The sequence below is a fragment of the Actinacidiphila glaucinigra genome (assembly GCF_035918135.1).
Classification (GTDB): Bacteria; Actinomycetota; Actinomycetes; order Streptomycetales; family Streptomycetaceae; genus Actinacidiphila; species Actinacidiphila glaucinigra.
Genome location: NZ_CP109144.1, coordinates 7,190,733 through 7,246,281, shown reverse-complemented (window position 1 = coordinate 7,246,281; position 55,549 = coordinate 7,190,733). Strand labels below are relative to the sequence as shown.

Sequence of the window (55,549 nt, the reverse complement as noted above, 5' to 3'; positions counted from 1 at the left end):
GACGTGGCGCTGGCCCGCGCCGTCAAGCGGACCGGCGGCCGGATCTGGCTGGGCCTGGCCGACGAGGTCGACAGCGTCCGCCCCTACCCGGGCCTGGCCGAGCTGTGGCGGATGGTGTCGCGGAGCGCGTACGCGCAGCTGCGGCACAGCGCGGTCCTCCTGGCCGGCACGGTGCTCGGCCTGCTGCTGGTGTACGTGGTCCCGCCGCTCGCCGCGATCGGCGGGGCGCTCGCCAGCGAGCGGTGGCTGTGCGCGGCGGGCGCGGCGGCGTGGGCCCTGATGTGCGGCACCTACCTGCCGATGCTCCGCTACTACCGGCAGCCGCCCTGGCCGGCGCTGCTGCTGCCGTTCACGGCGGTCCTCTATCTGCTGATGACGGTCGACTCGGCGGTGCAGCACGCCCGGGGCCGCGGGGCCTCGTGGAAGGGCCGCACCTATGCGCGGCCGCGGCCCGACGACGCCTCGGCGTAGACCACGGCGAGCCGGGCGCCGACGGCCGCCGTGCCGTAGCGGCGCCGGGTGCGGTCGGCGAGGACCGTGGGCCGGCGCGCGGACAGCCGGGCGGCGGCCTCCACGAGCGCCCGGCCGAGGGCGGGCGCGTCACCGGGTTCGACGAGCACCCCGCCGTCGTGCCCGACGAGTTCGGGCAGCGCGCCGGTGCGGGTCCCGACGACGGGGGTGCCGCAGCACAGCGCGTCCAGCGCGCGCACGCAGAAGCTCTCCACATGGCTCGCCATGAGGAAGAGGTCGGCGTGCGCGACGGTGTGCAGCGCCTCGGCACGGCGGCGGGCCCGCCGCACCGTGACGAAGTGGGCCACTCCGCACTTGCGTATCAGCTCGCGCACGTCGGCGGGGAGTTCGGCGGACCCCTCGGCGATGACGTCCAGCCGCAGCCGCGGGTCCTTGACCCTGGCGGTGGCGAAGGCGTGGACCAGCACCTCCCAGCCCTCGTACGCCTCGAAGCGCCCGGCGGCCGCCACCCGCACCGGGTCCTGACTGATCCGGGTGCGGGCGGGCACCGGCGGCAGCAACTCGGGGCCGACGGGGTGGGGGACCAGGCGGTGCCGGCCGGGGAGCCGGAGTTCGCCGAGCCGCAGCAGCACGGCGTCACTGACCGCGAGGACGGCGGCGGCCTCGCGGTAGATCCGGGCGCGGGCCCGTCGCACGGGCCGGCCGGGGAGGGGGCGCGTGGGGTGGCCGAACAGGCAGGGGTCGTCCTCGGTGAGGACGTACGGCAGCCCGGCGGACCGTGCGAGCCGGGGCAGCAACTCCTGGGCGCCTGGCAGATGGCCGTGGAGGAGGTCGAACCGGCCGCACTCGGCCGCCTCGTGGCGCAGCACGCCCCCGACGCGGCCCGCGGTGACCCGCCGTGCCACGGCGCCGCCGTGGGGGACGGCGACCTGGTAGTGGTGCGGCCGCTCGGGATCGCGGCCGGCGTAGGGGAGCCCGCGGACGGCGGGCAGGGTCAACGCGTGGACGGCCACCACGTCGACGACGTCGGCGACGGCCGCCGCGGCCTTGTGCCATTCGTCCGGCCGTGTCGGCCGGTTCTGCCCGAAGAGCATGGCGACGCGCATGGCTCACTGTGGCATATCAGGGGCCTCCCGGGACGAAGTTCGCCGGAGTCACGGAAACGCCGCGTTCCTCCTTCGTGCGGGTGACCTGTTGGTGCGCGAGAGTGTCGGCCCCGTCACCCTCCGACACCATCCCACGGGGGTACTTCCCCGCGCCCGTGTTCCCACGTGACGAGCGGTAACGCCCCAGGCCCAGCGCCTTTACGGGATCCGAACGGCGGCCACGGACCGATTTCCTCCGATTCGATGGCAATAGGGTCCAGCCGTCACTCACTGCACATGAAATGACCTGCTAATCGGTCTCCCCAACCAGCACATCGTGGGCTTAACTTATGGGCTATGACCTCCCCCCGCGGTTCTTACGGCGGTGGCTACTACACGTCGCCGTTCTTCCCCGACACCCCGATCTACGACAGCCTGGTCGCAGAGCGGGGCACCCCCCAGATCGCGCCGATCCGCGTCCCGTCCGCGTACGAGACCACCGGCAGCAATCTCCCGGCCCTGCCGGCCGCGCTCCCCGCGCTGCCCGCCGGTCCCTCCCACCACTCCTCCGCGCCGAGCACGCCGTCGTACTCCGGCTACTCGGCGCCCGGTTACCAGCAGCCCCAGCTGCAGCAGGCGCCGGCGCCCTACATCCCGCAGCAGGCCACCGCGCCCCGGCCCGCGGCCTTCAACGGCGGGTACCAGACGCAGCAGGCCCCGCAGCAGTACCAGGGCCCGGCCGGCTACGAGCAGGTGCGTCCCGCCGCGGCCCCGCGTCCGGCGCCGCCGCGCCCCGTGGCGCCCACCGGCTACGACGAGCAGCCGTACCAGCGGCGCAACCTCGGCCAGGGCTACTACTCGGGCTGATGCCCACGGGCGGCCCGGTCCCCGCCGACGGGTGACCGCGCCGCCTGGCACGATGGCGGAATGACGACTCCGACGCCGACACCGCGCCTCAGCGCACTGCACGTCCACCCCGTCAAGTCACTCGGTGGACAGCGGTTGTCCGAGGCAGCGGTGGAGCCGTGGGGGCTCGCCGGAGACCGCCGGTGGATGCTCGCCGACGCTGCGGGACGATGTGTCACGCAGCGCGAGCAGCCCCGGCTGGCCCTGGCGCGCGCGGAGTCGTCCCCCGGCGGTGGGCTGCTGCTCACCGCCCCGGGGATGCCGGTGCTGGACATCGCCGTACCGGGACCGTCCACGACGGTCCCGGTGCACATATGGGGCGACAAGGTGGAGGCCGTGCCCGCGGGAGAGGCGGCCGCCGCCTGGTTCGCCGGGTACCTGGGGATGGAGGTCACCCTCGTCCACCTCGACGACCCCGGCCGCCGCCGCCCGATCGACCCCGACTACGCACTCCCCGGTGAGACCGTCGGCTTCGCCGACGGCTTCCCCCTGCTCGTGACGACCGAGGCCTCGCTGGCCGCCCTCAACGCGCTGATCGCCGCGGGCGACCACCCCGGGGAGGGGCCGCTGCCGATGGACCGCTTCCGTCCCAACGCCGTGATCGCGGGGACCGACGCCTGGGCCGAGGACACCTGGACCCGGATCCGCATCGGGGAAGTCGAATTCCGCGTCGTGAAGCCCTGTGGACGTTGCGTGGTGACGACGACGAACCAGGACACGGCGGTCCGCGGCCGGGAGCCGCTGCGCACCCTCGCGCGCCACCGCAGATTCGGGGGCAGACTGGTTTTCGGACAGAATCTCGTGCCCGTACGACCCGGAACACTCCGGGTGGGCGACGCGTTGTTGTCAGTGGAGTAGACGCGTCCCGAGACCGCGGCACGGTCCGGGCCCCGGCGGGTGCCGGCGTGAGATGGCCCCCTCCCGCCCGTTCCATGCCGCGCATGTGCCGTGCCATGTGCGGTACTTGGACGGTGACAGGGGGTGCGACGACCGATGACGGCCACGCACGTGCGGTGGTGGCGTTGGCGGAAGAACAGGCTGCGCCGCCGTTCCGACGTGTTCGAGGCCTGTGCGGGAGTCGCGGCGGGCTGCGCCATCGTCCTGGGGGCGCCGGCCGCGGGGCTGACGGCCGGGCTGGCCGTGGACCACTCCCTCCAGCACACCGTCAGCGTCCAGCACGCCGACCGCACGCAGGTCGCCGCCGTGGTGCTCAAGGCCGGACCGCGTGAGGCAGCCGACCCCGACCCCGAGTCCGGCCGCGTCCGCGAGGAACGCCGTGACGCCGTGGTCCGCTGGACCGCGCCGGACGGGCACGTCCACACCGCCCAGGTGCGGGTGGGCGCCGCCCACGACAAGGGCGATCACGTCACCATGTGGACCGACAAGTCCGGTGCCGTGCCCGCGCCCGCGCCCCTGGACTCCCGCTCCGCCACCACGCACGCGATGCTCGCCGGCATCGGCACCTTCCTCGCCGCGAGCGTGGTGGGGTTGATGGGGCGCCAGGTGCTCATGTGGCAGCTGATGCGCCGCAGGCTCGCCGAGTGGGAGCGCGAGTGGGCCGCCGCCGGCCAGAGCTGGGGCCGCGCCGGAGCGGGCGGCTGACCACACCGGGTACGCACGCCGGTGCCTGCGATCATCCGCAATCGGCCTCATCCGGCCGGATCCATCAGGTGATCCATCAGCATCTGGGTGCTGGCGCGCGCCCGGCGCGCGCTACCGTGGAGGCCCCCAGGTCGGCGCAGTGCAAGAGGACGGGGCAGAGCATCTCCATGGCACAGGGCGTGGTTCAGGTGACGCACACCAGCAGCTCGCGGTGGCGCCGCCGCACGGGAGAGTACGAGAGCCTCGCCGCGGCCCTGGATGCGGCCGCCGAAGGCGACGTGCTCTCGGTCAACCCCGGGACCTACCGGGAGAACCTCGTCGTGGAGAAGGTCATAACACTCCGCGCGGCCGAGGGGCCGGGCTCCGTGCGGATCGCCCCGCCGGCCGGTGTCGCACTGACCGTCCGGGCCGCTGCCACGGTCCAGGACCTCTCCGTCGAGGGGCAGGACACCTCCGCCGCCGCCCTGCTCGTCGAGGGCGCCACGCCCGAACTCACCGGACTGCGGGTCAGCACCCGTTCCGCGGTGGGCATAGAGGTCCGTGACGGGGCGCGGCCGACCGTGCGCCGCTGCACCGTGGACAACCCGGCCGGGCTCGGGATCAGCGTCCTGGAGGCCGCGGGCGGCCTGTTCGAGGAATGCGAGGTGGTGGCCGCCGGTCAGACCGGCATCTCGGTGCGCGGCGGCGCCTCCCCGCGGCTGGAACGATGCCGGGTCCGCAACGCCTCCGGCGCGGGAATCTCCCTCACCGGGGAGGGCACCGTGGCCGAGGCGGTCGGCTGCGAGGTGTACGAGGTCAAGGGCACCGGTGTACAGGTCGCCTCGCGCGCCGCCGGACACCTCACCGAGTGCCAGGTGCACCGCACCACCGGCGACGGCATCACCCTGGACACCGACGCGGTCCTGACCCTCTCCGACTGCGACATCCACGACGTGCCCGAGAACGCCGTCGACCTGCGCTCCCGCGCGGTCCTCACCCTCACCCGCACCACGGTGCGGCGCTTCGGCCGCAACGGGCTGTCCGTCTGGGACCCGGGCACCCGGGTGGACGCCAACCAGTGCGAGATCCACGACAACCAGGGCGACTACCCGGCGGTCTGGGTCAGCGACGGCGCGGCCGTCGTCCTCGACTCCTGCCGCGTGCACGACGTGCCCGACGCCCTGTTCGTGCTCGACCGGGGCTCGCGCGCCGACGTCGTCGACAGCGACATCTCCCAGGTCCGCAACACCGCGGTCTCCGTCAGCGACGGCGCCACCGTGCAGCTCGACGACTGCCGTATCCGCGAGGCCTCCACCGGCGCCTGGTTCCGCGACCACGGCAGCGGCGGCACCCTGTCGGCCTGCACCATCGACGACACGGCGACCGGTGTCATCGTGACGAAGGGCGCCGACCCCACGTTGGAGCGCTGTGTCGTCACCAACCCGGCCGAGGCCGGGTTCTACGTCTCCGCGGGGGGCCGCGGGACCTTCACCGGCTGCCGGGTCACGGGCAGCCGGGGCTACGGCTTCCACATCATCGACGGGTGCCGCTCCACGCTCACCCGCTGCCGCACGGAGCGCTGTGCACGCGGCGGTTACGAGTTCGCCGAGCCGGGCCCGGTGACGGAGGACTGCACCGGGGATCAGAGCGGTGAGCGCCGCACCGTGCCCGAATCGTCGGGTGTGCCCGCTCCGGCGGGCGAACGGCAGCCCGCGGCCGCGTCGTTCGGGCTGCTCGGCGGGCTGCCCGTGGCACCGACCGGCGCCGCCGAGGCGGCGGCCGTGCCCGCCCCGTCCCCGGCCGGGGACACCCGGCCCTCGGACGAAGTCCTGGCCGAACTCGACGCGCTGGTGGGCCTGGAGAACGTCAAGCGGGAGGTGCGCTCCCTGATCGACCTGATCGCGGTGGGCCGCAGACGCCGCGAGGCCGGGCTCAAGGCCCCCTCCCCGCGCCGCCACCTGGTCTTCACCGGCTCCCCCGGCACCGGCAAGACGACCGTCGCCCGGCTCTACGGCGAGATCCTGGCCGCCCTGGGCGTGCTGGAGCGCGGCCACCTGGTGGAGGTGGCCCGCGTCGACCTGGTGGGCGAGCACATCGGCTCGACGGCCATCCGCACCCAGGAGGCCTTCGAACGTGCGCGGGGCGGGGTCCTGTTCATCGACGAGGCGTACGCCCTCGCCCCCGAGGACTCCGGCCGGGACTTCGGGCGGGAGGCGATCGACACCCTGGTGAAGCTGATGGAGGACCACCGCGACGCCGTCGTGGTGATCGTCGCCGGCTACACGGCGGAGATGGAGCACTTCCTGTCCGCCAACCCCGGTGTCGCCTCCCGCTTCTCGCGGACCATCACCTTCGACGACTACACCCCGGTCGAACTGCTGCGGATCGTGCGGGCCCAGGCCGAGGAGCACGAGTACCAGCTCTCCGAGGACACCGGCGAGGCGCTGTACAAGTACTTCACCGCGATCCCCAAGGGCCCGGCCTTCGGCAACGGCCGCACCGCCCGGCAGACCTTCGAGGCCATGGTCGAGCGCCACGCGGGCCGGCTCGCCCGGATCAGCGAGCCCAGCCATGAGGAGCTGCAACTGCTCTACCCCGAGGACCTCCCCTCGCTGCCCTGACCCTGCACGGGCAGCGTCCCCTCCGTGTTCCGGTGGAGCCAGCCGAGCAGCGCGCCGCGCTCGGCGGCGAAGGCCGGATCGGCCTGGTAGTCGAAGTGGGTCAGCAGGGGCGCGGGCAGCGGGTGTTCCTCCGTCCGCCCGTACGCCGCGGGATCGGGCAGCGGCGCGCGGTCGACCGGTGGCCCGGGCTCGTCGAGGTGGACCGGGCCGCCGATGGGATCCGTACGGCGCCACAGATTGCGCCAGGCGTGCAGCTCACCGTGGAGCGAGGTCAGGGCGGGGGGCCCGAAGTAGGCCGGGAACCACCGCCCGTACAGCCGTCCCAGCGGAGAACCGTAGGTGAGCAGGGCGATCCTCGCCCGGGTCGCCGGATCCAGCTGCCAGACCGCCGCCGCGGCCAGGACGCTCCCCTGGGAGTGCCCGGAGAGGATGATCCGGCCGCGGTGCGCCCGTGTCCAGGTCGTCATGCGCCAGGTGAGGTCGGGCACGGCGCGCTCGGCGTAGCAGGGCGGGGCGAAGGGGTGCGCGGCACGGGGCCAGAAGGTGCCCACGTCCCAGAGGATGCCCACGGTGCGGCGCGCCCCGGCGTCGCGGTAGGCCCTGCGGCCGAGCGCGATCAGGGCGACCACGCCGGCGCCCACCAGCCAGGAACCGAGGCTCTGGGCGGTCTCCGCGACCGTGCGCACCCATCCGGGCGCGCCCGCCCCGGCGCGCCCGGGGACGGCACCGCTCAGCCAGGCGCCGGCGAGCGCCCCCGCGCCCAGCAGAAACGCCACGATCCCGACGACCCCGATGAACAGGGCGGCCTGGTCGGTGAGTTCTGCCCTGGCCCGGGCCATGGCGATCTGGCGGCTGCGCGCGGGCTCGTGCTCCTCGCCCGGGTAGTCGGCCTCCACCTTCGGCACCAGGGCCCGGGTCCGGCGCAGCAGCCGCCTGCCGCGCACGACGACCACCACGGCCAGCACCAGCAGCAGTACCGGGATCGCCGAGGCCTGCCAGGACAGCAGCACGGGCGGCCCGGGGACGAGGCCGCCCCCGCTGCCGGGCGTGGCACCGCGGTCGAGCCAGTCCGCGACCCGCTGGGCGATCCCTCCGGTGAGCACCCCGCCGAGGGAGCACGCGAGCAGGCCCACGGCCGGTCCGCCCAGACCGCGCAACTCCGCCCGGCCGCCGCCTGAGCGGTGCATCAGATGGGCGACGCACACGAGCGCCACGAGCAACAGCCCCTGGGTGAGGGCGAGCCAGCCGAAGGCCTCCCCGGACGGCAGCCGCCCGACGGCGCTCCAGCCCGGCCGGTGCCAGCAGGCGTATCCGGCCGCGGCCAGCAGCGCGGCGGCCGTCCCGCCGAGCATCACCCGGGCCAGCCGTGGATCCAGGGCCTCGTCCGGCGCGTGCTCGCTGCGTCCCATGCCGCAGGTCACGGCGACCACCGCGACCGTCAACCCGGCCAGGGCGCCCGTCAGCAGCCAGCCGACGGCGGTGAGTATCCGGATCCCGCCCACGTCCATGTCCCGCTCCAGCGGGGGGACGACCAGCGCGACCGCCACCGTGAGCAGCCCGGCCGCCGTGTGGGCCGCGCGGAGCCGGGCCACCAGCCGCCGTCCGTACCAGAAGCCGCGCCGCGCCAGCGGTGTGACGTCCGGCCCCTCGCGCTCGTCGGGATGCTGGCCGGGCAGGGGCCGCTGGGACTCGTAGGCGTACCAGGTGCGCCGGGAGAGCCACCACAGCAGCAGGGTCAGCCCGGCGGGCAGCGCGGCCCCTGCGGCGATCCGGCGCCCCGGCTCGCCGGCGGCGAGGAAGGAGAGCCGGCTCTTGCCGCCCGCGCAGGCGGCGTTGCCCGCGCACTGCCAGGCCACCAGGTCCATCGCGACCTCGCAGGCCGCGGCCACCAGCAGCACCGTCAGGGACAGCGCCAGCAGCCGCACCAGCACGTCGTACGCCCGGTCCATGCCCGGCCGGGAGACCGGCGGCCGCATCCAGTGCGCCAGATTGGCCACCATGAAGGGGAGCAGGAGCAGCCAGAGCGCGCGACTGGCGTCCCCGGACGTCAGATTGCACCAGGAGTAGGCGTCGGGCACCGGGCCCTCGCCGTACTCCTGCGAGCGGCGTTCCGCATCGACGTCGGCGGCACGCCGGTAGATCCCGGCGGTGTCGTCACCGCAGACGCGCGAGATGCGCGGGTCGTTGAGCATCGTCTGCGGTGTCGTCCCGCCGACGCCGTGGACCAGCAGCTCGAGCGACAGCTCCGTCCGTACCGTATCCGACCGCATCGCGATCGCCTCCCGTACTTTCCCCGTGGCGCGCGTACGGCGTCGCGCGTATTCAGAATCGGGCACACGTACCAGTACTGGACAGAGGTGTTCACGAATGCCACCCGAACGTGTCACACGCGGTGCGTGTGGGACCGGTCACCCCGCGCCCTTCACCCCCCGTCCCGCGGGGGAGGTCGTGGAAGGATGGCCGGACTGCCGGTCCGGGCAGCATCGGGATCACATCAGAGGATGGGACGGGACCTCGGGTGAGCGACAACCAGAACCTGCTCGCGGAGCAGCGACGTGCGCTGATCCTGGACGAGGTCCGGCGGCGCGGCGGGGTCCGGGTCAACGAGCTGACCCGGAGGCTGAACGTCTCGGACATGACCGTCCGCCGCGACCTCGACGCGCTCGCCCGTCAGGGCGTGGTCGAGAAGGTCCACGGCGGCGCCGTGCCGGTCGCGCCGGCCAGCAGCCACGAGCCGGGCTTCGAGGCGAAGGCGGGCCTCGAACCCGGGGCCAAGGAGGCCATCGCCCGCGCCGCCGCGCGGCTGGTCACCCCCGGCAGCGCCATCGCGCTCACCGGCGGCACGACGACGTACGCGCTCGCCCACCACCTGCTCGACGTGCCCGGCCTCACCGTGGTCACCAACTCCGTACGGGTCGCCGACGTCTTCCACTCCGCGGCCCGCGGCGCGGCCGCAGGCCGCGAGGGCGCCGCGACCGTCGTCCTCACCGGCGGTGTGCGCACCCCCTCGGACTCCCTGGTCGGCCCCGTCGCGGACCGGGCGATCGGCTCGCTCCACTTCGACCTGCTCTTCCTCGGCGTCCACGGGATCTCGGTCGAGGCGGGCCTGTCCACCCCCAACCTGGCCGAGGCGGAGACCAACCGGCGCTTCGTCCGCTCCGCCCGCCGGGTGGTCGTGATCGCCGACCACACCAAGTGGGGCACCGTGGGCCTGAGCTCCTTCGCCACGCTGGAGGACGTGGACACCCTCGTCACGGACGCGGGCATCCCCGAGGTGCTCCGGGCGGAGATCGCCGAGCACCTGTCGGACCTCGTCGTCGCCGGCGAGCCGGGGGACCCCGAGCCGGGCACCGGCACGGCCGAGGACACCGCAGACAACTGACGACTCATCAACTAACGTACGGCGCATGACGCGCCGACTGCGCCCCACACGCCAGGTGGACCTGGACTTCCTCGTCTCAGCGCCGCTCCGCCTCGTCTTCGCCGCCGACGCGGCGGCGCCGCCCGACGCCGTCCACACCGCTCTCGCCAAGGACACCAAGGGCTGGACGGCCTGGTTCGACGCCGTCACGGCCGCCGTGCCGACCGTAAAGGGCCGCACGGTCGGGCTGCGCGGAGGAATACGCTTCGAGGAGACGGTCCTCGCCGACGAACCCCCGCGACGCTTCGCCTATCGCGTCGACGCGACCAACGCCCCCGGCCTGCGCGCCCTGCTGGAGGAGTGGGCGCTCTCCCCCACCGCGGCCGGCGGCACCCGTGTGCGCTGGACCTTCGCCGCCGACGGCCCGCCGGCCCTGCGCGCCCTCCTGCTCATGTCCCGGCCGGGCCTGGGCCTGTCCTTCCGCTCCGCGGTCCGCTCGCTGGACCGCCGACTGGCCTCCTGAGCGCGTCCGGGGGCCTCAGGTGCGGGAGACGGTGCCACAGTCCCCGGACCCGGTCCGCTCGGCCGCGAGGTCCCTGCTGCGGTCGTAGGGGTCCACGGTGGGCCCCGACCGATCGGCGTCGCCACCCTGCGGGGCGTCGGAGGCGAACCGCGGGTGGAGCCAGCCGTCGTGGACGGAACAGGCCGAGTTGGCGATGTCGTCGTCGTACCGGGTGACCGCGAACTTGCCGGGGGTGACCCGGTAGCGGGACGGGTCGGGGAACTCCACGTCCAGAATGCGGCGGATGATCGTCCGGGCGACCTCGGTGGATCCGGACCCCGCCTTCACCACGGGGTACACGAAGGTGTAGTCGGCGTGGACGACGACGGCGCGGTCCTTGCCCTTCGTGAAGGTCATCCGGCCGCGGGCCTTGACCACGTCTCCCGCCAGGGCGACTTCGGAGGGCTTGAAGCGCACCGCGAGCCGCAGCGGGTCGTTCTTCTCGGTCGGCTCGCGGAAAGCCGTCTCGAACCGGGTGCGCGTCTCGCGCTGGCTCGGATCGAGCATCCCCAAAGCGGCGTCCGGCCGTTCGCCCCGAAGCGTCGCGGGGTCGAGGTTGGTGTCGACCAGGTACGCCTTGACGTTCTTCAGGGCCGCCGTCACCTGCGCCGACGTCATCCAGCCGGCCGACCGCGCCTTCGGCGGGACGATCCCCGCGGCGCCGTCGGCGTACTGCTTCGCCGGAGAGCCGGCGAACGGGTCCTGGAGCGTGGGCGTGTCGGGGAACGGCTCCTTCGAAGGGGCGCTCGTCGGCTCCGCCGTCTCCATGGGGAGCGGCGTGGAGTCCGGGGCCGCGCTGCCGTCGCTGCCGCGCATCGAGTCCAGCGCCCAGCCCGGGTTCAGGGCGAACAGCAGCACCCCGACGGCGGCGAGGACACCGATCAGCCCGAGCCAACGGCGGCGCCGGTGGCCGCGTTCCTCGACCCCGTAGACCGCGGGGCCGGTGCGCCAGCCCTCCGGCCGCGCGGGCGGCGGGTTGCCGCGCCCCCAGCGCTTGCCCCGGCGCGCCGCCTCCTCGTCCTGCTGCCGCAGCCGCTCGGTGACCATACGGGCGCGCGCGGAGGGTTCCTTGGGCGCGGACGCGCGGATCTCCGCCTCGGAGTCCTGTACGAAACGGTCCCAGACGTCGTCGGGAATGGAGGGGACGTCGTCGGGGGACGGCGGGGAGGTGGTCACCGGAGGCTCTCTCACAAGGGCGGGCTGACAGGACTTTCTATAACCGAACACAGGTTCCCCACAAGTCCCGTCGGCCCCGCCGCGCCCGCGATCGGCGCCTCAGCGGTATTCCGCGAGCCGCGGCCGCACCCCCACGAACACGAGTACCGCCGCGATGCCGAGGAGACCCGCGGGAACGGCGGGCCAGCCGTCGAGCCCGGAGCGCGCGGCGTCCGTGCGCGAGACGAAGTCGGCCTGCTCGTCCCGGGCGAGGGCGTCCAGGGTGGTCGCGAAGTCCCAGAAGTCGAAGCCCACCTCACCGCGGCCGACGTCCGTGAGCACCACGGCCGCCTCGTCGATCCGCTTGCCGGCCATCAGCTCCACGAGCTTGCGGTCGTCCGCGCGGAAGTGCCCGTAGCGCTCGTTGACGTCGGCGTACGCGGGGCGCTCGTCCGCCGAGGCCCAGCCCCCGGGCACGAGCAGTCCCTCCAGCCGCCGGTTCAGCGAGTCGAGTTCGGCGCGCTGCTGCGGCTCGGCGCCGTTGACGAGCCACCGGCTCTGTGTGGCGGCGGCCTCCGCGGCGACGGCGCGGGCCTGCGCGAGCCGCGACCAGGGGCGCAGTCCGTCCCGGGTACCGGCGTCGAGGTCGGCGGCGGCGCCGGTGAAGGAGGCCACCCCGGCCAGGGTGACACCGATCGCCACGGCCGTCGCGGCGGCCAGCGCCGGGTTGAGCACGCGACGGTAACGGCGCGCCAGGTCGCGCTGCCACCACAGGAGTACGGCGACGGCGGCCAGGCCGAGGACGCCGACGGCCACGGCCGAGCCCATGGCGGCGTCCCGCGCGGCGCGTGAGGCCGCGACGGCCTGCGCGTCGTAGGCGTTCGCCAGCGTCGCGACCTTGGGCAGCAGATGGCTGCGCATGATGTCGCCCGCCTCCGCGGAGAAGGCGACGGCGACCGCCGGGGGGTGGCCCGCGGCCCGCTCGTGGTGCTGTTCGTCGACGTAGGCGGCACGGCCGCCGGCGTCGTCGTAACGCCCGAGCAGGTCGAGGATGCCGCGCACCTGCGCGGCGTGGGCCTCGTCGCCGCCGAGCTGCCGCAGGAGGTCGCTGGCCTGGGCACGGCGCTGCTGCGCGGTGATGAGCGCGAGGAGCCGGTTGCCGACCGACACCTCGGGGTCGTCGGCCGCGTGCCCGGGCACCAGCTGGTTGGCGCGCTGGGCGTCCAGGTCCGCGAGGGCGAAGCCGAGTTCGGCGGCGACGGCGGCGCGGTGCGCGGACGTGCCGCGCAGCCGCTCCGCGTCCGACCGGACGGCGACGGCCCCGACGACCACGGCGAGGCACAGGGCGAGGACGGCGACGAGTGCGGCGGTCGCCTGGACGACCAGCCGCGCCGGAGGCGGCATGCGCCGGCGCCGGGCCCGGACGGGCGGCACCGGCGCCCGGGGCGCCGACGGTGCGGACGCACCGGGCGCGGGAGGCGTCGGCGCGACCGCCGGAGGCGCCACTTGAGAGATCGTCATATCGGGACGCTAAGAGCGCCCGGAGAAGGGAAGGCGGTACTCCGGCGGACCTCGGGTGACCACGGCGTAACAGAACGGAACGGACGGACCGGGTCAGTCCGGCCAGGCCGCCGTCGCCAGGAAGGCGTCGATGGTCACGGCGTACGGCCCGATGTCCAGGCCCTGTTCGGCAACCCAGGCATCGGAATAGTACTTGTCCAGGTACCGGTCGCCGGGATCGCACAGCAAGGTGACGACACTGCCCGTGCGGCCCGCCGCGGCCATCTCCGAGACGATCTTGAACGCGCTCCACAGTCCGGTCCCCGTCGACCCGCCGGCCTTGCGCCCGATGGCCGCCTCCAGGGCGCGTACCGCCGCCACGGAGGCCGCGTCCGGCACCTTCATCATCCGGTCGATGGCACCGGGCACGAAACTCGGCTCCACCCTGGGTCGGCCGATGCCCTCGATCCGTGAACCCCGTTCGCAGCACACGGCGTCGTCGCCGCTCACCCAGCCGTCGAAGAACACCGAGTTCTCCGGGTCCGCGACGCACACCAGGGTGTCGTACTGCATGTAGTGGACGTAGCGGGCGATCGTGGCCGATGTGCCGCCGGTGCCGGCGGTCGCCACGATCCACGCCGGGCAGGGGTTCCGCTCCAGGCGCAGCTGCTGGTAGATCGACTCGGCGATGTTGTTGTTGCCGCGCCAGTCGGTGGCGCGCTCGGCGTAGGTGAACTGGTCCATGTAGTGGCCGCCGCTCTCCTCCGCGAGGCGGGCGGACACCTCGTAGACCGTCCGCGGGTCGTCCACCAGGTGGCACCGGCCGCCGTGGAACTCGATCAGCCGCTGCTTCTCCCAGCTGGTGGTGCGCGGGATGACGGCGATGAACGGCACGCCGATCAGGGCGGCGAAGTACGCCTCGGACACCGCGGTCGAGCCGCTGGAGGCCTCGATGACCGGCTTGTCCGGCCGAATCCAGCCGTTGCACAGGCCGTAGAGGAAGAGCGAGCGGGCGAGGCGGTGCTTGAGGCTCCCGGTCGGGTGGGTCGACTCGTCCTTCAGATAGAGGTCGATGCCCCAGGCATCGGGGAGCGGGAAGCGCAACAGATGGGTGTCGGCGGAGCGGTTGGCGTCCGCCTGGACCTTCCGTACGGCCTCTTTGAGCCATCTTCGGTAGTCCGGGTCGGTCCGGTCCACGTCGACGGTGGACATGGCCTCCGTCGTCCTCTCACGGTCCGCGCGGTCACCCTTCCCGTTGCCGCTCACCTGCGCCGCCTTCCCTTCGCGCCTGTGTCCCGATCATAGGCAGACGCTGGTGCGGCGCCCTCCGGAGCGGGCAGACTGCGACCGGACGAAGGAGGGGATGCGCCGTGGCCGAAGCGGAGTTCAGCGCCACAGGGGTACGGATCGGACGGCGGCTGAGGTCGCTCACCCGGGGCGGGCAGGTCGTGATCCAGGACGGCCGCCTGGTGCTGCTCACCAGCCGCGGGCGGGAGATCGACAGTGCGCCGGTGGAGGACGTCCACGCCCTGACCCCGCGTTTCGCGGTGCGGCGCCGCACCCTGACCCGGCTCAACGGCACGGGCTACTTCCTGACCCTGCGCAAGCAGGGCACGGCTTCGGCGGGCCGCTTCCTGGACGCCCTGCGAACCGCCCGGGAGCGGGTCGCGCGTCGTTGACGCGAACGGAACGGCACTCTCCGCGTTCACGGAGTTGCGGTAAGCATCCATCGGGGTGATCCTTGAGTGGCGTCACGGAGTCACTGCAGCAGTCACTCACAGCAATCCCGCAAAGGTGTTCCCATTCCATGCGGGCGGGGCATGCCCCGGTCACAGGGGCGCGCCCTCCACCGCGGAGGGAGTCGCAGCCGTGATCAGCTCAGAAGGCAGTAAGCGGCAGTGTGCTCTGGAACTTGAGGCACTGCCGTCCCGGATCCAGCAGGTACGCCGTATCGTCGCCGCTCAGCTGCGGTACTGGCGGCTGGACCCCCTGACCGACCCCACTCTGCTGGGTATCACCGAACTGCTCGGCAACGTCCACCGGCACGCCCGGCCGGACAAGCGCTGTTCCGTCGAGCTGAGCTTCGCCTCCGGCTGGCTCACCGTCGCCGTCTCGGACAACGATCCGCGCCTGCCGCGGGTCCGCGAGTTCGAGCCCCTGGCCACCTGCGGCCGCGGCCTCGCCATGGTCGTGTCGATGAGCGACTGCTGGGGCACCGAGACCCTCAACGACGGTGGCAAGGTCGTATGGTTCACGCTCCGGGCCGAGGCCACCGTCTCGCCCAGGGCGATGACCGAGCAGGTGTCGGCGGCCGTGGTCCGCAAGGTCGCCCCGCGGACGCTGCCCGTGCTCCCCGAGACGCCGGAGGCCTGGCCGCCGGTGCTCGATCGTCTGGTCCCGGCAGCGGCCGAACCGGTTCTGGTCTGACGCGCGGCCGCCGCACCCCTCGAGGGGCACGGCGGCCGTGGCCCTCCGGGCCGTCGTCGGCGGATTCATTCCGCGGCGATGGCCCTCAGTACGTCCAGACGCGCCGCGCGCCGGGCCGGGCGCCATCCGGCCAGGACCCCGGCGACGAGCCCGACCAGCAGCACGACCGCGAGCCGGCCGGGCGGCACCGCGAAGGCACTCGTGCCCGCGGAGTCAGAGGCCTTGACCAGCGCCCAGCCGAGGAACGCCCCGAGCGCCAGGCCGCCGGCCGTGCCGAAGGCGGCCACCAGGACGGACTCCCAGCGGACCATGGCCCGCAACTGACTCCTGGTCTGCCCGACCGCCCGCAGCAGCCCCAGTTCGCGGGTGCGTTCGTGCATCGCGAGGGTGAGTGTGTTGGCGATGCCCAGCAGCGCGATGAGGACGGCCAGCGCGAGCAGCGCATAGACCAGCGTCAGCATGATGTCCACGCCCGAGGCGGCGGATTCCGCGTACTCCTCGCGGGTCTGCACCTCGGGGTCGCCGTATCCGCGGGCGACCTCTTCGACGGCTGCCCGTCCGTCGTCCGGCGCGACGCCGTCCTTGAAGGCGACGGCGACGAGGGTGTCGGAATCCTGCACCTTGTGCGGTGCCCAGGCGGTACGGGTGACGATGTAGTCGCCGCCGAGGCCGGCCTCCCGGTAGACGGCGCGCACGGTGAAGGACCTGCGGGTGCCGTCGGCGAAGGCCAGCACCATGGTGCTGCCCGGCCCCCAGTGGTGCTTGTCCGCTTCCTGACGGGAGACGGCGATGCCGTCCCGGCCGAGGCCGCTCAGCGATCCGTCGACGGCTCCGAGATCGAGCACCCGGGTCAGGGCGACGGGGTCGGTGACCGTCAACTGCCGCCCGCCGCCGTCGACTTCGGCGACGCCCTTGCCGAGCCCGACCGCCGTCGCCACCTCGGGCAGCCTCCCCACGGCGGGCGCGAGCTTCGGGCTGAGACCGCCCGCACCGGCGCCGAACCCCGAGGCCGTCACGGCGACGTCGCCGGCGAACGAGCGGTCCACGGTCCGGTCCATGGTGGCCTTCAGCGAGGCGCCGAAGACCGTGAAGAGCGACACCACGGCCACGCCGATCATCAGCGCGGTGGCGGTGGCCGCGGTGCGCTTCGGGCTGCGCAACGCGTTGCGCCGGGCCAGCGCCCCGGTGACACCGCGCAGCCGCGCCAGTGGTGCGCCGAGGACGCGTACCGCGTACGACGAGGCGACCGGCCCCAGGACGACGAACGCGACGACGACGAGAGCGGCTCCCGCGGAGGTGAGCCACACCTGGGGGGTGCCCGCCGCACCCGCCGCGGTCGTCGCGGCACCGGTTGCCGCCAGTGCCGCCCCCAGCAGCGCCCGTCCGCGCGACGCACCGGAGTGGTCGACCGCGGTCTCTCGCAGCGCGGCGAGGGGCGCCGTCCGGCCGGCCCGGACGGCGGGCAGCACGGCCGAACCCGTGCACACCAGCAGGCCGACGCCGAGCGGTACGGCCATCGCGGTGGCGCCGACGACCAGTCCACCCTCCGGGAAGGGGAATCCGACAGCCGGGAACAGCGCCTGGAGCCCGGCCGCGATGCCGATCCCGCCGAGGAGCCCGGCGGCCGAGGCGACCAGCCCCACGGCCACGGCTTCGGCGAGGGTCGAGCCCAGCACCTGGCGCCGGGACGCGCCGAGCGCCCTCAACAGGGCGTTCTCCCGGGTGCGCTGGGCGACGACGATCGCGAAGGTGTTGTGGATGCTGAAGGTCGCCACCAGCAGGGCGATCCCTGCGAACACCGTCAGCAGGGTCGTGAACAGCGACAGGAACCGCCCCGAGACCTGGTCGAGGTTCTCGTCCGTGGCCTGCTGCCCGGTGACCGCCTCGACGCCGTGGGGCACCACGCCCGCGACACGCCTCGCCAGTTCCTCCTGGCCGACGCCGGGATCCGCGCGCACCTTGATCGTGGACGCCCGGCCGGGACCCGGCATCAGCCGGCGCTCGGCGTCGGCGCGGGTGAGGCCGGTGAAGGTCGACTGGCCCATGCCGTCCTCGCCGCCGAAGGTGACCAGCCCCACGATGGTCACGCGCAGCGGATCGGGGGTGCGCAGCACAGTGGTGTCCCCGATGCCCAGCCCGCCCTTCTCGGCCGCGGCGCGGTTCACCACGGCCTCGCCGGAGGCCCTGGGGGCGCGGCCCTCGGCGAGGGCGTACGGGTTGAGCCCTGCGTCGTCGATCCAGTTCCCGGCGAGAGTGGGCGGACCCTGGCCGCCGACGGGCTCGCCGTCCCGGCCGACGAGCTGACCGGCGCCCTCGATGGCGGGCGCGACGGCCGCCACTCCGGGCACGGAGCTCAGCCGCTTCACGAGCGCGGTGTCCACGGGTTCGCGGGTGCCCTGTCCCTCCCCGGGGACGGTGACGACGTCGGCGCTGCGGACGACGACGTCGGTGCCGCTGTTGGCACTTGCGAAGAGTGTGTCGAAACTGGCGCGCAGGGTGTCACCCATCACCATGGTGCCGGCCAGGAAGGCGACACCCAGGAAGACCGCCAGGAAGGTGCCGGCGAACCGCCGCTTGTGGGCCCTCAGGGAGGACATGCTCAGCCGCAGCGACGCGCGGGCCGGTCCGGTCGGCGCGCTCAAGACGTCACCCGCTCCCGTGGTGCGGTGCCGCGTCCCGCGTCGCGGGCGGTGTCGAAGGCCTTCATGCGGTCGAGGACCTTGTCCGCGGTCGGGTCGGGCATCGTGTCCACCTGGCGTCCGTCGGCGAGGAAGACGACCTCGTCGGCGTGGGCGGCGGCGACCGGGTCGTGGGTGACCATGACGACGGTGCGGCCCATGTCGTGGACGGCCCGTCCCAGCAGACGCAGCACCCCATCGCCGGACCGCGAGTCGAGGTTGCCGGTGGGCTCGTCGGCAAAGACGACCTCGGGCCGCCCCGCGAGCGCCCGGGCCACCGCCACGCGCTGCTGCTGGCCCCCGGAGAGCTCGCTCGGGCGGTGCCGCAACCGGTCGCCCAGGCCCACGACGTCGATCAGGGCGTCCACCCACTCGCGGTCCGTCCCCGTACCGGCCAGGTCCTGGGGCAGGGTGATGTTCTCCGCCACGGTCAGAGTCGGCAGCAGGTTGAAGGACTGGAAGACGAAGCCGACCCGCTGCCGGCGCAGCAGCGTCAACTGCCGGTCTCCGAGCGCGCCCAACTCGGTGTCGCCGATCCAGGCGGTCCCGGAGGTGAGGGTGTCCAGCCCGGCGGCACAGTGCATGAGCGTGGACTTCCCAGATCCGGAGGGGCCCATGATCGCGGTGAACCGTCCGGCGGGGAAGCCCACCGTGACCCCGTCCAGGGCGCGCACTCGGGCGTCGCCCGTCCCATAGGTCTTGACGGCGTCGACGACGCGGGCGGCGGTCATCGCTCCCCGCCCTTGGAGAAGCGGCCGAACTGCTCGTCCAGGACGGACAGCCGGCGCCAATACTCGTCCTCGTCGATCTCGCCCGCGGCGAAGCGGCGGCCCAGCACGGCGATCGGCGAGTGCTCGCCGATCGCCGCGCGGGCGTGCCAGGGGCCGCGGCCCGGGCCCCGGCGCCACATGGTGCGGCGCAGCAGGAAAGCGACGCCCGCGATGACGGCGGCCCAGATCAGGGGGAAGAACAGGATCCAGGGGCCGGGTCCCCCGTCCCAGTGGTCCGCGAGCGAGGTCAGTGCGGTGGCGTCCATTGCGATGCGTCTCCTTGGTGATGCCGTGTTTCCCGACATCACGAGACTGGTCCGCGCGGGACCGCCGGTCGTCGTACGGCCAGCGGCACCTCGGGTACCACCCGGGGAGTACGGCCGCTGTCGGTGCCTGCGCCTAGCATGCGGATCATGTGGCGATGCACAGGTCTGCGATGGGTGTCCGGGGGCCCGGTGTGGACCTGGTGGCACCCCCGCCTCGGCGACCGGCGCAGTCCCGTGCGCCTCGGCGACCCGCTGGCGCTCGCCGTGCAGCCGGGCGCGGTACGGCGGTGCACGGGCGTGTGGCGTTCGGGGCGCTGGACTCCGTGCCCGCGGGCCGCGGAGCTTCCCGCGCAGGCGCGCCGTGACCAGTGCGAGCAGTGCGCGGCGCTGGATCGCTCCCGTTCCGTGGCGGCGGACACGCGGCTGGACGACCCGCGGCCCTTCGCGGTGTACCTGGCCTGGTTCGGCCCGGGTCTGGGCAAGGTCGGCATCACTGCGGCCGAGCGGGGCAGCGCACGGCTGCTCGAACAGGCGGCGATCTGCTTCACGTTCCTCGGCCGGGGCCCGCTGATGGCCGCGCGTCGCGCCGAGTCGGTCCTCGGGACGGCGCTGGGCATCCCGGACCGGGTGTCGACGTCCGCGAAGCGTGCCGCCCGCGCCGCGCTGCCGCCCGCGGAAGCGCGGGAGGCCGAGCTGCGGGCGCTGCACGAGGCGGCGGCCGCGGTCCCCGACTGGCGGGACACCCTGGCGGCCACCGCGTTCCAACCCGTCGACCATGCGGCGGTGTTCGGCCTGGAGCCCGACGCACCGCGGGCGACCGCCGCGGTGACCGGGCTCGCTCCGGGGACGGCCCTGGGCGGCACCGTTGTGGCCGTGGCCGGTGGCGACGTCTACCTCCGCATCGCCGGACCGGCCGGCGGTGTCCTGCTGCTCGACTCGCGCCTGGTGCCGGGATGGCCGCTGACCTCGTCGGTGCCGGGCATGCCGGCGCCCCCCGCCAAGGCACTGCCGCCGCCCACCGAGCCCCCGGAGCCGCTGTTCTGACGGCCCGCCGGTGGCCTGCCATGGATGCTAGGCGCCGAGCGCCGTGAGCGGGTCGTCCAGCACCGGCTGCCAGGCCAGTTCGGCGGCTCCGACGAGGCTGTTGTGGTCCAGGGCGCAGGCGAGCAGCGGGACGCCGCCGCTGCGTCCCCACAGACTGCGTTCGGCGACGACGGCGCGCAGTCGCTCCGGGTCCGCGTCGAGCAGCCAGCGGTGCAGGCCGCCGAGCAGGATCCGGTCGGGGTTGAGGACGTTGACCAGTCCCGCGAGTCCCTGGCCGAGGTGGTCGACGAGGCGGTCGGCGGCGCTGCGCACGGCGGGGTCGTCGTACTCCTCACGGAGCAGGGCACGGCACTGGTCGGGCAGCGAGCCCTCGGGGCCGGGGATGCGGCCGGCGGCCTCCAGGAAGGCGAGGGGGTCCACCTCGACGTCGAGGCAGCCGCGGCTGCCGCAATGGCAGGGACGCCCCTCGGGGTTGACGGTGAGGTGACCGACCTCGAGGGCGAGTCCCGCACTGCCGGTGTGGAGCTTGCCGTTCAGGACGAGGGCACCGCCCACGCCGCGGTGGCCGGTGGCGACGACCAGCAGGTGTTCGGCTCCCTGTCCGGCGCCGTGCCGGTGCTCGGCGAGCGCGGCGACGTTGACGTCGTTGCCGACGAAGCACGGCGGCGGCGCCCCGTTGGGGGAGATGATGCCGGACCGCCCGATCTGCTCGCGGAAGATGTCCAGCACCGGTGCGCCCGCGGGCCACGCGAGGTGCAGGGGGTTGAGCGCGGCGCCCTCCGGCTCGGCGACGGCGGACGGCACGGCGAGGCCGGCGCCCGCGCACGCCCGGCCGGCGGCGCTCAGCAACTCCGCGCCGGCCTCGACCACGGCGCCGAGGACCCGGGCGGGATCGGCGGGCACCGTCATGGCGACCGGCTTGGACGCGAGGATGTGGCCGCCTAGTCCGACCAGGGCGGCACGGAATCCGTCGGCGTGGATCTGCGCGGCGAGGACGACGGGCCCCTCGGGGTTGACGGCGAGTCGGTGCGAGGGCCGGCCCTGCGCCCCGGCGGGTCCGCCCGGCCGCGTGTCGACACGGATCAGGCGCAGCGCCTCCAACTCGGCGGCCACGGCCCCCGCGGTCGCCCGCGTCACACCGAGTTCGGCCGTGAGCACGGCGCGGGTGGGCGCGCGCCCGGTGTGCACGAGCGCGAGCGCGGGACCGAGGGCACCGCGGCCCCGCTCCAACCTTGTCCGAGTCTGGGTCACAGTCCTATTCTCACTTTGTGCCGAGCCTAAACAAAATACGGAGCGTACTCGCCGGGCAAGATCGCGCAAGTCCACCGTTCCCTCTGCGCAGCCTCCGTGTCGCCCTGACCGCCTTCTTCGCCCTCGACGGATTCGTCTTCGCCGGCTGGGTCGTTCGCATCCCCGCCGTCAAGGAGCAGGTCGGCGCCTCGGCGGGGGCGCTCGGTCTCGCGCTGCTCGGTGTGTCGGCGGGAGCGGTCGTCACCATGATCCCCGGCGGGCGGCTCTGCCGGCGCTTCGGGGCCCGGCGGGTGACCGTCGGCACCGGCGCCGTCCTGTCACTGAGCGTCGCACTTCCCGCGTTCACCCACGCCCCCGTCACCCTGGGTCTCGTGCTGCTCCTGCTCGGCGTGGGCTTCGGCGGCATGAACGTCGCGATGAACACCGTCGCCGTCGACCTGGTGGCCGCACTGCGGCGCCCCATCATGCCCGGTTTCCACGCGGCGTACAGTCTGGGCGGACTGGTCGGGGCGGGTGTCGGCGGACCGCTGGCCGCATGGCTGACGCCGGCCCAGCACCTCGTCGGCGTCGCCGTGTTCGGACTCGTGGCCACCGCGCTGCTCGGGCGGCTCCTGCTCCGGCACGCGATCCCCCGTCCCGTGGAGCACACGGATGCCGCGGATCCGCAGGCCGTCACCGCGGAGGGCGCACACGGCACCGTACGTCCCGGCGATGCCCGGCGGATGGTCGCCGTCTTCGGGCTGATCGCCCTGTGCACCGCCTACGGCGAGGGGGCGCTCGCCGAGTGGGGTCCGCTCCATCTGCAGGAGGACCTGCACACCGGTCCGGCCCTCGCGGCCGCGGGATATGCCGCCGTCGCCCTCGCGATGACCGTCGGACGGCTCTCCGGCACCGCCCTCCTGCTGCGGCTCGGCCCGACCCGGGCGGTGGTGCTGGGCGGACTGACGGCATGCGCCGGAATGCTGCTGGGGGCGTTCGGTCCGGCGGTCTGGCTCGTCCTGACCGGCTTCGCGCTCACCGGACTCGGGCTCGCCAACGTCTTCCCGGTGGCCATCGGCCGGGCCGGTGCCCTCGGCGGCCCCGGCGGTGTGGCCACCGCCTCCACCCTGGGGTACGCGGGCTTCCTGCTCGGGCCGCCCACCATCGGCTTCCTCGCCGACGGCTTCGGGCTGCCGGTCGCGCTGACCACGGTCGCGGCGCTGGCGGCGGTGGCCGCCGTGGTCGCGCACACGACCCGGCACGCGCCGGCTGCCGCCGGAGTCTGACACGCCCGTCCGATGCCGCCTCGTGGCCCGGGGGGCTCGGCCTGCCTCGGCGGCGCCTGGCCTGGTCACGCGGGCCCGCCGCCGGCGTCGCCACGCGCCTGAGCGGCTGCGGCCCGGCTGTCGGTGGCGGCTGCGACAATCGCCCCATGGAGACAGCCGAGTTCACCGAGGCACTGCGACGCGACGGCGTGCTGCTCGCCGACGCCGCTGAAGCGGCCGGGCTCGACACCGAGGTGCCGTCGTGCCCGGGCTGGCGAGTGCGCGAACTGGTCCGCCACCAAGGGGCCGTACACCGCTGGGCGACCCGTTACGTGGCGGAGGGACGCCGGCAGCCGGAACCCATCGAGGCGAAGGCCCCGACGGACGAGCCCTCGCTGCTCCCCTGGTTCCGCGAGGGCCACGAGCGGCTGGTCGCGGCCCTCGATGCCGCACCCGCCGACCTGGAGTGCTGGTACTTCCTCAAGGCCCCCTCCCCGCGGGCCTTCTGGGCGCGGCGCCAGGCGCACGAGACGGCGATCCACCGGGTCGACGCGGAACTGGCCCTGGGCCGGGCTCCGTCCCCGATGGACCCGGGGTTCGCGGCCGACGGGGTCGACGAGTTGCTCGCGGGTTTCCACGTCCGGCCGAAGAGCCGGGTCCGCAGCGAGACGCCCAGGACGCTCCGCGTGCGCACGACGGACACCGACGCCGAGCGGGACGACTGGCTCGCGCGCATCTCGGCTGATCCCCCGGTCGTCGAGCGGCCCGCGCCGGGCGATGCGGACTGCACGGTGAGCGGCAGCGCCGAGGAGCTCTACCTCACCCTCTGGAACCGGGGCGCGTACGAAAAGCTGCAGGTGACGGGGGATGCCTCCGTGATCGACCTGTGGCGGCGCGCAGCGGCGATCGGCTGATCCGGCGCGCCTCGTTCGGGACGGGACCTCGGGTCGCCGGCGACGCCGTACGCCTTCAGACCTGCCCGAGCATCCGCTCCAGCACGGCACGCTGCACCGGCTTGACCTCCTCGTGGCGGGCCCGTCCGGCGTCGGTCAGTGCGACCCGCACCCCGCGCCGGTCCTCGCTGCAGATCCCCCGGCTCACGAGGCCGTCCTTCTCCAGTCGGCCGACCAGCCGGGAGAGCGCGCTCTGGCTCAGGTGCACGCGGTCCGCGAGCTCCTGGACGCGGTAGGTGCATCCGCCCTCGTCCGGGTTGCCCTCGGCGAGCAGGTCGAGCACCTCGAAGTCGCTCGCGCCCAGTCCGTGCGGGTTCAGCTCACGGTCGAGTTCGCACGCGGTGCGCGCGTGCAGGGAGAGGACCTCCCGCCACCGCTCAACGAGCACATGCTCACTCTTCACGCCGGTCATGGCCGCAGGATAGCAGAAAAACAACACTAGATGTACGCACATTAAATGCGCTTGCATCTGATGCACGTGCATGTAGTGTTCCTCGGCATGACCTCTCCGCACACCGCCGCCCCCGGTACCGACGGGCGCTGGAGCGCCCGGCAGTGGGGCACCCTGCTGGTGCTCTGCGCCGCGCTCTTCCTGGACGCCCTGGACGTCTCGATGGTCGGCGTGGCCCTCCCGTCCATCGCGGACGACCTCGACCTGTCCACTTCGTCGCTGCAGTGGATCGTCAGCGGCTACATCCTCGGTTACGGCGGCCTGCTGCTGCTCGGCGGCCGCGCTGCCGACCTGCTCGGCCGGCGCCGGGTCTTCCTCGTCGCGCTCGGCGTGTTCGCCGCCGCCTCCCTGCTCGGCGGGCTCGTCGACTCCGGTGAACTCCTCATCGCCAGCCGCTTCATCAAGGGCTTGAGCGCCGCGTTCACCGCCCCGGCGGGCCTGTCCATCATCACCACGACCTTCGCCGAGGGGCCGGTCCGCAACCGCGCCCTCAGCATCTACACCACCTGCGGCGCGACCGGCTTCTCGATGGGCCTGGTCCTGTCCGGCCTGCTCACCGAGGTGGGCTGGCGCTGGACGATGCTGCTGCCCGCGCCCGTCGCGGTCCTGGCCCTCGTGGCCGGCATCAAGCTGATCCCGTCGAGCCCCCGCGAGCGCCACACCGGCCGCGGCTACGATCTGCCCGGCGCCCTCACCGGCACCAGTGCGATGCTGTTGCTGGTCTTCACCGTCGTCGAGGCGCCCGAAGCGGGATGGAGTTCGGCCCGCACCCTGCTCTCCTTCGCCGCCGTCGCCGTCCTTCTGGCCGCCTTCGCCGTGATCGAACACCGCAGCAGCCACCCCCTCATCCGGCTGGGCGTCCTGCGCTCGCCCCACCAGATCCGCGCCAACCTGGGCGGCGCCGCCTTCTTCGGCTCCTACGTGGGCTTCCAGTTCCTCGTCACCCAGTACATGCAGTCGCTGCTGGGCTGGTCGGCCCTGCAGACCGCACTGGCGTTCCTGCCCGCGGGCGCCCTGGTGGCGCTCGCCTCCACACGGATCGGCCCGCTGGTGGACCGCTTCGGGACGCCGCGCGTGATCGCCACCGGATTCACCCTGCTCTTCCTGGGCTATGTGCTCTTCCTGCGCGTCGACCTCACCCCGAGCTTCGCCGCGGTCATCCTGCCGTCCATGCTGCTGCTCGGCGCCGCGTGCGCGCTGGTCTTCCCGTCGCTCAACATCCAGGCCACCAACGGGGTGCGCGACGAGGAGCAGGGCATGGTCTCCGGCCTGCTCAACACCTCTTTCCAGGTGGGCGGCGCCATCTTCCTCGCGGTCGTCACCGCGGCGATCACCGCCGGTTCCGGCGACGGGCCCCCGGCCTCCCCGCAGGCCGTGCTCGACAGCTTCCGGCCCGGCCTGGTCGTGGTCAGCGCGATCGCCCTGGCGGGGTTGCTGATCACCCTCACGGGGCTGCGCCGCAGGGTGTCGTACGAAATCGTGGTCGCCTCCTCCGACACCGTGGCGCCGGTGGACGAGCAGCGCAAGGTCCCGGTGCGGGACTGACCGGCCGCCGTCCGGGGCCCGCGCGGACCACGGTCCGCGCGGGCCCCTTCGGCTCAGCCGAGCCAGCCGGGCCGCACCAGGCCGGACTCGTAGGCGAGGACGACGAGCTGGGCCCGGTCCCGGGCGCCGAGCTTCACCATCGTGCGGCTGACGTGCGTCTTGGCGGTGAGCGGGCTCACCACCAGGCGGCGCGCGATCTCCTCGTTGGACAGGCCGATCCCGACCAGGGCCATCACCTCGCGCTCCCGCTCCGTGAGCCGCTCCAGTCCCGCCGCGGCCGAGGGTTCCTTGGACCGCGCGGCGAACTCGGCGATGAGCCGCCGGGTCACGCCGGGCGACAGCAGCGCGTCGCCGTCCACCACCGCCCTTACGGCACGCACCAGTTCCTCCGGCTCGGTGTCCTTGACCAGGAAGCCGGAGGCGCCCGCCCTGATGGCCTCGAAGACGTACTCGTCGAGCTCGAACGTGGTGAGGATGACGACCTTGACCTCGCTCAGCGCGGCGTCCTCGGTGATCCGGCGGGTGGCCTCGAGGCCGTCCATGACCGGCATGCGGATGTCCATCAGCACCGCGTCCGGGGTGAGTTCGCGGACCAGGCTCAGTGCCTGGGCGCCGTCGGACGCCTCCCCCACGACCTCGATGTCGGGCTGGGCGTCCAGCAGGGCGGCGAAGCCCGCCCGCACCAGCATCTGGTCGTCGGCGAGCAGTACCCGGGTCATGGGTTCTCCTTGTCGGGGACGGACGCCGCCGCGGCGCCGGCGGTGAGCGGCAGAAGGGCCAGGACGCGGAAACCGCCGTCGGTGCGGGGTCCGGCCTCGACCGTGCCGCCGAGCGCCGCCGCCCGCTCACGCATCCCGAGCAGCCCGTTGCCGCCGCCGCCCGAGTCGTGGGCACGGTCCGTGCCGGTGGTGGCGGGACCGTCGTCGTCGACCTGCAACTCGACCGCGTCCCCGCGGCGGGTGATGCGGATGCGGGCGGTACGCGAGCCCGAGTGGCGGATGACGTTGGTCAGCGCCTCCTGGACGATGCGGAAGGCCGCCAGGTCCACGCCGGGCGGCAGGCCTGCGGCGCGGCCGTCGCGGGTGATGTCGACGGCCAGGCCCGCGCCCGCGGCCTGTTCGAGCAGTTCGGGCAGCCGGTCCAGACCCGGAGCGGGCGAGCGGGGGGCCTCCCCGGGGCCGCGCAGGGTGCCCAGCACCTGGCGCACCTCGCCGAGCGCCTCCTTGCTGGCCGCCTTGATGGTGGTCAGCGCCTGCCGGGCCTGCTCGGGGCGTTCGTCCATGAGGGCGAGGGCCACCCCCGCCTGCACGTTGATGACGGAGATGCTGTGGGCCAGCACGTCGTGCAGCTCGCGGGCGATGCGCAGCCGTTCCTCGTCGGCGCGGCGCCGCTCGGCCTCGGCCCGCTCCCGGCGCTCGCGGACGAACTGCTCCCTGCGCAGCCGCCACAGCTCCGCGACGGCGAGGATCGCCAGCAGCCAGGCGGCGGCCCCCGACACCTGGGCCCATGAGGCGGCCTTGTCCCCCGCGGGCGGCAGCCAGCGGTACAGCCACATGGTGATGAGCAGGTAGGCCGTGTAGACGGCGCCCGCGACGACCAGGACGGCTCTGCGGCGGCCGGCGGCCACGGCCGTGAAGTAGGCGGCGACGATGCTGAGGAAGACCGGCCCGTACGGGTAACCGGCGGCGACGTACACGAGCGTCACGGCCGAGACGGCGGCGGCGACGACGACGGGCGCGCGGTGGCGCCACAGGAGCAGGACGGGCCCGGCGAGCAGCAGCGCGTACCCGACGTGGTCGAGGGTGCCCCGGCCGGCCGCGTTGTGCGAGGCGGCCGTGGTCCCGACCACCTGGACGACCGCGATGACCAACGACGAGACCCAGGGGTGGCGCAGGCGCTCGGCGCCGTGGCCCGGGCCGACGCCGGGGCCGGGGCCGGTCCGGCGCCACCAGGGCCCCCGGGGCGGGCCGCCTCCCCGCGTCACGTCGTCGGTCATGCGGCCACGCTAGACCGGGGACGGCGGGTCGGCGTCCGGCCGGCGGGGTGACCGCGTCTACTCCCCGTGGAGTACGCGCCCACGGCGCAGCCCCGCCTGGTGCGCGAGGCCCGCGACGGCGTGGTCGAAGAAGTCGTCGCGCGCCTCGACCACGTTGTTGAACTGGCCGAACACCTCGAAGCTCACGAGGCCGAAGAGCTGCGCCCAGGCGGCCACGAAGGAAGGGAGCGCCCGCGGCGGCAGGTTGCGGTCCAGGTCCTTGCTGAGGCGCCAGGCGTCGGCGTGGGCGGCCTCGGACAGCGGGGCGTCGGGCGGGGGCACCGCGAGCGCCCCGGCGGTGTCGGCCTCCTCGGCCACGGCGATCAGTGCGAGCCCGACCCGGGACGCGGGTCCGATCGTGTCGAGCGGGGCGGAGTAGCCGGGCACGGGAGAGCCGTAGATGAGGGCGTACTCGTGCGGATGGCCGAGGGCCCAGCGGCGCACGGCCCGGCAGACCTCGCTCCAGCGCTCCACGGGGTCGGTGCCGCCGGCACGGGCCAGGGCCTCCTCGGCGGCGGCGCCCACGGCGTCGTAGGCGTCGACGATGAGGGCGGTGAGCAGCTCGTCCCGGCTGGGGAAGTACCGGTAGAGCGCGGACGAGACCATGCCCAGCTCCCGCGCGACGGCGCGCAGCGAGAGCCTCGAGGCGCCCTCGTCGGCGAGCTGTCGGCGCGCCTCTTCCTTGATGGCCGCGGTCACTTCGTCGCGGGCCCGTTCCCTGGCGGTTCGGATGACGCTCATGGGATCAGTGTAGGCGCGATCGGAGCAACGACCAAGAACGAGAGCAGTGCTCTTGCCAGGGAGCACGGAGACGTGCACACTGTTCTCAAGCGAGAGCACCGCTCACGGACCGCTTCGGGTCCACGGTCCGCGCGCCATGGAGGAGTCCTGATGTCCGAGCACGTCATCAAGCCCGGCTGGTTCACGATCAACGTCTTCAACCGCGCGGTGGCCTGGCTGACCCGCCGCGGCCTCAGCGTGTGGGGCTCACGGGTGCTGGCCGTCCGCGGCCGCAAGAGCGGGGAATGGCGGCGCACCCCGGTCAACCTGCTGGTGGTGAACGGGGAGCGCTACCTCGTGGCGCCCCGCGGGCACGTCCAGTGGACGCACAACATGCGGGCCGCCGGCGGGGGTCGACTGCTGCTGGGCAAGCGGGTCGAGGAGTTCAGCGCGACCGAGGTCGCCGACGACGCGAAGCCCGAGGTGCTGCGTGCCTACCTCAAGCGCTGGAAGGCCGAGGTGGGCGTGTTCTTCGGCGGTGTGGGGGCCGGCTCCACCGACGAGGAACTGCGTGCCATAGCCCACAAGCACCCGGTCTTCCGCATCACCGAACTCCGGCCCGTCAGTTGAAGCGCACCTCCACCTTCTCGAATCCCAGCGAGGTCAGCAGCCGCTCCAGCATGGCCCGGGTGTTGGTCTCCGCACGCTTCGTCAGCTCGGTGGACTCGGCCGCCTGCTGGATCTTCTTCGCGGCGAGTTGCTGGACCTGCCGCTCGTCCCCGGGATGGGAGGAGAAGAAGTCGCCGAGCCGGTCGAAGAAGCCCCGCTCCTGGGCGACCACGTAGGAACGGTCGGGGTCGAGCGACGCCCGCTCGAGGCGGGCGTGGGGCAGGGTGAGGACCGCGGAGGTCCGGTCCTCGGAGACCGTGACGCCCTTCGGGCCCACGTCGCCGAGGTCCACGTAGGCATCGACGCTGCCGGCCCCCACGTAGAGCGTGCGCCTGCCGCGCACCGCGTCGGGAAGGAACTTCGCGTCCTTCTCCAGGTCGACCACGACCTGGAACTCGCCGCTGGCTCCCTCGAAGCGGCTCATGTCCTGGATCGCCTTGAGCACCACGGGGCCGGTGCGGTCCTTGGTCTCCTCGGCGAAGGGGTTGGGCAGACCAGGTATCAGGTCGGCGCGTGCGACCAGAAACAGAAGTCCGCCGAGCACCACGAGCCCGGTGAGCGTACGCACCCACCACGGCAGTCTTCCGTCCACATTCCTCAAGGGCATGACGAGGACACCTCCCACAAGTTGTCTGCCCCTCAACTCCCCCTTTATGGCGTGCCGGAGGGTGCCAACGCAAGATCAATCGAGACAAGATCAGTCGACGCGGGATCAGCCGCGGTCGAAGGACTCCAGTGCGCGACGGGCCAGCGGATGGGTACGGACGAACTCGGCGAGCGAGCTGGATCCGCGGGTGATCTTGGCGAAGGCGTTCCACGCCGGCGGGAGGGTGGTGAGTGCGGCGTGCAGCAGACCGGGGCGCTTCTCGAAGATGCTCAGCATGCGGCGGCCGACGCCCATCTCCACGCCGAGACCGGCCTTGACGGCGAACGCGTAGTTCAGGGCCTGGCGACGCGCGTCCACCGCGTCGTGCGCCTCGGCGATCCGCACCGCCCACTCCCCCGCCAGGCGGCCGGAGCGCAGGGCGAAGGAGATTCCTTCGCGGGTCCACGGCTCCAGCAGTCCCGCCGCGTCGCCGCACACCAGCACGCGGCCGCGGGAGAGCGGGGAGTCGTCGGCGCGGCAGCGGGTGAGATGGCCGGAGGAGATGCTCGGCTCGAAGCCGGCCAGGCCGAGCCGGCCGACGAAGTCCTCCAGGTAGCGCTTGGTGGCGGCGCCGTCGCCGCGCGCCGAGATGACGCCGACCGTCAGGGTGTCGCCCTTGGGGAAGACCCAGCCGTAACTGCCGGGCAGCGGGCCCCAGTCGATGAGCACCCGCCCCGCCCAGTCCTCGGCGACCTCCGCGGGGACCGGGATCTCGGCCTCGAGTCCCAGGTCCACCTGGGCCATCTTGACGCCGACGTGGGCGCCTATCCGGCTGGCCGAGCCGTCGGCGCCGACCACGGCTCGGGCGAGGATCGTCTCGCCGTCGTTGAGGACCACCGCGACGGTCCGCCGGTCCGGGACGGAGGTGCCGTGCTGCTCGACCCGGGAGACCGAGGCCCCGGTCCGCAGCTGCGCGCCCGCGTCGACGGCCGCCTCCACGAGCCGGGCGTCGAACTCGGGCCGGTTGATCAGCCCGAAGAGCATCTGCCGGGACCGGCGGGTCCGGCTGAGCCGGCCGTTGAGACTGAAGGTCACCGCGTGCACCCGGTCGCGCAGCGGGAGCTCGAAGCCCGGCGGCAGCGCATCGCGGGAGGGGCCGATGATGCCGCCGCCGCAGGTCTTGTAGCGGGGCAGTTCGGCCTTCTCCAGCAGGAGCACACGGCGTCCCGCACTTGCCGCGGCGTAGGCCGCCGAGGCCCCGGCCGGCCCGGCACCCACCACGACGACGTCCCACACCGCTGTGTCGTCGACGCCGTCCGCCGAACCGCCGTCCTGCGCCTGGTACTCGCTGCTCACGTGTGCTTCCGCTTCCGTTCGACCCGCCGACTGCCGTCACCCCTGCTCAGCCGCATACTAATCCGCGGGGTGAGCGAGGCAGCCTGTGGCACCATCGATCACGACCACCCGTCCACGAACATCGCGTTCGACGTGTCCCCATCAGGAGCGCCCATGTCCGCCGCACCACTCGCCGCAACCGTCGCCGCACTGATGCCGCGGGCCCGGACCGAGCTGGCCGAGCTGGTGTCGTACCGCTCGGTCGCGGACCCGCGGCAGTTCCCCAAGAGCGAGTGCGAGCGGGCCGCCACCTGGATCGCCGACGCCCTGCGCACGGAGGGCTTCGAGGACGTCGCCCTGCTGGACACCCCGGACGGCACGCAGTCGGTGTACGGCTACCTGCCCGGCCCGGAGGGCGCGCCCACCGTGCTGTTGTACGCGCACTACGACGTGCAGCCGCCGCTGGACGAGGCCGGCTGGCTGTCGCCGCCGTTCGAGCTCACCGAGCGCGACGGCCGCTGGTACGGGCGCGGCGCGGCCGACTGCAAGGGCGGTCTGATCATGCACCTCACCGCCCTGCGCGCGCTGCGCGAGAACGGCGGGGTCCCGGTCGGCGTGAAGATCATCGCCGAGGGTTCGGAGGAGCAGGGCACCGGCGGTCTGGAGCGCTACGCGGAGGAGCACCCGGAGCTGCTCGCCGCGGACGCCATCGTCATCGGCGACTCCGGCAACTTCCGCGTCGGTCTGCCGACCGTCACGGCCACCCTGCGCGGCATGGCGCTGGTCGACGTCAAGGTGACCACCCTGGAGGGCAATCTCCACTCCGGCCAGTTCGGCGGCGCCGCGCCGGACGCGCTGGCCGCCCTGGTCCGCATCCTGCACACGCTGCACGACGACTCCGGCGCCTCCACCGTGACCGGTCTCACCGCCGACGCGGCCTGGGACGGGCTGCAGTACGAGGAGGGTGCCTTCCGCGCCGACGCCAAGGTGCTCGACGGCGTCGACCTGATGGGCACCGGGACGGTCGCCGACCGCCTCTGGGCCCGCCCGTCGGTCACCGTCATCGGCATCGACGCCCCTCCGGTCGTCGGCGCCACGCCGTCCGTGCAGGCCGGCGCGGGCGCGAAGGTCAGTCTGCGGGTCCCGCCGGGCGTGGACGCCCAGCAGGCCGCCAAGCTGCTGATCGCCCACCTGGAGGCGGCCGCCCCCTGGGGCGCCCGGGTGGAGGTCACCCAGGTCGGCAGCGGCCAGCCGTTCCGCGCGGACACCTCCAGCCCGGCGTACGCCTCCATGGCGGAGGCGATGCACGCCGCCTACGGCACCGAGATGGAGATCGCCGGCATGGGCGGCTCGATCCCGCTGTGCAACACCCTGGCGACGCTCTACCCCGACTCGGAGATCCTGCTGATCGGCCTGAGCGAGCCGGAGGCGCAGATCCACGCGGTGAACGAGAGCGTCTCCCCCGAGGAACTGGAGAAGCTCTCGCTCACCGAGGCGCTCTTCCTGCAGAAGTACGCCGCCAAGGCGGTGTGAGCCGGGCGGGCGGCTCTTCTCCCGCAGGCGCGGGGCGCGCCCGTCGCCTCTCAGCCGCCCACCGGCACCCCCGCCTCCAGGTTGAGCACGGTGGCCCGCTCGCGCGCCCGCAGCGCCCAGCGCAGCCGGGTGTGCCGGACGGGCGGCAGCATGGAGGCCGCCTCGGCCTCCGTCGCGAAGCGCCAGCCCCGCAGCTCGGCGCCGGGCAGCAGCAGGCGCTCGGCGTCGGCCGCGGGCAGCCGCCCGCCGTCGAAGAGCAGCCGCAGACCGCCGTACCCGGGCGGCAGCGGCGGCTCCCAGTCGACCACCAGGAGCCGGGGCACCACCGGGAGCCGCAGGCCGAGTTCCTCGGCGACCTCCCGCATCCCGGCCCGGGCGGGCGGCTCGCCGGGCTCCACGACCCCGCCGGGGAACTCCCAGCCGGGCTTGTAGGTCGGGTCGACCAGCAGCACCCGGTCGTCCTCGTCGAAGAGCAGCACACCCGCCGCAAGGGTCTCGGAGGTGGGCTCGGGGGTCTGCACGATGTCGCAGGAGCCCGCGCCCTCCCGTATCGCCTCGGCGATCCGCTCGGCCGTCGCGCGGGGGGCGAGCCCGGCGGTGTCGACGACATGGGCGTCCCCGGTGAGCCAGGGCAGTGCCTCGTGGTAGGCGGGCAGATGGTCCAGGCACCAGGCGCGGATCCCCGCGCTGGCCTCGGTGTCGCCCGGCACGTCGGCGCGCTGGTCGATCCGCTCACGCAGAACCGTTTCCTCAGCGTGCAGCAGTACATGCCGCACGGTGATCCGGCGGGCCGCCAGCCCGCCGAAGATCTCGTCCCGGTACTCCTGCCGCAGCAGGGTCATCGGCACCACCAGCGGTCCCCCGCCCACCTCGGCGAGCAGCGCGGCGGCGGTGTCGACGACCAGCCGCCGCCACGCGGGCAGTTCCTGGTAGTCGCAGACCTCGCCCAGCCGCTTCTCCGGGAGCATCAGCCGCAGCCCGCTGCCGATGAGTTCCGGATCGTAGAGCACGCTGCCCGGCAGCAGTTCGAGCAGTTCGCGTGCCGCAGTGGTCTTCCCCGCGCCGAACGTGCCGTTGAGCCAGACGATCACGGTGCCCCCTCTTCCGTAGCCCGGTAGCCCCCTACGAATTGCCCGGATCATCGGCGTCGGCAAACGCACAGACCCGGCCATCGGCGCATACCGGTGGCTTCGGAACCCGGGAACACGGCGGTCAGCCCTTGTCGGCCCCCAGGGTCGGTCGGGCGACGAACTGCCGCTGCAGCACCATGAACACCGGTCGGCAGCGCCACGAGCACCGAGCCGGCCGCCGGCAGGTTGCGGTCGGTGAAGAACCGGCCCCGCGGGTTGTTCAGCGCGGACGTCGCCGGCGGCTTGTCGCCGTCGGAGATGAAGACCAGGGCCCACAGGAAGTCGTTGTACATCCGGGTGAACTGCGGCGTGGCGAGGGCCGCCCGGCACAGCGGCGGGGTGATCCGCCGGTACTGCGTCCGCACCCCGGCGCCGTCCACGACCGCCGCCTCCAGGATCCGGTCGGGAAGTGCCGGAAGACGGTGCCGAGCCCCGCGCCTGCCGTCCGGGCGACCTCCTCGATGGAGGCCGAGGTGCCGCGCCCGGCCGGCGCTCGCCGGCTGAACGCGCCCGCCGGGCCGTGACCGGTCTCCCCGGGGATCGGCCGAACGGGTGAACCGCCCCTCCGGGATCGCCTAGTGGGCGCCGGTCGCGAAGGCCTCCAGCCGCAGTGCCTGCGCCGCTGCGGCGGCCGCGCCGACCAGGCCCGCGTCCGTCCCGAGTACGGCGGGAACGACCTTCACCCCGGACGCGAACGAGAGCGTGGCGTAGCGGCGCATGTGCGCGCGCAGGGGCTCGAAGAGCAGCGGGCCCGCGCCCGCGACACCGCCGCCGATCACGGCCACGTCGATCTCCACCAGGGTGGCCGTCGCGGCGATGCCCGCGGCCAGCGCCTGCGCCGCGCGGTCGTACGAGGCGAGGGCGAGGGGGTCTCCCTCGCGGGCGGCCCGGGCGACGGCGGCGGCGTCGGACTCCTCGCCGTGGGCCGGACGCCAGCCGGACTCCAGGGCGCGCCGGACGATGTTGGGCCCGCTGGCCAGGCGCTCCACACAGCCACGGCTGCCGCAGGGGCACACGTCCCCGTCAAGGTCGACACTGATGTGCCCGATGTGCCCGGCGTTGCCCGTCGGGCCGGGGTGCAGCTTGCCGCCGAGGACCAGACCGCCGCCCACGCCGGTCGACACCACCATGCACAGCGCGTTGTCGTGCCCGCGGGCCGCGCCCTGCCAGTGCTCCGCCGCGGTGATCGCGATGCCGTCGCCGGTGAGCACGACCGGAAGCCCGCCGACCCGCTCGCCGACCTGGGCGACCACCGGGAAGTCCCGCCAGCCGGCGATGTTGACCGGGCTCACGGTGCCGCGCGAGGCGTCGATCGGTCCGGCGCTGCCGATGCCCACCGCGACGACCCGCGGCCAGCCCGCGGACTCCCGCAGCCCGGCCAGCACCTCCGCGAGCGATCCCATCACCGTCGCCGCGTCCCGATCGGCCGGCGTCGGGCGCTGCACGCGTACGAGCAACTCGCCGCGGGCGTCCACCAGGGCACCCGCGATCTTGGTGCCGCCGATGTCCACGGCGGCGATCAGCGGACCCGCACCGGCGGCACCCGACGGCGGGACGATGGACTCGGCAGAGCTCTCGAACGGCATGGGCGTAGTGTCGCCCTTTGTTGACAACGTTGTCCAGCCCATAGGATCACGCCGTGACCGATATTCCGCGCACCGCCCGTCCCACCATGAAGGATGTCGCGGCCCGGGCCGGTGTCGGCCTGAAGACGGTATCGCGTGTCGTCAACGAGGAACCGGGCGTCACCGAGGACACGATCTCGCGTGTCCAGGCGGCCATCGACGCCCTCGGATTCCGCCGCAACGACAGCGCGCGGCTGCTCCGCAAGGGCCGTACGGCCAGCATCGGGCTGGTCCTCGAGGACCTCGCCGACCCCTTCTACTCCCCGCTCAGCCGTGCTGTCGAGGACCTGGCACGGGCCCACTCGACGCTGCTGTTCACCGGGTCGAGCGCCGAGGACGCCGACCGCGAGCAGGAACTGGTGCTCGCCTTCTGCGCCCGGCGTGTCGACGGGCTGGTCATCGTGCCCGCCAGCGAGGACCACCGCTACCTGGAACCGGAGATCGCGGCCGGCGTCGCCACCGTCTTCGTCGACCGCCCCGCGGGCGGCATCGACGCGGACGTGGTCCTCAGCGACAACGCCGGAGGCACCCGCGAGGGCGTCGCCCACCTCATCGCCCACGGGCACCGGCGCATCGGCTTCATCGGCGACCTCCCCCGCATCCACACCGCCGCCGAGCGTCTGCGCGGCTACCGGGAGGCGATGGACGACGCCGGGCTCCCGGTGCACGAGAACTGGGTCTCCTGCGGGCCCACGGCCCCAGGCCGCGTCCGCGCCGCCGTGGAGTCCATGCTCAGCGGCCCCGAGCCGGTCACCGCCCTGTTCGCCGGCAACAACCGGATCACCGTGACCGCGGTGCGGGTCCTCGCCGACCTGCCCAGCGTGGTCGCCCTCGTCGGCTTCGACGACTTCGAGCTCGCGGACCTGCTGCGTCCCGCGGTCACCGTCGTCGCCCAGGACCCCGGGCAGCTCGGTCGCACCGCGGCGGGACTGCTCTTCCAGCGGCTCGACGGCGTCGCGGGCGCCCCCAAGCGGGTCGAGCTCGCCTGCCGGCTGATCCCGCGCGGTTCCGGCGAGCTCCCGCCGGTGCCGTAGCGGCCCGGCGCCCGGTCAGGGCGGTTCCTCCTCGACCAGCCCGCAGGTGAAGCCGAAGGACTCGAGGGCGCGGCGCCGAGCCGGGTCCGGCTCGGCGGCGGCCAGGTCGTCGAGCACCCGCAGGACCCGGGCGCGCCCGCGGGGCGGCAGCTCGCGGACGCCCACCCGGCGTTCTCCGCCGTCCGCACGGCGACGTCCGGGGCGATCTCGTCGTCCCCGCAGTGTCGACGACGTCCATGACGATGCCGGCGAGTACCGGCACAAGCGGATCGGTGTCCGACGTGGGGGCACCGTGGCCGGGCGCGTGGCGCGGGCGCGCCGTGCCCGGACCGTCAGCAGGCATGTGCCATGGCGGTGAAGGTCAGCGCGGTGAAGGACCCCGGCCCGCCGTCGTACGCGACCGACACCCTCCAGCCGCCCTTGCCGAGGTTGACGTACGTACCGCCGCCGGGGCTGTTCTCCCGGCGCAGTTCCGTCCACCCGTGCTCGCGCAGGACCGCCGTCACGGCGGCGTACTCCCGCTCGCCCGCCCCCTCGGCGGCCGCCCAGGCGAGCATGCACCGCTCGCTGGGCCGGTCCGACTCCTCGTCGGCGGTCACGGCCAAGCCCATCACCGTGTTCTCCGACCTGTGTACGCCGGCCTGTTCCGCCGCCGCGTCGAGCTCCGCCTCCACCGCCGTGCGGCTCAGCGGAACCGCCCGCACGGGCACGGCGCTCCCCGGCCCGGCCACGAGCGCGGCGAGCACGGTGACGGCACCCGCCCTGAGCATCGCGCGCGTCACCGGAGAGCGGGGCGCCGGTTCCCAGCCGATCTCGTCCACGGCGACACCCTCCCACGCCGGACGGACAACGGGGATACGTCGGGGGCCCGTTGACACCCGCCCCGTGAAACGATTCGATACCGCGCATGCCGCTCACCGACCTGCCGCTGGACGAACTGCGCCGCTACGCACCGGAGATCGCCGAGCCCGGGGACTTCGACGCCTTCTGGGCCAAGACGCTGACCGCCGCCCGCGAGGCGGGCACCGACCCGGCGGAGTACCGCCGGGTCGACTCGCCGCTGGCCACGGTCGAGGTGTTCGACGTGCGCTTCCCGGGCTGGGGAGGCCAGCCGGTCGCGGCCTGGCTGCTGCTGCCCCGCGGCGCGGACGGGCCGCTGCCCGGGGTCGTCACGTACATCGGCTACGGCGGCGGGCGCGGGCTGCACCACGAGAACCTGCTGTGGAGCGCCGCGGGCTACGCCCACCTGGTCGTCGACTCCCGCGGCCAGGGCCACGACACGCCGGACCCCGACCCGACGCCGGGCCCCCAGTACGTCGGGGGGTTCATGACCCGCGGCGCGGAGGACCCCGAGCACTACTACTACCGCCGCCTGATGACCGACTGCGTGCGCGCCGTGGACGCGCTGCGCGCACACCCGGCGGTCGACACGAGGCGGGTCGTCGTCTCCGGCGGCAGCCAGGGCGGCGGGCTCGCCCTCGCGGTGGCCGGGCTGGCCCGCGAGGCCGTCGCGGCGGCCCTGGTCGACGTGCCGTTCCTCTGCCACTTCCGGCGGGGCGCCGAGACCGCCGCCGAGGGCCCGTATCCGGAGCTCGCCCAGTACCTCGGCGTCCACCGGCGCATCGACCCCGAAAAGCTCTTCGGCACCCTCGACTACTTCGACGGCGTCCACTTCGCCCCGCGCGCCACCGCGCCGGCGCTGTTCAGCGTGGGCCTGATGGACCCCGTCTGCCCGCCGTCGACGGTGTTCGCGGCCTACAACCGCTACACGGGGCCCAAGGACATCACGGTGTGGCGGTTCGGCGACCACGGCGGCGGACGCGACTCCCAGCCGTACGAGCAGATGCTGTGGCTGCGCGGCCTCGGACTCGCCCCGGTGGCGGACCGGTAGCCGCCGCTTCCCCCCGTTGGCGCGCTCAGGCGCAGGACGGGCACAGGCCGCGGTAGGTGACCTCGGCCTCGGAGACCGCGAAGCCGAACCGCTCCTCGGCGGGGAGGTCGGCCAGCGGGTCGCCGGTCGGGTGGACGTCGCGGACGGTGCCGCACCCGGAGCACACCAGGTGCTGGTGCGGACGGTGCGCGTTGGGGTCGTAGCGCTTGGCACGGCCGTCGGTGGAGACCTCCATGACCTCGCCGAGGGAGACCAGTTCGCCCAGCGTGTTGTAGACCGTCGCCCGGGAGATCTCGGGCAGCAGCCGTGCGGCGCGGGCGTGCACCTCGTCGGCGGTGAGGTGCACGTGGTCACCGTCGAGGACCTCCGCGACGACACGCCGCTGGGACGTCATGCGCCAGCCGCGCCCGCGCAGTCGCTCCAGCAGGTCGCTCATGTCTGCTCACCCATTCAGCTCGGTGGACGTCCGGAATTCACCCCGTGGACGCGTCCGGGTTCTGATTGCATATGGAATTGACGCTCTTCTTGACTTGGACTGCGTCCATCGTAGGATCGGTTCCGGCGCCAGCCAAGGGACAGGAAGACTCCAGTACGGCAGAAGAGAGAGACGTGACGGGACCACCGCCGAGCAGCCGCGCGGTGCCGCCTGGGGATTTCGGGCGCCCGCGTCGCACTGCCGCAGCCGGCCCCGCGCCCGCTCTCCCTGTCATGCCGCCGGTGAGGCCCCCGTGCGCTCACCGCGGCGGCCCCCGCCCGAAAGCGTCCGACGGCCCGCAGTCCTGAGCACCGTGATCCGCCAGGTCCGGAAGGATTTCCATGTCTGAGAACCACGAAGCAATCGTCACAGACCCCAAGACGGAGGGTGTGAACGGTTGCCCCGTCGCGCACGGGCGCGCCCCGCACCCGACCCAGGGCGGCGGAAACCGGCAGTGGTGGCCGGAACGGCTGAACCTGAAGATCCTCGCCAAGAACCCGGCGGTGGCGAACCCGCTCGGTGAGGACTTCGACTACGCCGAGGCGTTCAAGGCCCTCGACCTCGCGGCCGTGAAGCAGGACGTCCTCGAAGTCCTGACGACCTCTCAGGACTGGTGGCCGGCGGACTTCGGCCACTACGGCCCGTTCATGATCCGCATGGCGTGGCACAGCGCGGGCACCTACCGCATCAGCGACGGCCGCGGCGGCGCCGGCGCCGGCCAGCAGCGCTTCGCCCCGCTCAACAGCTGGCCGGACAACGGCAACCTCGACAAGGCCCGCCGCCTGCTGTGGCCGGTGAAGAAGAAGTACGGCCAGAGCATCTCGTGGGCCGACCTCATGATCCTCACCGGCAACGTCGCGCTGGAGTCGATGGGCTTCGAGACCTTCGGCTTCGCCGGCGGCCGCGAGGACGTCTGGGAGCCGGAGGAGGACGTCTACTGGGGCCCCGAGTCCACTTGGCTCGGCGACCAGCGCTACACCGGCGACCGCCAGTTGGAGAGCCCGCTCGGCGCCGTCCAGATGGGCCTGATCTACGTCAACCCGGAGGGCCCCAACGGCAACCCGGACCCGATCGCCGCCGCGCGCGACATCCGTGAGACCTTCCGCCGGATGGCGATGAACGACGAGGAGACCGTCGCCCTCATCGCCGGCGGCCACACCTTCGGCAAGACGCACGGTGCCGGCCCGGCCGACAACGTCGGCGCCGACCCCGAGGCCGCCTCGATGGAGGAGCAGGGCCTCGGCTGGCGGAGCACCTACGGCACCGGCAAGGGCGCCGACGCGATCACCAGCGGTCTCGAGGTCACCTGGACCAGCACCCCGACCCGGTGGGGCATGGGCTTCTTCGAGAACCTCTTCCGCTACGAGTGGGAGCTGACGACCAGCCCCGCCGGCGCCAACCAGTGGGTGGCGAAGGACGGTGCCGGCGCGGGCACCATCCCCGACGCGCACGACGCCGCCAAGAGCCACGCCCCGACGATGCTGACCACGGACCTCTCCCTCCGGTTCGACCCGGTCTACGAGCAGATCTCGCGGCGCTTCCTGGAGAACCCGGACGAGTTCGCGGACGCCTTCGCCCGCGCGTGGTTCAAGCTGACCCACCGCGACATGGGCCCGCTCGTGCGCTACCTCGGTTCCGAGGTCCCGTCCGAGGTCCTGCTCTGGCAGGACCCGCTGCCCGCGCTGACGCACGAGGTCGTCGACGCCGCCGATGTCGCCGCCCTCAAGGAGCAGGTCCTCGCCTCGGGCCTGACCGTCTCGCAGCTGGTGTCCGCCGCGTGGGCGTCGGCCTCGTCCTTCCGCGGCAGCGACAAGCGCGGCGGCGCCAACGGCGCCCGTCTGCGCCTGGAGCCGCAGCGCGGCTGGGAGGTCAACGAGCCCGACGAGCTCGCCGTGGTGCTGCGCACCCTGGAGCGCATCCAGGAGTCCTTCAACGCGGGGCAGTCCGGCGACAGGCGGATCTCGCTGGCCGACCTGATCGTGCTGGCCGGTTCCGCCGCCGTCGAGAAGGCCGCCGCTGACGGCGGTCACCCGGTCGAGGTGCCCTTCACGCCGGGTCGTGTGGACGCCGCGCAGGACCAGACGGACGTGGAGTCCTTCGCCGCGCTCGAGCCGGCCGCCGACGGGTTCCGCAACTACCTGGGCAAGGGCAACCGCCTGCCGGCCGAGTTCCTGCTGCTCGACCGGGCGAACCTGCTCACCCTCAGCGCCCCCGAGTTGACGGTCCTCGTCGGCGGTCTGCGCGTCCTGGGCGCGAACCACGGGCAGTCGTCGCACGGCGTCTTCACCGCGACCCCCGGGTCGCTGAGCAACGACTTCTTCGTCAACCTGCTCGACCTGGGCACGTCCTGGAAGGCGACCTCCGAGGACCAGTCCACCTTCGAGGGCCGTGACAACGTCACGGGCGAGGTCAAGTGGACGGGCACCCGTGCCGACCTCGTCTTCGGCTCCAACTCCGAGCTGCGCGCGCTCGCGGAGGTCTACGCGAGCGACGACGCGAAGGCGAAGTTCGTGAACGACTTCGTCGCGGCGTGGGCGAAGGTCATGGACCTCGACCGGTTCGACCTCGTCTGATCGCCCGCATCACCGGGACGTCCGGGCCGGCCCTCGCGGGGGCCGGCCCGGACGTCTTCGCGCAGGGGGTGCTTCAGACGCCGGGGGCCCGGCCCGCGAGGGCGTCGAGGTCGGCGCGGGTCAGCCCGGTGGCGGCGGCGACCTCCGCGAAGTCCAGGGCGCCGCAGTCGAGTCCGCGCAGCAGGTAGCCGCTCAGAGCCCGTGCGGTGGCGGGTTCGTCCAGGACGTCGCCGCCGGCCTCGGCGACGTACGCCGCGAGGCGGGCCGCCGCCGCGTCGAGGCCCTCGCGGAAGAAGGCGTAGACCGCCGCGTACCGCGTGGGCAGTTGGGCGGGATGCATGTCCCAACCCTGGTAGTACGCGCGGGCCAGCGAGCGTCGGACCTGGCCGTAGTGCAGCCGCCACGCCTCGTGGACGCGGGGGCCCGGGCCGACGGGCAGCACATTGGTGGAGCCGTCGGAGAGCCGTACGCCTGTGCCGGCGGCGGCGACCTGCATGACGGCCTTGGCGTGGTCGGCGACCGGGTGGTCCATGGACTGGTACGCGGCGCTGACCCCGCAGGCGGCGCTGTAGTCGAAGGTCCCGTAGTGCAGGCCCGTGACGCGGCCTTCGGCGGCGTCGATCAGCCGGGCCACCGTGGCCGTCCCGTCGGGCCCCAGGATGGACTGGGTGGTCTCGATCTGGATCTCGAACCCGAGGCGCCCGGCCTGTAGTCCGCGTGCCTTCTCGAACTCCTCGGCGAGCCGGACGAACGCCGTCACCTGCTGGGGGAAGGTGACCTTGGGCAGGGTCAGCACCAGGCCGCCCGGCAGCCCGCCGGCCTCCATCAGGCCGGTGAGGAAGACGTCCAGGGTGCGGATGCCGCGGTCGCGCACGGCGGCCTCCATGCACTTCATGCGGATGCCGACGTACGGGGGCGCGGTGCCGTCCGCGACGGCGCCGGCCACGATCCGGGCGGCGCGCGCGGCCGCCGCGTCCTCCTCGGCGTCGGGCCGGGGACCGTATCCGTCCTCGAAGTCGATCCGCAGGTCCTCGACCGGTTCGCGCCGCAGCTTGGCGCGCACGCGGTCGTGGACGGGCGCAGCGAGTTCGGACGGCAGGCCCAGCACCCCGGCGAGCCGCTCCGCGTCGGGCGCGTGCTCGTCAAGGGCCGCGAGCGCCCGGTCGCCCCAGGTGCGCACGGTGTCGGCGGCGAGGGCGTCGGCGGGGACGTAGACGGTGTGCACGGGCTGCCGGGTGCCGGGATCCCCGGGGTAGCGGCGGGCGAGTTCGGCGTCGACGGCGGCGAGCGAGGCGCCGATGTCCTGCCGTACCGCGTCGCCGAGCGATGTGCGGACCGTCTCGTTCTGCGCCATCTGGCACCCTCCCGGTCTTCAACAAATCGTTGAAGTGAAGCTAACGCCCTCTTCTTCGCAGCGTCAACGACCCGTGGGAACGCCGGGAGCCCCGTGGTGCCGGTGGGGGGCGTCGCGGGGCTCCGGTGCACGGTGTGCCGGGTCAGCCCTTGCGGGCGGTGACCTCCTCGGTCAACTGCGGCACCACGGCGAACAGGTCACCGACCACGCCGTAGTCGACCAGCTCGAAGATCGGCGCCTCCGGGTCCTTGTTCACCGCCACGATCGTCTTCGACGTCTGCATCCCCGCCCGGTGCTGAATCGCACCCGAGATACCCGCCGCCACATACAACTGCGGCGACACCGACTTACCCGTCTGACCCACCTGATTGGTGTGCGGATACCACCCCGCGTCCACCGCCGCACGCGACGCACCCACCGCCGCACCCAGCGAATCCGCCAGCGCCTCGATCACCGCGAAACTCTCCGCACCACCCACACCCCGACCACCGGACACCACGATCGCAGCCTCCGTCAGATCCGGACGCCCCGTCGCCTCCCGCGCCGTACGCGACACCACCCTCGTGCCCGTGGCCAGCGCACCGAAGGCCACCTCCAGCGCCTCCACCGCACCCGCCGCCGCGACAGCCTCCACCGGCGCCGAATTCGGCTTCACCGTGATCACCGGCACACCCGTCGTCACCCGCGACTTCGTCGTGAACGACGCCGCGAACGCCGACTGCGTCGCCACCGGACCCTCCGGACCCGCCACCACATCCACCGCATCGGTGATGACGCCCGAACCCAGCCGCAACGCCAACCGCGCCGCGACCTCCTTGCCCTCACCCGACGACGGCACCAGCACCGCCACCGGGCTCACCACCCCGGCAGCCGCCTGGAGCGCGTCCACCTTCGGCACCACCAGATACTGCCCGAACTCCGCCGCCTCACTGACCAGCACCCGCACCGCGCCATGCTCGGCCAGCACACCCGCGGTCGCCTCCGCCCCCGCACCCAACGCCACCGCCACCGGCTCACCCAGCCGACGCGCGATCGTCAGCAACTCCAGCGTCGGCTTACGGACCGCACCATCCACGTGGTCCACGTAGACCAGGACTTCACCCATGGGAACTCAAACTCCTCGGAAAACAGACGGACAAGCGGATCAGATGAACTTCTGGCTCACGAGGAACTCCGCGAGCTGCTTGCCGCCCTCGCCCTCGTCCTTCACGATCACACCAGCCGTCCGCGCCGGACGCGCCACCGCCTCATCGACCACGGTCCACGCACCCGCCAGACCGACCCGGTCCTCCTCGATGCCCAGGTCGGACAGGTCCAGGGACTCCACCGGCTTCTTCTTCGCCGCCATGATCCCCTTGAACGACGGATACCGCGCCTCACCCGACTGATCCGTCACCGACACCACCGCCGGCAACGACGCCTCCAACAGCTCACTCGCGGTGTCACCATCACGACGGCCGCTCACCACACCGCCCTCGACCTTCACCTGCGACAACAACGTCACCTGCGGCACACCCAACCGCTCCGCCAACAGAGCCGGCACCACACCCGCCGTCCCATCGGTGGACGCCATCCCCGTCACCACCAGATCGAACCCCGCATGCTCGACCGCCTTCGCCAGCACCAACGACGTCCCCATCACATCACTGCCGTGCAACCCGTCGTCCTCGACATGCACCGCCCTGTCCGCACCCATCGACAACGCCTTGCGCAACGCGTCCTTCGCGTCCTCCGGACCCACCGTCACCACCGTCACCTCGGCATCACCCGACGCCTCCGCGATCTGCAGCGCCTGCTCCACCGCATACTCGTCCAGCTCCGACAGCAGACCATCCACAGCATCCCGATCCGTGGTCAGATCCCCCGCGAAATGACGATCCCCCGTGGCATCCGGCACGTACTTCACCGCGACAACGATCCTCAAGCTCACGCCTGTCTCCTACTGCTGCATGGGTACGTCAACTGGCCTTGTGAAGGCAGCATAGGCGCCTTCGACGGCGGCTCCCCGCCGGGACGCACGGCGCCCCCGGCAGAAATATTACTCGCCAGTACAGCCCTCGGTCCGCCCGTGGGCAAGGGCGGCGGGCTGTGACCTTGACGACCCCTAGCCCGGTCGAGGGACCGGGGCGGGGCTCAGTGGCGCAGCGCGTTGTACCGGCCGTGGTGGTAGAGCAGCGGGCGGGCCGCGTCGCCCCCGGAGGCGCCTGCCACGGCCTGGGCGACGACGATGCGATGGTCGCCGGCGGGTATGCGGGCCAGGACGCGGGCGACCAGCCAGGCCTGGACGTCCTCCAGGAGCGGTACTCCGTACGGGCCGGGTCCCCACGCGGTGGGCGGCGCGAAGCGGTCGGCGCCGCTGCGCGCGAAGGTGGCGGCCACCTCCTCCTGGTGCTCGCCGAGGATGTGGACGCCCACGTGGCCGGCGTCCGCGATGGTGCGCCAGGCGGAGCCGGTACTGCTGATCCCGAAGGAGAGCAGGGGCGGATCGGCGGAGACCGAGGTGAGGGACGTGGCGGTGAAGCCCGCGGGCCGGGCGCCGGCCGCGGTGATGACCGCGACCCCGGCGGCGTGCCGGCGGAAGACGGCGCGGAAGGCGGTCGAGTCGAAGGGGGCGGTCACCGCGGGCGGCGCGGGCAGCGGGACCTGCGCGGGTGCGGGGATCGAGGTGGGCACGACGCCCAAAGAGGTGGCGGCCGGCGTGCCGAGGTCGGGCGAGGCGGTCATGGAGTTGTCCTTCGTCGTGCTGTCGAGCCGGAGGGGTGCGGGGTCCCGGGCACTCAACGGTCGTGACAGCGGGCGCTCGCGTGCCGACCGAGGTCGACGTCGAAGCGGGAGTACAGAAGGAGGTCTCGCGACATGGCGTCAGGCTGACGATCGGAGCGGGGCCGCGTCAAGGGCGCCCCGGCAGGTGGGACGGGGGTCATACACCGGGCGCGGGTCACACCGCCGCGCCGAGCGCCGCAATAACGTCGGCCTTGCGCGGCTGGCCCGACGCGCGCCGCACGACGGTGCCGCGGGCGTCGAGCACGAGCACCGTCGGCGTCCTGACGATGCCCAGCCGGCGGACCAGGTCGAGGTGGGCCTCCGCGTCGATCTCCACGTGCCGCACCCCGTCGACCATGCCGGCCACCTCGCCGAGGGTGCGGCGGGTGGCCCGGCAGGGCGCGCAGAAGGTGGTGGAGAACTGGAGGAGCGTGGCCCGCTCGCCGAGTTCCGCGCCGATCTCACCCGCCGTCAGCTGCTGCGCCGCGTCCTTGTCCCGCACCCGTACCCTTCCGTCCCTGCGCTTGTGGAGCATGCCGAAGATCCCCGCCGCCGCGAGCACGGCGACGCACACCACCAGTCCCGTCATTTCCGGCCTCCCTGCGTTGCAGCGTTCACAGGACCGCCATGATTCCAGGGGGTCCGGACGGCGTCCGTTCCGGAATCATGGCCCCCATGAGCCCTCACGCCATTGATGCCCGTGGACCGCGCTTCGGCGCAAGCCTGACCAGTGTGGTGCTGGCCGTCGTCCTCGTCACCGGCAGCGCCTGGCTGCTGGCCGTCCAGGCACTGGTGTTCGCGGTGGGCGCCGCCGTGGGGGTGCAGAACTCACCGTACGGCCTGCTCTACCGGGTGGCGGTACGGCCCCGGCTGGGACCGCCGGTCGAGACCGAGGACCCGGCCCCGCCGCGCTTCGCGCAGGCGGTGGGTCTGGGGTTCGCGCTCGTCGGGCTCTCCGGCTACGCCGCGGGCCTCGCCTGGCTCGGCCTGGCGGCGACGGCCTGCGCCCTCGCGGCGGCCTTCCTCAACGCGGTGTTCGGCTACTGCCTCGGATGCGAGATGTACCTGCTGGTGCGTCGTACGACCGGGTGACGTGACGAGAATCTCGCCGTCCGACGGGCACGCGGGATGACACGGCACCCGTTTACGGTGCACGATCAGCCCGCGGCCGGAAACCTACGGCCGCGTAACTTCCGCCGGGGGCCACCCCCTACGAAGAAGGGGGCCCAGCCATGGCCGAACTCGTCTACCCACCCGTCATCGGCTTCGCCCGCACCATGTTCAAGGTGCAGGGGTTGCGTTTCGACATCTCCGGCACCGAGCACGTGCCGCGCAAGGGCGGCGCGTTGCTGGTGAGCAACCACATCGGCTACCTGGACTTCGTGTTCGCCGGGCTGACGGCGCTCCCGGCGAAGCGGCTGGTGCGTTTCATGGCGAAGGAGTCGGTGTTCCGGCACAAGGTGTCGGGTCCGCTGATGCGGGCCATGAAGCACATCCCGGTGGACCGCTCCGAGGGCATGCACGCGTACAAGCACGCGCTGACGGCGCTGCGCTCGGGCGAGATCATCGGCGTGTTCCCCGAGGCGACCATCTCGCAGTCCTTCACCCTCAAGTCCTTCAAGTCCGGTGCGGCGCGCCTGGCGATGGAGGCCGGCGTGCCGCTGCTGCCGGTCGCCCTGTGGGGCACCCAGCGGCTGTGGACCAAGGACCAGCCGCGCCAGCTGGGCCGCAACGGCTTCCCCATCTCCATCCGGGTGGGCGAGCAGATGACGCCGCACCAGGATGAGAAGCCGGGCGCGCTGACCCGTCGGCTGCGGCTGCGCGTCCAGGAGCTGCTGGAGGACGCGCAGCGCGTGTACACCGGCCGCCCGTCGGGCCCGAACGACCACTGGTGGCTGCCCGCGCACCTGGGCGGCACCGCCCCCACGGCGGAGGACGTCGCCGCCCGGGAGCGTGCGGCGACGGCGGAGTGACGGCACGCGGGGGCCGGGACGCGCACCCCGGGGTCGACGGCCGGTGCGGTGGGCGAGGTCAACGTTCCTCCCGCTCCGGCAGGTCGGTGGGCAGCAGCCGCCACAGGTGCGCCCGGTCGGCGGCCTGCCGCAGGGCGGTGAGGACGACGGCCGGCGGCGCGGCGTAGAGACCGGGGTAGTCGCGTTCGCCGAGTGCGGGGCGGGGCACCCAGGCCAGCCGTTCCTCCCGCAGGGAGAAGCGGGCGTCGACACCGGGCTTGTTGCCGCGCGGGTCCTGCCGGGCCCAGCGGTCGTGACCGGGCGGCTTGATGGCGACAAGTCCGTGGACGACGGGATCCGTGCCGTCGTCGTCGGTGAGCCGCTGGTAGCACAGCCCCGCGGGGATGCCCTCGGCACGCAGCAGTGCGGTCAGGGCGTGGGCCTTGGCGTGGCAGATGCCGGTGCGTAGTTCCAGGACGTCGGAGGCACGCCAGGTGACACGCGGGTCGCCGGAGTCGGCGGCGTGCGGGATGGTGTCGCGGACGAACGTGTACGCCGCCTCGGCATAGGCATACGGATCGGGGGCCTCCGCCCGCAGCCGCGCGGCGGTCGCCCGGACCAGCGGGTGCTCGTGGTCGATCACTTCGTCCGCCGCGAGGAAGGCGGTCGCGTCCGCCGTCTGGGGTATCGGCTCCATGTGGCGGATACTAGGAAGACGCGCAGCGATTCGGCAATTGACTTTTCCGTTGGCAGCATAACCATGCAGCACGGGGGTGGCCGTCGTGGCCCGAGCACCCGGACGTCCCGCGAGAGCGGCGATGCTGGTCGTGCTGGCGGTGTTCGCGGTGTTCCTGGTCAGCCGGGGCTGCGGCGGCCCCGAGCGGACACCCGGCGGGCCCTCCTCCACCTCGACGGGGTCGGTGCCCGGTACCAGCGCGGCCGCACGGTCGCCCTTCACCGGGCTGCCCGGGCGCACCGGCGGCCCCGTCCTCGCGGTGAAGATCGACAACGTGGGGGCCGCCCGGCCGCACACCGGGCTGGGCCGGGCCGACCTGGTCTACGTGGAGCAGGTGGAGTCCGGTCTGACCCGTCTGCTCGCCGTCTTCTCCTCCCAACTGCCCGACCGGGTCGGCCCGGTGCGCAGCGCCCGCGAGTCGGACCTGGAACTGCTGCGCCAGTTCGGCAGCCCGGCCCTCGCCTTCTCCGGGGCGCAGTCCAGGCTGCTGCCGGTGGTCGCGGCGGCGCCGGTGTACGACGTCTCCCCCGCCCACGCGCCCGGCGCCTACGTACGCGACGGGTCGCGCCCTGCCCCGCACAACCTGTACGCCGCACCGGATCGGCTCCTTGCCGCGGCTCCGGACGCCGCCGCCGCCCGCGACATAGGCTTCCGCTTCGGCGACGCACCGCCCGGCGGCACCCCCGAGCGCGACCGCACCGTGCGCTACCCGAACGGCTCGGTGGGCCTGCACTGGTCGGCCGAAGGCGACCGCTGGCTGGTGTCGTTCGACGGCGACCCGGCCACCACGACCGACGGCGGCAGGCTCGGCGCGCCGACGGTGGTCGTCCAGTACGTCACGGTCCGCCCCTCCGGCTTCCACGACCGCTGGGGGAACACCTCCCCGTACAGCGAGACCGTGGGCACCGGCCGGGCGGTGGTGCTGCGCGACGGCAAGGCGTACGACGCCACCTGGTCACGGCCCGACGCGGCAGCGGGCACGCGGTTCAGCACGCCCGGCGGGCAGCCGGTGAACTTCGACCGCGGCCAGGTCTGGATCGTCCTGGCTCCGCTGCCCCGCTGAGCTCACGCTATGGCGCCGTCCGCCGCGGGGGGATCGGGGGCACCCGCCCCGCCCAGCGCGGAGGCCAGGTCGTCGTGGACGGTGAAGACCCGGATCGTCCGGGTCAGCCGCAACATCCGCAGCACGCAGGGGCTGTCTGCGACGACGCCGAACCGGCCGCCGCGGTCGAGGGTCCGCTTGCGCGCCCGGATCAGCACCGACAGACCGCTGCAGTCGATGAAGGTCACACCGCGCAGGTCCACCACGACGTCGGGCCGCGCTCCGGCGGTGACCGCGTCCAGGCGCGCGGCCGCCGGCACGCCGGCGCACAGGTCGAGCTCCCCCGTCAGTTCCACCACGGTCGTGCCGCCGACCGTCCACTGCCGCATCCCGAAGTCATGCTCGTCGTCGAACACGCCCGGCCCCCCGACTGCCGCTTCCTGCTGGGCCCCTGACGCGGGGTGTGCGCCGCGCGCGGCGAACGCGCCGCGCACACCGTCGCGTGTACGGAATACCCCCCTGCCGTACCGGGAGTCAACACATGGGACTAAACAGACAGGACGACCAGGTCCCGCGAGGTCTGGTTGAGCCGTTCTCCGCCCTCGGGCGTGCAGACGGCGATGTCCTCGATCCGGGCGCCGAAGCGGTCCGGGAGGTAGATCCCGGGTTCCACGGAGAAGGCCATGCCCGGCTCCAGCGGCAGGGAGCTTCCCGCGACGATGTACGGCTCCTCGTGCGTCTCCAGCCCGATGCCGTGCCCGGTGCGGTGGATGAAGTGCTCGCCGTAGCCGGCCGCGGCGATGATGTCCCGCCCGACCGCGTCGAGTTCCTCGGCGGTGATCCCGGGGCGGACGGCGTCGGTCTGGGCGTGCTGGGCGCGCCGCAGCACCTCGTACATCTCGCGGAACTCGGCGGGCGGTTCACCGACCGCGTAGGTGCGGGTGGAGTCGGAGCAGTAGCCGTCCTGCGTGGTGCCGCCGATGTCGACGACGACCGGGTCGCCGGCCCGGATCACCCGGTCGGAGACCTCGTGGTGCGGGCTGGCCCCGTTCGGGCCCGAGGCGACGATGACGAAGTCGACGGTGGTGTGCCCCGCCTCGATGACGGCGTCGGCGACGTCGCGGGCGACCTCGCGCTCGGTGCGCCCGGCCCTGAGCCACTCCCCCATGCGGCGGTGCACCCGGTCGATGGCGCCCGCGGCCCGTCGCAGCGCCTCGGTCTCCGCGGCCGACTTGCGCATCCGCAGTTCGCGCAGCACGTCGCCGGCCAGGCTCTGCTCGGTGCCGGGGAGGGCCGCACGGAAGGCGAGCACCTTCTCGGCCCACATGTGGTTGTCGACGGCCACCCGTGCCGTCCCCCGCGGCAGCCGGCCGGCGACCAGGGCGTACGGGTCCTCGGTCTCGCCCCAGCCGACGACGTCGACGCCGAGCGCGCCGAGCGGGGAGGCCTCGGCGCCGGGCTTCTCCAGGTGGGGCACGACGAGGAAGGGGTCGCCGAGCACCGGAAGCGCCAGGCACACCAGGCGCTCGGTGAGATGGGCGTGGTAGCCGGTGAGGTAGCGCAGGTCGGGGCCCGGCGAGACGAGCAGCGCGTCGAGTCCCGCGTCGGCGGCGGCCTTGCGGGCGAGTTCGAGTCGCTCCGGGGGGTACAGGGATGCTGCGGAGTCGGTCACGACTCTTACCGTAGACGCCCCTGGCACCCTCCGCAGTCGCTTGCGCAGGCGCAGGTCGTAGGCTGGCCCCGATGGACCACCACGCCACTCCCGGGGCGCTTCGGGCGCTCGCCGCCCGGCTGCGCGCCCTTCCGCCGTCCTGCGGGCCCGTGCGGCTCGTCGCCGTGGACGGCCACGCCGGATCCGGCAAGACGACCTTCGCCGCCGCGCTGGCGTCCGCGCTCGACGGCGCTCCCGTCGTCCACCTCGACGATCTGGCCACGCACGAGGAGCTTTTCGAGTGGACCGGGCGGCTGCGCGAACAGGTGCTGGAGCCGTTGCGCCGCGGTGACACGGCCCGGCCCGCGAAGTACGACTGGGTGGCGCGGCGGTTCGCGACGACCCTGGAGGTGCCGCCGGCCCCCGTGGTCCTGCTGGAGGGCGTGGGGGTCGGCCGCCGCGAACTGCGCCCCTGGCTGGCCGGCCTGCTCTGGCTGGAGGTGACACGGGAGACGGCACGCGAGCGCGGCGAGCACCGGGACGGCCCCGCGCTGGCCGGTTTCTGGGCCGGCTGGATGCGGGCGCAGGACGCGCACTTCGCCGCCGACCCCTCCCGGCCGTTCGCGGATCTGCTGGTCCACCAGCGTCCGGACGGCTACGAACTACGCGAACAGCCCGCCGGCACCCTGCCCACCGACACCCTCCGTCACTGACCGTGACCGCTCGCAGCCGGTGCGCTGCGGCCGCCCGGAGACCGCCGGAGCGGTGCCTCAAGGCCGCTTGACCCAGGGGCCGTACAGGACTTACGTTCTGAATGCGCGGTCATCGTCGACCGCGCCTCAGACGCGAAGCCCCCGGTTGTTCCCCCGTGACCGGGGGCTTCGTTCTGCCCTCTGCGGGTGATCCGGCCCCGTACGGCAGCCAGTTGCTCACCCAACGTCACCGTCCGCGTCGCTCTACGGCCCACGGGGCCCGCGCGGGTACCATGCCAACGGGTGCGCCGCCTTAGGAAGGTGGCGTCCACCTGGCACCAACTGCGGCTTCGCGTAACCTGGTTGGAGCGGCGTACGGCGGGCGGCACCGGGGGAACGGCTGGTGGGGACCTGATGGACTTCGGCACAGAGCATTCGGGCGCCCCCGCCGATCTCGCCTGGGTACGGGCCGTCGAGGCCTACACCATGGGCGCCTACACCCAGGCCGAGGAGGAGTTCCGCGCCGCGGTCCGCCTCGACCCCGGCATGGCGGACGCCTGGCTGGGGCTGCACGCGCTGCGCGCGGACACCTCCACCGCGCTGCTGCAGATGTACCGGCACCGCGACCGCTTCGGCGAGCAGCGCAGCGCGTACCGCCGGTCGATGAACTCCTGGTACTGGCTGGGCTGGTGGGTGCAGCCGGTGCTGGAGACCCGCCGCGACCTGCTGCTCGCGCACGCCTCCCACTGGCTCGACGGCCGCCACATCGCGGAGCTGGACCGGGCCCTGGCCGAGTGCCCGCCGATCGACACCGATCCGCACGTCCGCTTCCTGCACGCCTGCCGGGCCTATCTGGTCAAGGACTGGGACCAGTTGGTGCGCCACACCGAACCGCTCCTCGGCGACCAGGTGCTGGGCATCGAGGCCGGCCTGTTCGGGGGCATGGCCCGGGTCCGGCTGGAGCTGTACGGGCAGGCCGAGCCGCTGCTGACGACGGCCCTGATGCGCTGCCGCAGCGAGCAGCCGCAGCGCAAGGAACTCCGCTACTGGCTGGCCCGCGCGTACGAGGGCACCGGCCGCACCGCCGCCGCGCTCCCCCTCTACCACGCGGTGCAGCGGGTCGACCCGGCGTTCATGGACACCGCCGCGCGGCTCGCCGCGATCGACGAGTCCGACGGCCTCACCGACGGTACGGCCGACCTGGCCCCGGTCACCCTTCAGGGCTACGGCCAGACCGGGCCCGAGGCACTGCCGCCCGAGCCCGATCCGCTCGACGCCCGGGCCGGGGCCGCGGCCATGCCGGGCGGCCTGGGGGCGGGCTCGGTCCTGGACGATCCGCTGGGCGCGGTCGGCCCGATCGACGACGACATCCGGGAGAAGGCGATCCTGCCGGTCTCCCCCGTCGTACCGCAGGTCCCGGTCACCGCCCCCGACCCCGTGCTGCTCTCCCAGGCGCTGGCCGAACTCGACCGCATGGTGGGCCTGGAGCCCGTCAAGCGCCAAGTGCGCGCGTTGTCCGCCCAGTTGCGCATGGCGCGACTGAGGTCGGGACAGGGCCTGCCGGTGCAGCCGCCCAAGCGGCACTTCGTCTTCTCCGGGCCCTCCGGCACCGGCAAGACCACCGTGGCACGCATCCTCGGCCGGGTCTTCTACGCTCTCGGCCTGCTGGGCGGCGACCACCTGGTCGAGGCGCAACGCGCCGACCTCGTGGGCGAGTTCCTGGGGCAGACGGCCGTCAAGGCCAACGAGCTGATCGACTCCGCGCTCGGCGGGGTGCTCTTCGTCGACGAGGCGTACGCACTGTCCAACTCCGGCTACAGCAAGGGCGACGCCTACGGCGACGAGGCGCTGCAGGTCCTGCTCAAGCGCGCGGAGGACAACCGCGACCGCCTGGTCGTCATCCTCGCCGGCTACCCCGAGGGCATGGACCGCCTGCTGGCGGCCAACCCCGGCCTCGGCTCGCGCTTCACCACCCGGGTCGACTTCCCCAGCTACCGCCCGCACGAGCTGACCAGCATCGGCGAGGTCCTCGCCGCCGACGACGGCGACCGCTGGGACGACGAGGCCCTGGAGGAGCTGCTCGCCATCAGCGGCCATGTCGTCGATCAGGGCTGGATCGACGAACTCGGCAACGGCCGCTTCCTGCGGACCCTGTACGAGAAGAGCTGCGCGTACCGCGACCTGCGGCTGTCCGGCTACGCGGGACAGCCGTCCCGGGACGACCTGTCCACGCTGCGGCTGCCCGACCTCATGCAGGCCTACGGCGAGGTGCTGTCGGGCCGTGGCCCCGGGCTGCCGCCGCCCGAGCCCATGGAGTGAACGACGCGGAGAGGGGCCCGGGCGCACGCGCCCCGGCCCCTCTCGCGCGGGTTCCCGTGTCAGCCCGCCATCACGCGCGGGGGCCGGGCGACCTCGCCGGACTCCTCGGCGGCCGGGGCGGCGCCGGTCTCCCCGGGCTCCGGGACCTCCCGGTGCGCCGGGTCGCGGACCTCGCCGACCAGCATCTCCAGCACGTCCTCCAGCGCGACCAGCCCCAGCACGCGACCGCCGGAGTCCGCGACCGCCGCCAGGTGCGACGCGGCCCGCCGCATCTGGGTGAGCGCGTCGTCCAGCGGCAGCTCCGCGCGGAGGGTGGCCATCGGCCGCCACAGCCGCGCCGGGACGGGACGGGTGGTGTCCTCCAGGTCGAGGACGTCCTTCACGTGCAGGTAGCCGAGGTAGGCGCCCTCCGGTCCGGCCACCGGGAAGCGCGAGTAGCCGGTGCGCACGGTCAGCTCCTCGACCTCGGCGGGGGTGACGGACGCGTCGACCGTCACCAGCTCCTCCGGGGACAGCAGGACGTCCGTGACCGGGCGGGTGCCCAGCTCCAGCGCGTCCTCCAGGCGTTCCTGTGCGTCGTCGTCGAGGAGTCCGGCCTGCCGGGCGTCCTCGACGAGCACCGTCAGCTCCTCGCTGGTGAAGACCGCGTCGATCTCGTCCTTGGGCTCCACCCGGAACAGCCGCAGCACGATCTTGGCGCACCAGCCGAGCACCGCGATGACCGGCCGGAACAGGCGTGCGAAGCCGACGAGACCGGGGCTGAGCCACAGCGCGGTCTTCTCGGGCGCGGCCATGGCCAGGTTCTTGGGGACCATCTCGCCGATGACGAGGTGCAGGAAGACCACGACGGCGAGAGCGATGACGTATCCGAGCGGATGGATCAGGCCCTCGGGCAGGTGGATCGCCTCGAAGACCGGCTCCAGCAGGTGGGCGACGGTCGGCTCGGCGACCGCGCCCAGCGTCAGGGAGCAGACCGTGATGCCGAACTGTGCCGCCGCCATCATCTGCGGCAGGTTCTCCAGCCCGTGCAGGACCGTACGGGCCCGCCGCTGCGTGCCGGCGAGCGGCTCGATCTGGCTGCGGCGTACGGAGACCAGGGCGAACTCGGCGCCGACGAAGAAGCCGTTGCCGAGCACCAGCAGACCGGCGAAGAACAGCTGCAGGAGGCTCATCGCTCGCCCTCCTGCCCGTCCTCGGGCTCCTCGAACCCGACGCGTACCAGGCGAACTCTTTCCGCGCGGTGGTGCGCGACCTCGCGCACCCGCAGCTCCCAGCCGGGCAGCACCGCGGTGTCCCCCGGCTCGGGGATGCGTTCGAGGAGGTCGGCGACGAGGCCGGCCACCGTCTCGTACGGACCCTCGGGGGCGTCGAGCCCTATGCGCTCCAGCAGGTCGATCCGGCAGCCGCCGTCGGCGTCCCATACGGGGTTGCCGTTCTCCGCGGGCGCGGTCGCCAGCTCGGGCAGGTCGGCGCTGTCGTGCTCGTCGCGCACCTCGCCGACGAGTTCCTCGACGATGTCCTCCAGGGTGACGACGCCCGCGGTGCCGCCGTACTCGTCGACGA

General features: G+C 73.5%; 53 protein-coding genes and 1 pseudogene (2 of these 54 only partly in view). 23 read left to right on the top strand and 31 right to left on the bottom strand.

Annotated features, from left to right (window positions below; genetic code table 11):
- A protein-coding gene (locus OIE69_RS32680) for a glycosyltransferase (protein ID WP_326577852.1) crosses the window boundary here: on the top strand, positions 1–471 show its end. 711 nt of this gene lie to the left of the window's left edge; the window shows 471 of its 1,182 coding nt (coding positions 712–1,182); its start codon lies off the left edge, out of view; it ends in the stop codon at positions 469–471.
- On the opposite strand, the gene OIE69_RS32675 is transcribed toward OIE69_RS32680, so the two are convergent.
- The gene (locus OIE69_RS32675) at positions 435–1,577 is read right to left on the bottom strand and encodes a glycosyltransferase family 4 protein (protein WP_326577851.1); all 1,143 of its coding nucleotides are present in this window, start codon (positions 1,575–1,577) and stop codon (positions 435–437) included. The genes OIE69_RS32680 and OIE69_RS32675 overlap by 37 nt on opposite strands.
- Positions 1,578–1,913: 336 nt before the next feature.
- On the opposite strand from OIE69_RS32675, the gene OIE69_RS32670 reads away from it, so the two are divergent.
- The 4 genes from OIE69_RS32670 (at position 1,914) to OIE69_RS32655 (ending at position 6,664) form a co-directional block, all read left to right on the top strand.
- Positions 1,914–2,423: a DUF6643 family protein gene (locus tag OIE69_RS32670; RefSeq protein ID WP_018562685.1), complete on the top strand. Its 510-nt coding sequence runs from the start codon at positions 1,914–1,916 to the stop codon at positions 2,421–2,423.
- 60 nt (positions 2,424–2,483) lie between these two features.
- A complete protein-coding gene (locus OIE69_RS32665) occupies positions 2,484–3,320 on the top strand; it encodes an MOSC domain-containing protein (protein WP_326577850.1) in 837 nt (278 codons plus the stop codon).
- A 135-nt stretch (positions 3,321–3,455) separates the two neighbouring features.
- Positions 3,456–4,064, top strand: coding sequence for an Rv1733c family protein (locus OIE69_RS32660; protein ID WP_326577849.1), 609 nt, complete (start codon positions 3,456–3,458; stop codon positions 4,062–4,064).
- 167 nt (positions 4,065–4,231) lie between these two features.
- Positions 4,232–6,664, top strand: coding sequence for a right-handed parallel beta-helix repeat-containing protein (locus tag OIE69_RS32655; RefSeq protein ID WP_326577848.1), 2,433 nt, complete (start codon positions 4,232–4,234; stop codon positions 6,662–6,664).
- Here the strand turns inward: OIE69_RS32655 and OIE69_RS32650 are convergent.
- Positions 6,634–8,934, bottom strand: coding sequence for a hypothetical protein (locus OIE69_RS32650; RefSeq protein WP_326577847.1), 2,301 nt, complete (start codon positions 8,932–8,934; stop codon positions 6,634–6,636). The two genes, OIE69_RS32655 and OIE69_RS32650, sit on opposite strands and share 31 nt — an antisense overlap.
- A 248-nt stretch (positions 8,935–9,182) precedes the next feature.
- Between OIE69_RS32650 and OIE69_RS32645 the strand changes: the two genes are divergently transcribed.
- Both OIE69_RS32645 and OIE69_RS32640 read left to right on the top strand, forming a co-directional pair.
- The gene (locus tag OIE69_RS32645; RefSeq protein ID WP_326577846.1) at positions 9,183–10,046 is read left to right on the top strand and encodes a DeoR/GlpR family DNA-binding transcription regulator; all 864 of its coding nucleotides are present in this window, start codon (positions 9,183–9,185) and stop codon (positions 10,044–10,046) included.
- Between the two features lie 25 nt (positions 10,047–10,071).
- Positions 10,072–10,548 carry an SRPBCC family protein gene (locus tag OIE69_RS32640; protein WP_326577845.1) on the top strand — a complete coding sequence of 159 codons (477 nt, stop codon included), beginning with the start codon at positions 10,072–10,074 and terminating at the stop codon, positions 10,546–10,548.
- A 15-nt stretch (positions 10,549–10,563) separates the two neighbouring features.
- Here OIE69_RS32640 and OIE69_RS32635 read toward each other — a convergent pair whose 3' ends face one another.
- The 3 genes from OIE69_RS32635 to OIE69_RS32625 all read right to left on the bottom strand — a co-directional run bounded on the left by OIE69_RS32635 (position 10,564) and on the right by OIE69_RS32625 (position 14,454).
- A complete protein-coding gene (locus OIE69_RS32635) occupies positions 10,564–11,763 on the bottom strand; it encodes a hypothetical protein (protein WP_326577844.1) in 1,200 nt (399 codons plus the stop codon).
- A 99-nt stretch (positions 11,764–11,862) separates the two neighbouring features.
- Positions 11,863–13,263: a hypothetical protein gene (locus tag OIE69_RS32630; protein WP_326577843.1), complete on the bottom strand. Its 1,401-nt coding sequence runs from the start codon at positions 13,261–13,263 to the stop codon at positions 11,863–11,865.
- A gap of 93 nt (positions 13,264–13,356) precedes the next feature.
- Positions 13,357–14,454: a PLP-dependent cysteine synthase family protein gene (locus OIE69_RS32625; protein WP_326577842.1), complete on the bottom strand. Its 1,098-nt coding sequence runs from the start codon at positions 14,452–14,454 to the stop codon at positions 13,357–13,359.
- A gap of 158 nt (positions 14,455–14,612) precedes the next feature.
- Between OIE69_RS32625 and OIE69_RS32620 the strand changes: the two genes are divergently transcribed.
- Both OIE69_RS32620 and OIE69_RS32615 read left to right on the top strand, forming a co-directional pair.
- Positions 14,613–14,921 (top strand): hypothetical protein, encoded by a 309-nt coding sequence (locus OIE69_RS32620; protein ID WP_326577841.1) that lies wholly within the window; start codon positions 14,613–14,615, stop codon positions 14,919–14,921.
- A gap of 190 nt (positions 14,922–15,111) precedes the next feature.
- Positions 15,112–15,669 carry an ATP-binding protein gene (locus OIE69_RS32615; protein ID WP_326577840.1) on the top strand — a complete coding sequence of 186 codons (558 nt, stop codon included), beginning with the start codon at positions 15,112–15,114 and terminating at the stop codon, positions 15,667–15,669.
- 65 nt (positions 15,670–15,734) lie between these two features.
- Here OIE69_RS32615 and OIE69_RS32610 read toward each other — a convergent pair whose 3' ends face one another.
- The 3 genes from OIE69_RS32610 to OIE69_RS32600 are packed head-to-tail and all read right to left on the bottom strand — an operon-like array spanning position 15,735 to position 19,383.
- Positions 15,735–18,266, bottom strand: a complete 2,532-nt coding sequence (locus OIE69_RS32610) for an ABC transporter permease (RefSeq protein WP_326581490.1) — start codon at positions 18,264–18,266, stop codon at positions 15,735–15,737.
- Positions 18,267–18,307: 41 nt separating this feature from the next.
- On the bottom strand, positions 18,308–19,078 hold the full coding sequence (locus OIE69_RS32605) for an ABC transporter ATP-binding protein (RefSeq protein ID WP_326577839.1): 771 nt from the start codon (positions 19,076–19,078) through the stop codon (positions 18,308–18,310).
- On the bottom strand, positions 19,075–19,383 hold the full coding sequence (locus OIE69_RS32600; RefSeq protein ID WP_392567597.1) for an SHOCT domain-containing protein: 309 nt from the start codon (positions 19,381–19,383) through the stop codon (positions 19,075–19,077). The genes OIE69_RS32605 and OIE69_RS32600 overlap by 4 nt, the downstream gene beginning before the upstream one ends.
- A 147-nt stretch (positions 19,384–19,530) precedes the next feature.
- Between OIE69_RS32600 and OIE69_RS32595 the strand changes: the two genes are divergently transcribed.
- Entirely contained in the window at positions 19,531–20,427 is an 897-nt protein-coding gene (locus tag OIE69_RS32595; protein WP_326577838.1) for a DUF2797 domain-containing protein, read from the top strand.
- 27 nt (positions 20,428–20,454) lie between these two features.
- Here the strand turns inward: OIE69_RS32595 and OIE69_RS32590 are convergent, their stop codons facing one another.
- The gene (locus OIE69_RS32590) at positions 20,455–21,678 is read right to left on the bottom strand and encodes an ROK family protein (protein ID WP_326577837.1); all 1,224 of its coding nucleotides are present in this window, start codon (positions 21,676–21,678) and stop codon (positions 20,455–20,457) included.
- A gap of 17 nt (positions 21,679–21,695) precedes the next feature.
- Between OIE69_RS32590 and OIE69_RS32585 the strand changes: the two genes are divergently transcribed.
- Positions 21,696–22,943, top strand: a complete 1,248-nt coding sequence (locus OIE69_RS32585; RefSeq protein WP_326577836.1) for an MFS transporter — start codon at positions 21,696–21,698, stop codon at positions 22,941–22,943.
- A gap of 146 nt (positions 22,944–23,089) precedes the next feature.
- Positions 23,090–23,836 (top strand): maleylpyruvate isomerase family mycothiol-dependent enzyme, encoded by a 747-nt coding sequence (locus OIE69_RS32580; RefSeq protein ID WP_326577835.1) that lies wholly within the window; start codon positions 23,090–23,092, stop codon positions 23,834–23,836.
- Between the two features lie 55 nt (positions 23,837–23,891).
- Here OIE69_RS32580 and OIE69_RS32575 read toward each other — a convergent pair whose 3' ends face one another.
- Positions 23,892–24,287, bottom strand: coding sequence for a MarR family winged helix-turn-helix transcriptional regulator (locus OIE69_RS32575; RefSeq protein ID WP_018562668.1), 396 nt, complete (start codon positions 24,285–24,287; stop codon positions 23,892–23,894).
- A gap of 87 nt (positions 24,288–24,374) precedes the next feature.
- Here OIE69_RS32575 and OIE69_RS32570 point away from each other — a divergent pair, with 87 nt between their 5' ends.
- Positions 24,375–25,871 carry an MFS transporter gene (locus tag OIE69_RS32570; protein ID WP_326577834.1) on the top strand — a complete coding sequence of 499 codons (1,497 nt, stop codon included), beginning with the start codon at positions 24,375–24,377 and terminating at the stop codon, positions 25,869–25,871.
- Positions 25,872–25,924: 53 nt separating this feature from the next.
- Here the strand turns inward: OIE69_RS32570 and OIE69_RS32565 are convergent, their stop codons facing one another.
- Genes OIE69_RS32565 through OIE69_RS32555 form a run of 3 tightly spaced genes read right to left on the bottom strand, consistent with a single transcriptional unit; the run spans position 25,925 to position 28,647 of the window.
- Positions 25,925–26,590 carry a response regulator gene (locus OIE69_RS32565; RefSeq protein WP_089226726.1) on the bottom strand — a complete coding sequence of 222 codons (666 nt, stop codon included), beginning with the start codon at positions 26,588–26,590 and terminating at the stop codon, positions 25,925–25,927.
- On the bottom strand, positions 26,587–27,867 hold the full coding sequence (locus tag OIE69_RS32560; RefSeq protein ID WP_326577833.1) for a sensor histidine kinase: 1,281 nt from the start codon (positions 27,865–27,867) through the stop codon (positions 26,587–26,589). The genes OIE69_RS32565 and OIE69_RS32560 overlap by 4 nt, the downstream gene beginning before the upstream one ends.
- Positions 27,868–27,924: 57 nt before the next feature.
- Positions 27,925–28,647 (bottom strand): TetR/AcrR family transcriptional regulator, encoded by a 723-nt coding sequence (locus OIE69_RS32555; protein ID WP_326577832.1) that lies wholly within the window; start codon positions 28,645–28,647, stop codon positions 27,925–27,927.
- Positions 28,648–28,797: 150 nt separating this feature from the next.
- Here OIE69_RS32555 and OIE69_RS32550 point away from each other — a divergent pair, with 150 nt between their 5' ends.
- Positions 28,798–29,256, top strand: a complete 459-nt coding sequence (locus OIE69_RS32550) for a nitroreductase family deazaflavin-dependent oxidoreductase (protein WP_089226723.1) — start codon at positions 28,798–28,800, stop codon at positions 29,254–29,256.
- Here the strand turns inward: OIE69_RS32550 and OIE69_RS32545 are convergent.
- Positions 29,249–29,902, bottom strand: coding sequence for a DUF4230 domain-containing protein (locus tag OIE69_RS32545; RefSeq protein WP_326577831.1), 654 nt, complete (start codon positions 29,900–29,902; stop codon positions 29,249–29,251). The two genes, OIE69_RS32550 and OIE69_RS32545, sit on opposite strands and share 8 nt — an antisense overlap.
- A gap of 105 nt (positions 29,903–30,007) precedes the next feature.
- Entirely contained in the window at positions 30,008–31,237 is a 1,230-nt protein-coding gene (locus tag OIE69_RS32540; RefSeq protein ID WP_326577830.1) for a geranylgeranyl reductase family protein, read from the bottom strand.
- Between the two features lie 153 nt (positions 31,238–31,390).
- Between OIE69_RS32540 and OIE69_RS32535 the strand changes: the two genes are divergently transcribed.
- Positions 31,391–32,749, top strand: coding sequence for a dipeptidase (locus OIE69_RS32535; RefSeq protein ID WP_326577829.1), 1,359 nt, complete (start codon positions 31,391–31,393; stop codon positions 32,747–32,749).
- A 50-nt stretch (positions 32,750–32,799) separates the two neighbouring features.
- Here the strand turns inward: OIE69_RS32535 and OIE69_RS32530 are convergent, their stop codons facing one another.
- From OIE69_RS32530 to OIE69_RS32520, 3 genes and pseudogenes are all read right to left on the bottom strand, one after another.
- Positions 32,800–33,840: an NUDIX hydrolase gene (locus tag OIE69_RS32530; protein ID WP_326577828.1), complete on the bottom strand. Its 1,041-nt coding sequence runs from the start codon at positions 33,838–33,840 to the stop codon at positions 32,800–32,802.
- Positions 33,841–33,961: 121 nt separating this feature from the next.
- Positions 33,962–34,289 (bottom strand): annotated as a pseudogene (locus OIE69_RS32525) (carbohydrate ABC transporter permease); the annotation flags it as partial.
- Positions 34,290–34,454: 165 nt separating this feature from the next.
- Positions 34,455–35,465 carry an ROK family protein gene (locus OIE69_RS32520; protein WP_326577827.1) on the bottom strand — a complete coding sequence of 337 codons (1,011 nt, stop codon included), beginning with the start codon at positions 35,463–35,465 and terminating at the stop codon, positions 34,455–34,457.
- Positions 35,466–35,551: 86 nt separating this feature from the next.
- Here OIE69_RS32520 and OIE69_RS32515 point away from each other — a divergent pair, with 86 nt between their 5' ends.
- Positions 35,552–36,538 carry a LacI family DNA-binding transcriptional regulator gene (locus tag OIE69_RS32515; protein WP_326581488.1) on the top strand — a complete coding sequence of 329 codons (987 nt, stop codon included), beginning with the start codon at positions 35,552–35,554 and terminating at the stop codon, positions 36,536–36,538.
- 15 nt (positions 36,539–36,553) lie between these two features.
- On the opposite strand, the gene OIE69_RS32510 is transcribed toward OIE69_RS32515, so the two are convergent.
- The gene (locus tag OIE69_RS32510; protein ID WP_326577826.1) at positions 36,554–36,703 is read right to left on the bottom strand and encodes a hypothetical protein; all 150 of its coding nucleotides are present in this window, start codon (positions 36,701–36,703) and stop codon (positions 36,554–36,556) included.
- 167 nt (positions 36,704–36,870) lie between these two features.
- Positions 36,871–37,359 carry a hypothetical protein gene (locus tag OIE69_RS32505; protein WP_326577825.1) on the bottom strand — a complete coding sequence of 163 codons (489 nt, stop codon included), beginning with the start codon at positions 37,357–37,359 and terminating at the stop codon, positions 36,871–36,873.
- A gap of 86 nt (positions 37,360–37,445) precedes the next feature.
- Here OIE69_RS32505 and OIE69_RS32500 point away from each other — a divergent pair, with 86 nt between their 5' ends.
- Positions 37,446–38,429, top strand: a complete 984-nt coding sequence (locus OIE69_RS32500; RefSeq protein WP_326577824.1) for an acetylxylan esterase — start codon at positions 37,446–37,448, stop codon at positions 38,427–38,429.
- 25 nt (positions 38,430–38,454) lie between these two features.
- Here OIE69_RS32500 and OIE69_RS32495 read toward each other — a convergent pair whose 3' ends face one another.
- Positions 38,455–38,865 (bottom strand): Fur family transcriptional regulator, encoded by a 411-nt coding sequence (locus OIE69_RS32495; protein ID WP_326577823.1) that lies wholly within the window; start codon positions 38,863–38,865, stop codon positions 38,455–38,457.
- Between the two features lie 380 nt (positions 38,866–39,245).
- On the opposite strand from OIE69_RS32495, the gene katG reads away from it, so the two are divergent.
- Entirely contained in the window at positions 39,246–41,477 is a 2,232-nt protein-coding gene (katG, locus tag OIE69_RS32490; protein WP_326577822.1) for a catalase/peroxidase HPI, read from the top strand.
- 73 nt (positions 41,478–41,550) lie between these two features.
- Here katG and OIE69_RS32485 read toward each other — a convergent pair whose 3' ends face one another.
- The 5 genes from OIE69_RS32485 to OIE69_RS32465 all read right to left on the bottom strand — a co-directional run bounded on the left by OIE69_RS32485 (position 41,551) and on the right by OIE69_RS32465 (position 46,183).
- Positions 41,551–42,831 carry a DUF6986 family protein gene (locus OIE69_RS32485; protein ID WP_326577821.1) on the bottom strand — a complete coding sequence of 427 codons (1,281 nt, stop codon included), beginning with the start codon at positions 42,829–42,831 and terminating at the stop codon, positions 41,551–41,553.
- A 142-nt stretch (positions 42,832–42,973) separates the two neighbouring features.
- Entirely contained in the window at positions 42,974–43,936 is a 963-nt protein-coding gene (locus OIE69_RS32480) for an electron transfer flavoprotein subunit alpha/FixB family protein (protein WP_326577820.1), read from the bottom strand.
- Between the two features lie 39 nt (positions 43,937–43,975).
- The gene (locus OIE69_RS32475; protein WP_326571671.1) at positions 43,976–44,761 is read right to left on the bottom strand and encodes an electron transfer flavoprotein subunit beta/FixA family protein; all 786 of its coding nucleotides are present in this window, start codon (positions 44,759–44,761) and stop codon (positions 43,976–43,978) included.
- Positions 44,762–44,964: 203 nt separating this feature from the next.
- Positions 44,965–45,555 (bottom strand): flavin reductase family protein, encoded by a 591-nt coding sequence (locus tag OIE69_RS32470; RefSeq protein ID WP_326577819.1) that lies wholly within the window; start codon positions 45,553–45,555, stop codon positions 44,965–44,967.
- A 214-nt stretch (positions 45,556–45,769) separates the two neighbouring features.
- Positions 45,770–46,183 (bottom strand): TlpA family protein disulfide reductase, encoded by a 414-nt coding sequence (locus OIE69_RS32465; protein WP_326577818.1) that lies wholly within the window; start codon positions 46,181–46,183, stop codon positions 45,770–45,772.
- Between the two features lie 86 nt (positions 46,184–46,269).
- Between OIE69_RS32465 and OIE69_RS32460 the strand changes: the two genes are divergently transcribed.
- Complete coding sequence (locus tag OIE69_RS32460; protein ID WP_326577817.1) at positions 46,270–46,686, top strand: DUF4395 domain-containing protein; 417 nt, start codon at positions 46,270–46,272, stop codon at positions 46,684–46,686.
- Positions 46,687–46,826: 140 nt separating this feature from the next.
- The gene (locus tag OIE69_RS32455) at positions 46,827–47,567 is read left to right on the top strand and encodes a lysophospholipid acyltransferase family protein (RefSeq protein ID WP_089227825.1); all 741 of its coding nucleotides are present in this window, start codon (positions 46,827–46,829) and stop codon (positions 47,565–47,567) included.
- Between the two features lie 58 nt (positions 47,568–47,625).
- Here the strand turns inward: OIE69_RS32455 and OIE69_RS32450 are convergent, their stop codons facing one another.
- A complete protein-coding gene (locus OIE69_RS32450; RefSeq protein WP_326577816.1) occupies positions 47,626–48,243 on the bottom strand; it encodes a transglutaminase-like domain-containing protein in 618 nt (205 codons plus the stop codon).
- A gap of 85 nt (positions 48,244–48,328) precedes the next feature.
- Between OIE69_RS32450 and OIE69_RS32445 the strand changes: the two genes are divergently transcribed.
- Positions 48,329–49,345 (top strand): DUF3048 domain-containing protein, encoded by a 1,017-nt coding sequence (locus OIE69_RS32445; protein ID WP_455424420.1) that lies wholly within the window; start codon positions 48,329–48,331, stop codon positions 49,343–49,345.
- Between the two features lie 2 nt (positions 49,346–49,347).
- Here the strand turns inward: OIE69_RS32445 and OIE69_RS32440 are convergent, their stop codons facing one another.
- Together OIE69_RS32440 and OIE69_RS32435 are read right to left on the bottom strand one after the other, a co-directional pair.
- Complete coding sequence (locus tag OIE69_RS32440) at positions 49,348–49,740, bottom strand: STAS domain-containing protein (RefSeq protein ID WP_326577815.1); 393 nt, start codon at positions 49,738–49,740, stop codon at positions 49,348–49,350.
- A gap of 131 nt (positions 49,741–49,871) precedes the next feature.
- On the bottom strand, positions 49,872–50,996 hold the full coding sequence (locus OIE69_RS32435) for a M24 family metallopeptidase (protein ID WP_326577814.1): 1,125 nt from the start codon (positions 50,994–50,996) through the stop codon (positions 49,872–49,874).
- Positions 50,997–51,067: 71 nt separating this feature from the next.
- On the opposite strand from OIE69_RS32435, the gene OIE69_RS32430 reads away from it, so the two are divergent.
- Both OIE69_RS32430 and OIE69_RS32425 read left to right on the top strand, forming a co-directional pair.
- Positions 51,068–51,688 (top strand): uridine kinase family protein, encoded by a 621-nt coding sequence (locus tag OIE69_RS32430; protein ID WP_326577813.1) that lies wholly within the window; start codon positions 51,068–51,070, stop codon positions 51,686–51,688.
- Between the two features lie 393 nt (positions 51,689–52,081).
- The gene (locus OIE69_RS32425) at positions 52,082–53,986 is read left to right on the top strand and encodes an AAA family ATPase (protein ID WP_326577812.1); all 1,905 of its coding nucleotides are present in this window, start codon (positions 52,082–52,084) and stop codon (positions 53,984–53,986) included.
- A gap of 59 nt (positions 53,987–54,045) precedes the next feature.
- Here OIE69_RS32425 and OIE69_RS32420 read toward each other — a convergent pair whose 3' ends face one another.
- A complete protein-coding gene (locus tag OIE69_RS32420; protein WP_326577811.1) occupies positions 54,046–55,158 on the bottom strand; it encodes a hemolysin family protein in 1,113 nt (370 codons plus the stop codon).
- Positions 55,155–55,549: the end of a hemolysin family protein gene (locus OIE69_RS32415; RefSeq protein WP_326577810.1), read on the bottom strand. The gene runs 946 nt beyond the window's last position; the window shows 395 of its 1,341 coding nt (coding positions 947–1,341); the start codon falls outside the window, past its right edge — the gene reads right to left on this strand; the stop codon is at positions 55,155–55,157. The genes OIE69_RS32420 and OIE69_RS32415 overlap by 4 nt, the downstream gene beginning before the upstream one ends.

Coding starts and splice junctions, on each gene's coding strand:
- OIE69_RS32675 (WP_326577851.1), bottom strand. CDS start 1,577: ATGCGCGTCGCCATGCTCTTCGGGCAGAACCGGCCGACACGGCCGGAC.
- OIE69_RS32670 (WP_018562685.1), top strand. CDS start 1,914: ATGACCTCCCCCCGCGGTTCTTACGGCGGTGGCTACTACACGTCGCCG.
- OIE69_RS32665 (WP_326577850.1), top strand. CDS start 2,484: ATGACGACTCCGACGCCGACACCGCGCCTCAGCGCACTGCACGTCCAC.
- OIE69_RS32660 (WP_326577849.1), top strand. CDS start 3,456: ATGACGGCCACGCACGTGCGGTGGTGGCGTTGGCGGAAGAACAGGCTG.
- OIE69_RS32655 (WP_326577848.1), top strand. CDS start 4,232: ATGGCACAGGGCGTGGTTCAGGTGACGCACACCAGCAGCTCGCGGTGG.
- OIE69_RS32650 (WP_326577847.1), bottom strand. CDS start 8,934: ATGCGGTCGGATACGGTACGGACGGAGCTGTCGCTCGAGCTGCTGGTC.
- OIE69_RS32640 (WP_326577845.1), top strand. CDS start 10,072: ATGACGCGCCGACTGCGCCCCACACGCCAGGTGGACCTGGACTTCCTC.
- OIE69_RS32630 (WP_326577843.1), bottom strand. CDS start 13,263: ATGACGATCTCTCAAGTGGCGCCTCCGGCGGTCGCGCCGACGCCTCCC.
- OIE69_RS32625 (WP_326577842.1), bottom strand. CDS start 14,454: ATGTCCACCGTCGACGTGGACCGGACCGACCCGGACTACCGAAGATGG.
- OIE69_RS32610 (WP_326581490.1), bottom strand. CDS start 18,266: ATGTCCTCCCTGAGGGCCCACAAGCGGCGGTTCGCCGGCACCTTCCTG.
- OIE69_RS32605 (WP_326577839.1), bottom strand. CDS start 19,078: ATGACCGCCGCCCGCGTCGTCGACGCCGTCAAGACCTATGGGACGGGC.
- OIE69_RS32600 (WP_392567597.1), bottom strand. CDS start 19,383: ATGGACGCCACCGCACTGACCTCGCTCGCGGACCACTGGGACGGGGGA.
- OIE69_RS32595 (WP_326577838.1), top strand. CDS start 19,531: ATGTGGCGATGCACAGGTCTGCGATGGGTGTCCGGGGGCCCGGTGTGG.
- OIE69_RS32580 (WP_326577835.1), top strand. CDS start 23,090: ATGGAGACAGCCGAGTTCACCGAGGCACTGCGACGCGACGGCGTGCTG.
- OIE69_RS32575 (WP_018562668.1), bottom strand. CDS start 24,287: ATGACCGGCGTGAAGAGTGAGCATGTGCTCGTTGAGCGGTGGCGGGAG.
- OIE69_RS32570 (WP_326577834.1), top strand. CDS start 24,375: ATGACCTCTCCGCACACCGCCGCCCCCGGTACCGACGGGCGCTGGAGC.
- OIE69_RS32565 (WP_089226726.1), bottom strand. CDS start 26,590: ATGACCCGGGTACTGCTCGCCGACGACCAGATGCTGGTGCGGGCGGGC.
- OIE69_RS32560 (WP_326577833.1), bottom strand. CDS start 27,867: ATGACCGACGACGTGACGCGGGGAGGCGGCCCGCCCCGGGGGCCCTGG.
- OIE69_RS32555 (WP_326577832.1), bottom strand. CDS start 28,647: ATGAGCGTCATCCGAACCGCCAGGGAACGGGCCCGCGACGAAGTGACC.
- OIE69_RS32550 (WP_089226723.1), top strand. CDS start 28,798: ATGTCCGAGCACGTCATCAAGCCCGGCTGGTTCACGATCAACGTCTTC.
- OIE69_RS32545 (WP_326577831.1), bottom strand. CDS start 29,902: ATGCCCTTGAGGAATGTGGACGGAAGACTGCCGTGGTGGGTGCGTACG.
- OIE69_RS32535 (WP_326577829.1), top strand. CDS start 31,391: ATGTCCGCCGCACCACTCGCCGCAACCGTCGCCGCACTGATGCCGCGG.
- OIE69_RS32520 (WP_326577827.1), bottom strand. CDS start 35,465: ATGCCGTTCGAGAGCTCTGCCGAGTCCATCGTCCCGCCGTCGGGTGCC.
- OIE69_RS32515 (WP_326581488.1), top strand. CDS start 35,552: ATGAAGGATGTCGCGGCCCGGGCCGGTGTCGGCCTGAAGACGGTATCG.
- OIE69_RS32500 (WP_326577824.1), top strand. CDS start 37,446: ATGCCGCTCACCGACCTGCCGCTGGACGAACTGCGCCGCTACGCACCG.
- OIE69_RS32495 (WP_326577823.1), bottom strand. CDS start 38,865: ATGAGCGACCTGCTGGAGCGACTGCGCGGGCGCGGCTGGCGCATGACG.
- katG (WP_326577822.1), top strand. CDS start 39,246: ATGTCTGAGAACCACGAAGCAATCGTCACAGACCCCAAGACGGAGGGT.
- OIE69_RS32485 (WP_326577821.1), bottom strand. CDS start 42,831: ATGGCGCAGAACGAGACGGTCCGCACATCGCTCGGCGACGCGGTACGG.
- OIE69_RS32480 (WP_326577820.1), bottom strand. CDS start 43,936: ATGGGTGAAGTCCTGGTCTACGTGGACCACGTGGATGGTGCGGTCCGT.
- OIE69_RS32470 (WP_326577819.1), bottom strand. CDS start 45,555: ATGACCGCCTCGCCCGACCTCGGCACGCCGGCCGCCACCTCTTTGGGC.
- OIE69_RS32465 (WP_326577818.1), bottom strand. CDS start 46,183: ATGACGGGACTGGTGGTGTGCGTCGCCGTGCTCGCGGCGGCGGGGATC.
- OIE69_RS32460 (WP_326577817.1), top strand. CDS start 46,270: ATGAGCCCTCACGCCATTGATGCCCGTGGACCGCGCTTCGGCGCAAGC.
- OIE69_RS32455 (WP_089227825.1), top strand. CDS start 46,827: ATGGCCGAACTCGTCTACCCACCCGTCATCGGCTTCGCCCGCACCATG.
- OIE69_RS32450 (WP_326577816.1), bottom strand. CDS start 48,243: ATGGAGCCGATACCCCAGACGGCGGACGCGACCGCCTTCCTCGCGGCG.
- OIE69_RS32430 (WP_326577813.1), top strand. CDS start 51,068: ATGGACCACCACGCCACTCCCGGGGCGCTTCGGGCGCTCGCCGCCCGG.
- OIE69_RS32425 (WP_326577812.1), top strand. CDS start 52,082: ATGGACTTCGGCACAGAGCATTCGGGCGCCCCCGCCGATCTCGCCTGG.
- OIE69_RS32420 (WP_326577811.1), bottom strand. CDS start 55,158: ATGAGCCTCCTGCAGCTGTTCTTCGCCGGTCTGCTGGTGCTCGGCAAC.